This window comes from Brenneria salicis ATCC 15712 = DSM 30166 (genome assembly GCF_003315515.1).
Taxonomy (GTDB): domain Bacteria; phylum Pseudomonadota; class Gammaproteobacteria; order Enterobacterales; family Enterobacteriaceae; genus Brenneria; species Brenneria salicis.
In genome coordinates this window covers 1-57,671 of the sequence record NZ_QNRY01000020.1, presented here as the reverse complement: position 1 = coordinate 57,671, position 57,671 = coordinate 1, and the positions used below count along the sequence as shown (strand labels likewise).

Genomic DNA, 57,671 nt, shown 5'->3' with positions numbered 1-57,671 from the left:
CATGGGATTCAGGCTACGCCGTTTTTTGGACAAAATGACGGCACGTTGATGACGGAAGAGACAGTAAAACAGTATCCCATTCTGACATTGGCCTGCGGGCCGACTAATTCGATCCGCGGCGCTTACCACTTGTCCGGGCTGGATAATGCGCTGGTCATTGATGTCGGTGGTACGACAACGGATATCGGCGTTCTGGTAAATGGTTTTCCGCGTGAGTCGGCGATGGCGGTTGAAGTCGGAGATGTGCGGACTAATTTCCGTATGCCGGATATTGTCTCGATCGGTATTGGCGGCGGCACCTGTGTGCGGCATAACCAGGATGGGGATATACGTCTTGGTCCAGACAGTATTGGTTATCGTTTGCTGGAAGAAAGCATTAGTTTCGGCGGCCAGACGTTGACGCTGAGCGATGTGATTCTGCAATTGGATGCCAGTCGGTGGTCAACCGAACTGACCGAACCGCTTCCTGAATTTGATAAGCAACTATGCCGGAAAGCGTATGAAAAAATGATTGCCGAGGTTGAGAACGCTGTCGATCGCATGAAGTCATCGGGTGCGCCGGTGCCTGCGGTATTGGTGGGCGGGGGGAGCATTCTGCTGCCTGATACGTTATGCGGCATCAGCCAGATTATCCGGCCACGGTATTTTGATGCGGCCAATGCGATCGGTGTGGCGCTGGGGCTGGTCGGTACGCAGATTGATAAAGTGGTTCGCATGCCTGACAGTGATCGAGATAGAATCAGACATACATTGCATCAGCAAACCATCGCGTTGGCGGAGCAGAGTGGGGCGATGCCAGGTAGCGTGGAGATCATTGATTATCAGGAGATTCCGCTGGCTTATCTGCCGGGAAACGCGGTGCAGGTGAAAATAAAAGCGGCGGGTCGTTTGGCATAACGTATGGTCCATCATCCCTGACAAGGCTGATGGACCATATAATTGCTGACGAGTGTTTTAGATACTAATGGTTTTGAGACATCAATGTTTTCTTGAAAAACCAATGTTTTTTAAAACACCAAGGTGTAACGGCAGCCATGGCTGGCATCAATACATGACTTTATGCCCGTAGCTTTCCAGAATAGCCTTGACGCGATCCATGGTGTCAGCCTTGGGCGGTTGGACGCCGTCCAGCTTGTACTCTTCGCCCATGGCGATCCATTTATGTTTGCCGAGTTCGTGATAGGGCAGCAATTCAATTTTTTCGATATTGGACATATCTTTGGTGAACTCACCCAGCAGGTGTGCCGATTTATCGTCATCAGACCACCCCGGAACCACGACATAACGGATCCAGGTGCGTTGATTACGTTTTGCCAGATAGCGGGCGAAATCCAGCGTGCGATGGTTTGACACGCCAACCAGATTTTGGTGGATATCGTCGTTCATCTGTTTCAAATCAAGCATGACAAGGTCGCTAACGTCCAGCAACTCATCAATGACCGGTTCATAACGACGCACAAAACCATTGGTATCCAGACAGGTATTAATGCCTTCTTCCCGACAGGCGCGAAACCAGTCACGCACGAATTCCGCCTGAAGAATCGCTTCTCCGCCTGAAGCCGTCACTCCGCCGCCAGAGGCATTCATAAAATGGCGATAGGTCACAACCTCTTTCATTAATTCTTCGACAGTAATTTCTTTGCCGCCGTGTGTATCCCAGGTATCCCGATTGTGGCAGTACAAGCAGCGCATCAGACAACCTTGAAAAAAAACGATGAAGCGGATGCCGGGACCATCTACCGTTCCGCATGATTCAAAGGAATGGATGCGACCGATTGTTGACATTGCGAGGTTTTCTCCAAGTTTGACCGATCAATAGCGGTCTTTATAAGCTCAGTCATCAGAAGCCCGTCTGACATTCTGTCAGTCAATACATGACGGCGGCATGGCCGTTGATTAGATGCTGAGTCGAATCTATTTTGCCAGCCATCCACCGATGCTGCGATAGGGCGTCGTATAGCGGGCTGGCAAAACTAGTTTACTATGTGAGAAAAAGGCCCCACAGTCGTGGAGCCTTTATTTTACGCCCTTTCAGACAGTCAGGGAAATTACAGTGACTGAGTGAAAGTACGAGTGATTACGTCTTGCTGTTGCTCTTTGGTCAAAGAGTTGAAACGCACAGCATAACCGGATACGCGGATGGTCAACTGCGGATATTTTTCCGGGTTTTCCATGGCATCAAGCAGCATTTCACGGTTCATCACGTTAACGTTCAGATGCTGACCGCCTTCAATGCTGGCTTCGTGGTGGAAATAACCATCCATCAGGCCGGCGAGATTGGCTTTACGAACGTCATCATCATTACCCAAGGCATTCGGCACGATAGAGAAGGTATAGGAAATACCATCTTTCGCGTAGGCGAACGGCAGCTTGGCAACCGAGGTCAGAGAGGCAACCGCGCCTTTCTGATCACGTCCATGCATCGGGTTGGCGCCCGGTCCGAATGGCGCGCCGGAACGACGTCCATCAGGCGTGTTACCAGTTTTCTTGCCATATACCACGTTTGAGGTGATGGTTAGCACAGACTGAGTTGGCGTTGCGCCACGATAGGTTGTCAATTTTTGAATTTTCTTCATGAAACGCTCAACCAGATCGCAAGCCAGATCATCGACGCGGGCGTCGTTATTGCCGAACTGCGGGTATTCGCCTTCAATGTCAAAGTCAATCGCCAGACCGTCTTCGTCGCGGATAGGTTTAACTTTGGCATACTTGATGGCCGACAGGGAGTCAGCAGCGACAGACAGACCAGCGATACCGCATGCCATGGTACGGAATACGTCCCGATCATGCAGCGCCATCAGTGATGCTTCGTAGCTGTACTTGTCATGCATGTAGTGAATGATGTTCAACGCGGTGACATACTGCTTAGCCAACCAATCCATGAAGTGATCCATACGCTCCATCACTTCATCGAAATCCAGCACTTCGCTTTTAATCGGTTCGGATTTCGGGCCAACCTGCATTTTCATTTTTTCGTCCATGCCGCCGTTGATGGCATACAGCATGGTTTTAGCCAGGTTTGCACGGGCGCCGAAGAACTGCATTTGCTTACCCACCACCATCGGGCTTACGCAACAGGCAATGGCGTAGTCATCGTTGTTGAAGTCAGGGCGCATCAAATCATCATTCTCGTATTGCAGAGAAGAGGTATCGATGGAGACTTTGGCCGCGTATTTTTTAAAGTTCAGCGGCAGTTTTTCAGACCACAGGATGGTCATGTTCGGTTCAGGAGACGGCCCCATGGTGTACAGGGTGTTCAGGAAACGGAAGCTGCTTTTGGTAACTAGTGTACGGCCATCAACACCCATACCAGCCAGAGATTCGGTTGCCCAGATCGGATCGCCGGAGAACAACTCATCATACTCAGGGGTACGCAAGAAACGCACCATACGCAGTTTCATGACCAGATGATCAATTAGTTCCTGAGCTTCTTCCTCAGTGATTTTGCCCGCTTGCAGATCGCGTTCTAAATAGATATCCAGGAAAGTGGATACACGACCAAAAGACATTGCCGCGCCGTTCTGCGATTTCACCGCGGCCAGGTAGCCGAAGTAGGTCCACTGTACGGCTTCTTGCGCCGTTTTCGCCGGGCCGGAAATGTCACAACCATATTTAGCGGCCATTTCTTTGATTTGAGACAGCGCATGATGCTGATCGGCGATTTCTTCACGCAGACGGATAGTTGCTTCCAGATCTTCGCCGTTTTCCAGTTTGGATTGCAGAGAAGTGAACTGGGCAAACTTGTCTTTCATCAGGTAGTCGATACCGTACAGCGCTACGCGACGATAGTCGCCGATGATGCGGCCACGACCATAAGCATCGGGCAGACCCGTCAGAACGCCTGATTTACGGCAGCGCAGGATATCGGGCGTGTAAACGTCAAATACGCCCTGGTTATGTGTTTTACGGTATTCGGTGAAGATTTTTTCCAGTTGAGGATCCAGTTCACGGCCATAAACCTTGCAGGAACCTTCAACCATTTTGATGCCGCCGAATGGGATCAGCGCACGTTTCAGCGGGGCTTCGGTTTGCAGACCAACGATTTTTTCCAGGTCCTGGTTGATATAGCCGGCATCATGAGAAACGATGGTAGCGGCGATATTGGTATCAAAATCAACAGGCGCGAGGGTGCGGTTTTCCTGTTTGATACCTTCCATAACGCTATCCCACATCACTGTGGTTGCTTTGGTTGCGCCAGCCAGGAAAGACTCGTCACCTTCATACGGCGTATAATTTTTCTGGATAAAGTCACGAACGTTTACGCTGTCCTGCCATTCGCCTTTATTAAATCCTTCCCACGCATTGGCCAGTTTTTCATTTAGATCGGTCATTTTACACCTACCTTTGATATGGATTTCTTAGAACCCGGTGTTGCGGTCGATAGCACCTTAGTGCTTATCTCCCCCGCGCAAATAAATTACCCAGTATGTTAAACCTACCAGCAAACCACCACCAATGATGTTCCCAATCGTTACGGGAATTAGATTGTCGATAATGAAGTTGCCGACGGTTAAATGTTCAAACTGAGACGGCACCATGCCGATGCCCTGCCAGAATTCCGGCGCCGCGAAATTCTTGATCACGATCCCCATCGGGATCATGAACATATTCGCGATGCTGTGCTCAAAACCGCTGGCGACAAACATTGCGACCGGTAAAATCATCGCAAACATTTTGTCAGTGAGAGTACGACCAGAATAGCTCATCCATACAGCCAGACAGACCATCAGATTTGCCAAAATGCCGAGGGAAAGCGCTTCGACAAACGTGTGCTCAAGTTTGTGTTCAGATGTTTGCAGAACATTGAGTCCCCAGGCGCCGTTAGCGACCATATGCTCGCCTGAGAACCAGATAAGGGCGACAAAAAACAATGCGCCAATCAGATTGCCGATATAGACATTGACCCAGTTAAATGCTAGTTGCTTCCAGGTGATTCGTCCACTCGCCTTGGCGATCACGATTAGTACGGTGGAAGTGAATAAGTCCGCGCCGCAAACCACAACCAGCATTAACCCCAGAGAGAAGCAAACCCCACCGATCAATTTGGCAATGCCGAAAGGTATCGTTGAAGTACCCGTAGTCGATGTTATATAAAAGACAAAGGCAATCGAAATAAACACGCCAGCAGTAATTGCCAAATAAAAAGTGGTCCACGGGTGTTTTGTTGCTTTATAGACACCGGCATCTTCGGCGACTTTCGCCATTGCAGCCGGCAGTAATAGCGTAAAGGGGTTGTCAGCTTTCACACTAACTCTCTCTTAAAAATTATCAGCATCGAAATAATAACAAAGCAGTATACGGCAAAATTTGATGTGGATCATATTGAGCGAAACTAGCTGCGGTTCCGGTACGTCATAAATGCTGTTTTATCTGCTTAATTTGTTGATTTACAAAATAAAAAAATATTTTAATCTTTACGTAAAGATTTTAAAGCTCGAAGGTCACTACCTGATTTGACGTTAATAAAAATAATGTTTTGTGTAATTTTAATTCCGTGCTCGCAATGTAATTTAATTAATTATCTACCATTTAATAACATTTTTTATTATGCAATTGGCGGATAAATGCTTATCACTAATCAGATATCCCTTAATAAATAAGGGGTATTGAGTTATTTTGATGGTGAACATGTGCGCGGCATGCTGTTTTCACATGCCGCATCGTTAATATCCGCCCGCAAGACGGATGCTATTTACCTTGCCAGTACTGACGTTTTGCGCGCTGTAGCTTTTCGTAAACCGCCAGCAGCGACTGGTGGGCTGGCAACGTGGTGAAATTATCATCCACCGCGAAAAGGCCGTAAAAGCATTGTTCGCCATTGATGGCAGCGCTGGCGGCATCGACGGTTTCGCGTCCATACATTTTGACAAAAGCGTCCTCGTATTCGGATGGTTCGCGCTCCGGCTCCATCGCCAACAGCAACAGTGTTTGCAAACAACGATAATAATTCCTGCGTTGCGGCGTAAAGACGGAATCGTTGAAGTCCTGCGTCCATTCGGTCCAGATCAATGCCTGTTCCAGATCGCCGCCAGCCAGCGCCAGCATCGCTTTTAACTCGCCGACTCGAAGCGTGAACCAGCCGTTATCCTTGCCGGTGGCGATACCCAATAATTCGCGCACGCGAGTGAAATCATCCAGGCTTTCGTCATCCAGTTGTTGGATCAACGCCAGATAGGTTTCTTTTTCCCATTGGCTGTCTGGCAGCGCAAGCAGCGTTTCGCGCAGATGCGCGCCCATGTTGTTGTTTGCCAACACCAGGTCTTCCGCGGGATAAATGTCCGACACGCCTGGAACCAGGATACGACAAGCGTAAACGGACAGATGCTCATAGTCAGCGATGTAAACTTCTTTATCTTCCTGTTGGAAAATCGCCATCAGGGTAGCGAATTCTTCTTTCGTGGTGCCGCTGAAACGCCAGTCGACGAAGGGATAATCGGCCTGTTTTTTGAACATATCCCAAGAGATCAGACCGCTTGAGTCAATAAAATGGGTTTCCAGATTCGCGTGTTCCGCCACTTCTTCATCATCAAAGGTCGGCGGCGTGAAAACATCCAGATCTTTCAGTCCGCGCCCTTGTAACAGTTCGGTCACGGTGCGTTCAAGCGCCACGCCAAAATCAGGATGCGCGCCGAACGAAGCGAAACAGGTACCGTTTGCCGGGTTAAATAATACCACGCAAATTACCGGATATTTTCCACCCAGCGACGCGTCGTAGGCAAAAATCGGAAAACCCTCTTTTTCCAGCGTGGCAATGGCTTCGACGACGCCCGGATAACGGTTCAATATCGCTTGCGGAATTGCCGGCAGGCTGATGGATTCGGCAATGATACGGTTTTTGATACTGCGCTCGAAAACTTCTGATAACCCCTGAACTCGGGCTTCACTGGCGGTATTGCCCGCCGACATGCCATTGGAAACATAGAGATTGCCGATGATGTTCATCGGAATATATACGGTTTGCTGATCAGACTGGCGCGTGAACGGCAGGGCACAGATACCTCGCGCCTCATTACCGGATTGCAGGTCGATCAGGTCGCTGGCGCCAAGCGTTTGTTCTGGATCGTAGAACTCGCGCAAGCGCGCATCAAGAATACCTTCCGGCAGCGAATTATCCGCTGGAATGGCGAACCATTTTTCATTCGGATAATGAACGAATTCACTATTCGCAATGGTTTTGCCAAGATAGAAATCAGCAAAAAAATAGTTAGTCGACAGACGTTCGAAATATTCACCCAACGCCGAGGCCAGCGCAGCTTTCTTGCTGGCACCTTTACCATTGGTGAAACACAGCGGACATTCACGATCGCGAATATGCACGGACCAGACATTCGGCACCGGATTCAGCCAGGAGGCTTCTTCGATGTTGAACCCCAGGTCTTGGAGTTGTTGTTGAAAACGGGCGATGGAATCTTCCAGGGCGGCGTCTTTGCCTGGGATAAATGTTTGGCTCATGGTTTTCACTTAGTGAAGTAATAACAGGAGGGGCATAATACGGGCTTTTTAACCCGGACTCTATTTATTCTCTACACGTTGATAACAGCGTGCGTTTGATGGATCGATGATGCTTTGTTTACCTGCGAGTTTTAATGCACGGAGAGTAATAAGCATTGCAGCCAGGAGTGACGAATGATAAAACCGATGCAGGGTATGACAAGGCGTTAAACCGCGTTGAATTTATAACCAACGTGTTTAGGACGCGGGTGATAATACAGTCGCAATTTTTCAGATGTGGTGAGGGGAAATGACTCAGATTTTTAATTTTAGCGCCGGTCCAGCTATGCTGCCGGTGGAAGTATTACGTCGCGCTGAACAGGAATTATGTAACTGGCATGGTCTGGGTACATCGGTAATGGAAATCAGCCACCGTAGCAAAGAGTTTATGCAGGTTGCGGCTGAGTCCGAACAAGATCTGCGAGATTTGCTGAAAATCCCCTCCAACTACAAAGTGCTGTTTTGTCATGGCGGCGCCAGAGCGCAGTTCGCCGCCGTACCGCTTAACCTGCTGGGAGACAAGACGCAGGCCGATTACATCGACTGCGGCTACTGGGCGCACAGTGCGGTTAGCGAAGCGGAAAAATACTGTACTCCCAACGTCATTGATGTGAAAACACGTGTCGATGGCCTGCGTGCCGTGAAGCCAATGCGTGAATGGCAGATATCAGATGAAGCCGCGTTCGTACATTATTGCCCGAATGAAACCATTGATGGCGTAGCGATTGAAGAAGAACCGGATTTCGGCGACAAAATTGTCGTGGCGGACTTCTCATCCAGCATTTTGTCACGTCCCATTGATGTCAGTCGTTATGGCGTCATCTATGCCGGCGCGCAAAAAAACATCGGTCCGGCGGGACTGACGCTGGTCATTGTTCGAGATGATTTGCTGGGCAACGCGCGTCCTGAATTGCCTTCCATCCTGAATTATCAGATTCTGGCTGATAATGGCTCCATGTTTAACACGCCGCCGACATTCGCCTGGTATCTCTCCGGTATGGTCTTCAAATGGCTGAAGGAGCAGGGGGGACTGGTTGAAATGGAAAAACGCAACCGCGATAAAGCCAATCTGCTTTATGGCGTGATTGATGACAGCGATTTCTACCGCAATGATGTCGCAAGCGCCAACCGCTCCCGGATGAACGTCCCGTTCCTGCTGGCCGATGCCGCGCTGGATAACGTGTTTCTTGAAGAAGCGCATGCCGCGGGCCTGCACGCGCTGAAGGGACACCGTGTCGTTGGCGGTATGCGGGCGTCCATTTATAACGCAATGCCAATTGATGGCGTCAAGGCGCTGACCGATTTCATGGCTGACTTTGCGCGTCGTCACGGCTAATGGCCTGATGATGTTTTTATAGATAGATTAAAAACCCCGGGCAAACCGGGGCTTTGTGTTCACGATTGGAGAATATGTTGCGCATGCAGGAATCCCTGACTCTACAGCCCATCATACTGGTTAACGGCACGCTTAATTTGCCTGGTTCAAAAAGCGTATCGAATCGCGCACTTTTACTGGCCGCCTTATCTAAAGGGTCAACCCGATTAACCAATCTGCTGGATAGCGACGATGTGCGCCATATGCTGAATGCATTGCAAGCATTGGGGGTGGATTATCAACTTTCCGCCGATCGTACTGAGTGCGAGATTACGGGGCAGGGCGGCGCGTTTAAAACCGCCCGCCCGATCGAACTGTTTCTGGGAAACGCCGGCACCGCTATGCGTCCGTTGGCGGCGGCATTGTGCCTGAGCGACGGCGACATCGTGCTCACCGGAGAGCCACGGATGAAAGAACGTCCGATTGGGCATCTGGTTGATGCGTTACGTCTGGGCGGCGCAAAAATCGATTATCTGGAGCAGGAAAACTATCCGCCCCTGCGTCTGCGCGGTGGTTTCCAGGGCGGCGAAATCAGCGTTGACGGCAGTGTTTCCAGCCAGTTTCTCACCGCGCTGCTGATGACCGCGCCGCTGGCGGCGCAAGACACGCAGATCACGATCCAGGGCGAACTGGTTTCCCGACCGTATATTGATATCACATTGCACATGATGAAAACGTTCGGCGTGGATGTGCGTAATGAGAGCTACCAGCGATTCTTTGTCGCCGGTCGTCAGCAATATCGTGCGCCGGGAGAATATCTGGTGGAAGGCGATGCCTCCTCCGCGTCTTACTTCCTGGCCGCCGCCGCGATAAAAGGCGGAACGGTGCGTGTCACCGGCGTGGGCCGCGACAGCGTGCAAGGGGATATTCGCTTTGCCGATGTGCTGGAAAAAATGGGCGCGCATATCCGTTGGGGCGACGACTATATCGAATGTCAGCGTGGTGAACTTCATGCCATTGATATGGATATGAACCATATTCCGGATGCCGCCATGACTATCGCGACAACCGCGTTGTTTGCTCAGGGCGGCGCCACCACGCTGCGCAATATTTACAACTGGCGGGTAAAAGAGACGGATCGCCTGACGGCCATGGCGACTGAATTGCGCAAACTTGGCGCCGAGGTGGAAGAGGGTGATGATTATATCCGCATTACTCCACCCGCCGTGCTGAAGCGTGTGGAAATCGGGACGCATAACGATCATCGGATGGCAATGTGCTTTTCACTGGTTGCGTTGTCCGATACGCCAGTCACCATTCTGGACCCGAAATGCACCGCCAAGACATTCCCGGACTACTTCGAACAACTGGCTCGTTTGAGCCAACCGGCGTAACGCTTTCCTTGTGTTGCCGGATTTCCCCCCTGCGCCTGATCGGTACTGATTAGGCGTGGTCTTATTTTTCCCCGTCAATGTAACCTTTCTCGCTATTGATGCGTATAATGAAGCACCGTAATGCCTTAAACGGCATCAACGGGATTTCCCAGTGTAAAGGAGAGAATAATGGCGGTGACTGCACCGGTGATTACGGTTGACGGACCGAGTGGCGCAGGCAAAGGTACGTTGTGCAAAGCGCTGGCAGAAGCTTTACAGTGGAATTTGCTGGATTCGGGCGCAATTTACCGCGTACTGGCTTCGGCGGCGTTACACCATCACGTAGATATTCAGTCGGAAGAGGCGCTGGTGCCGTTGGCATCTCACCTGGATGTGCGTTTTATGGCGGAAAACGGGCAGTTGAAAGTGATTTTGGAAGGTGAGGATGTCAGCAATGAAATCCGCACTGAAACCGTCGGCAATACGGCTTCTCAAGCCGCGGCGCTCCCCCGGGTTCGAGAAGCATTGTTGCGGCGGCAGCGGGCTTTTCGTGAAGCGCCGGGGCTGATTGCGGATGGCCGTGATATGGGAACCGTGGTGTTCCCGGACGCGCCGGTGAAGATTTTCCTGGATGCCAGCGCGCAGGAGCGTGCGCAACGTCGCATGCTACAGTTGCAGGAGAAGGGCTTTAGTGTTAACTTTGAGCGTCTTTTATCCGAGATAAGGGAACGGGATGATCGTGACCGTAATCGGGCCGTCGCGCCTTTAGTGCCAGCCGCTAATGCATTAGTGCTGGATTCGACGGAAATGACGATCGATGAAGTGATTGCGCGTGCGCTGGCTTATGCCCGCGAAATTTTAGCGTAGCGATCGCAACCACCCGAATTTTTACCTCGCTGTAAGGATGCACAGCGGGGCATGTTAAACAACCCCATCGAGCAGGATGCCAGATGGACGTTAAATTGAAGACTCCTAAGATTATCAACATGACTGAATCTTTTGCTCAACTCTTTGAAGAATCCCTGAAAGAAATCGAAACCCGGCCTGGTTCCATCGTTCGCGGTGTTGTGGTTGCTATTGATAAAGATGTCGTACTGGTTGACGCCGGTCTGAAATCTGAATCCGCCATTCCGGTGGAGCAATTTAAAAACGCGCAGGGCGAACTGGAAATTCAGGTTGGCGATGAAGTAGACGTCGCGCTGGACGCTGTTGAAGACGGCTTTGGTGAAACGCTGCTGTCTCGTGAGAAAGCTAAACGTCATGAAGCATGGCTGATGCTGGAAAAAGCTTACGAAGAAGCAGCGACGGTTACCGGTGTGATCAACGGTAAAGTCAAAGGCGGTTTCACGGTTGAGCTCAACGGTATTCGTGCATTCCTGCCAGGCTCTCTGGTAGACGTTCGTCCGGTTCGTGACACGCTGCATCTGGAAGGCAAAGAGCTTGAGTTCAAAGTGATCAAGCTGGATCAGAAACGCAACAACGTTGTGGTTTCCCGCCGTGCGGTTATTGAATCTGAAAACAGCGCTGAACGCGATCAACTGCTGGAAAACCTGCAAGAAGGCATGGAAGTTAAAGGTATCGTCAAGAACCTCACTGACTACGGTGCATTCGTTGATCTGGGTGGCGTTGACGGCTTGCTGCATATCACTGATATGGCATGGAAACGTGTTAAACATCCGAGCGAAATCGTCAATGTGGGCGATGAAATCACGGTTAAAGTGCTGAAATTCGACCGCGAGCGTACTCGTGTGTCCCTGGGCCTGAAACAACTGGGCGAAGATCCATGGGTCGCTATCGCTAAGCGTTACCCGGAAAGCACGCGTCTGACTGGCCGCGTGACCAACCTGACTGATTACGGCTGCTTCGTTGAAATCGAAGAAGGCGTTGAAGGTCTGGTGCACGTATCCGAAATGGATTGGACCAACAAAAACATTCATCCGTCCAAAGTGGTTAATGTCGGCGATGTAGTGGAAGTTATGGTTCTGGATATTGACGAAGAGCGTCGTCGTATCTCCCTGGGTCTGAAACAATGCAAAGCCAACCCGTGGCAGCAATTCGCTGAAACCCACAACAAAGGCGACCGCGTTGAAGGCAAGATCAAGTCCATTACTGATTTCGGCATCTTCATCGGTCTGGATGGCGGCATCGACGGTCTGGTTCACCTGTCCGACATCTCCTGGAACGTGGCTGGCGAAGAAGCCGTTCGCGAATACAAGAAAGGCGATGAAATCGCCGCTGTCGTGTTGCAGGTTGATGCAGAACGCGAACGTATTTCCCTGGGCGTGAAACAACTGGCTGAAGACCCGTTCAATAACTACCTGTCTGTCAACAAGAAAGGCGCTATTGTTACTGGTAAAGTTACTGCAGTTGACGCCAAAGGTGCTACAGTTGAATTAGCGGACGGCGTTGAAGGCTATCTGCGTGCTTCTGAAGCTTCACGTGACCGCGTTGAAGACGCAACGCTGGTGCTGAACGTTGGCGATAGCGTTGAAGCGAAATACACCGGTGTGGATCGTAAGAACCGTGTTGTCAGCCTGTCTGTTCGTGCTAAAGACGAAGCCGACGAGAAAGATGCCATTGAGACGGTGAACAATACCAAGCAAGAAGAAGGCAATTTCTCTAACGCGATGGCAGAAGCGTTCAAAGCAGCAAAAGGCGAGTAATAACGGTGGAATGAGCAACATTGGTTGCTCATTCTTGGAACGGTAGTAAGTTATCATGGTTATTTATAACCATGTACTTGGAGGAACTATGACCAAGTCTGAACTTATTGAAAGACTTGCTGGACAGCAATCTCATATCCCAGCCAAAGTGGTTGAGGATGCAGTGAAAGAGATGCTCGAACAGATGGCCACTACATTGGCTGAAGGTGATCGGATTGAGATCCGTGGGTTCGGCAGTTTTTCACTTCACTACCGTGCTCCGCGTGTTGGTCGTAATCCCAAAACGGGTGAAAAAGTTGAGTTGGAAGGTAAATACGTCCCTCACTTCAAGCCTGGCAAGGAACTGCGCGACCGCGCTAATATATACGGTTAATACCGCATGCTGTATTACGCAAAAAGGCACCTTCGGGGGTGCCTTTGTTGTTTTTGTGCGGCAGGATTACTTGTTGTTATGGCGTGCTTTCAGACAATTGATGATGGTTGCCAGATCCAGGTTCTGATCCTGCAACAACACCAACAGATGGTACATCAGATCGGCGGCTTCATTGGTTAACTCGTCGCGATCATGCACGGCTGCGGCCAGCGCGGTTTCAAGACCTTCCTCGCCCACTTTCTGCGCAATGCGTTTAGTGCCGCTGGCATATAAACGGGCGGTGTAAGAACTGGTTGGGTCCGCATGCTTACGCTCGGCAAGTAACTGCTCTAACTGATAGAGGAATGTCCAGTCGCTGGCGGCAGGTGAAAAACAGCTGCTGCTGCCCAGATGACAGGTCGGCCCGATAGGATTCGCCAGAATCAGCAAGGTATCGTTATCGCAATCGGGCGTGATAGAAACCACGTTCAGAAAATTGCCGGAAGATTCGCCTTTGGTCCATAGCCGTTGTTTGGTGCGTGAAAAGAATGTCACTTTGCCGCTTTCTTCAGTCGCTTTCAGCGCGTCCTGATTCATGTAGCCCAGCATCAAGACTTCACCGGAAACCGCATGCTGTACGACGACAGGCAACATGCCATCCGTTTTTCGCCAATCGAGTTGGCTTCTTTCTTTCTCAGTTAACTTAGGTTCTGCACTTAACACACCCGTATCTCCACGCCTTGTTGCTTAAGAAATTGTTTCAGTTCAGCAATATTAATGATCTGCTTGTGAAACACGGAGGCGGCCAGCACGCCGTCAACGTGCGCGGTCTGGAACGCGTCCAGAAAATGTTCCATCGTACCCGCGCCGCCGGAAGCGATGAGCGGAACGTGACAAATATCGCGGACTAAATTCAGTTGGCACAAATCGTAGCCATTGCGCACGCCATCCTGATTCATCATATTCAGGACAATCTCGCCCGCGCCGCGTTTTTGTACTTCTTCAACCCAGTCCAGCGTTTCCCAGGTCGTGACTTTGGTGCGTGTTTCGTCGCCGGTGTATTGATTGACGTGATAACGGCCCGTTGCGGTGTCATGCCAGGTATCAATCCCGACCACGATACATTGTACGCCGTAACGATCGGCCAATCGGGTAATTAACTCAGGATCGGCCAGTGCGGGCGAATTGATGGAGATTTTATCTGCGCCGAAAGAGAGAATTTGTCCCGCTTCTTCAACGCTTTTAATGCCGCCTGCGACACAGAAAGGAATATCGATCACTTCCGCCACGCGGGAAACCCAGCTTTTATCGACCACACGACCATCAGAGGAGGCGGTGATATCGTAAAACACCAGTTCATCCGCGCCTTCCTGAGCATAACGCTGCGCCAGTGGCACGATATCGCCGATGATTTCATGGTTGCGAAATTGTACGCCTTTGACAACCTGTCCGTCACGCACGTCCAGACAAGGAATTATTCGTTTTGCCAGCATGAAATAGCCTCCGCTACGTTAAATTTACCTTCCAACAGCGCCCGCCCGATAATCACCCCTTGTACGCCGCTATCGCGCAGATTAGCGATATCCGTCAGGTTGCCGATGCCGCCGGAAGCCTGGAAAGCCACTTGCGGGAAGCGCTGGCTGATTTCACGATAGAGATCAACATTCGAACCGCTCAGGGTGCCGTCGCGGGAAATATCGGTACACAGCACATGCTTCAATCCGAAAGGCAGATACTGTTCAACGATTTGCTCAAGCGTCGTATTTGAATTTTCCTGCCATCCGCTGATTGCCACCTGTTTAACGCCGTTGGCATCAATACGCACATCTAAGGCGAGAACCAATGCTTCAGCGCCATAGCGAGTGAACCACTGCTGTACGCGAGCCGGTTCTTTAACGGCGGTGGAGCCAATCACCACCCGGCTGGCGCCGGCTTCCAGCAGTGCTTCAACGTCTTGTTCAGTGCGAATACCGCCGCCGACTTGTACCGGGACACTGACGCCCGACAACAGTTTTTTAAGCAGCGGGGTCTGGCGCGCGGCGGGATCTTTGGCGCCGGTTAAATCGACCAGATGTAAAACCTGCGCCCCTTGCTGCTGATAATCCTGCAAGCGCGGCAACGGATCGCTGCCATACTGACGCTGCTGACCATAATCGCCTTGATGTAAACGGACAACCTGTCCGTCAATCAGATCCAATGCGGGAATAATCATGACGATCTACATCTCCAGAAAGTTTTTCAGCAACTGCGCGCCAGCGGCGCCGGAACGCTCAGGGTGGAACTGGACGCCAAAGAAATTATCCTTTTCCACCGCGGCGGTGAATGCTTCGCCGTAGTTGGTCTGCGCGATGGTATTGGCGCACACCGGCATAGCGTAGCCGTGCACGAAATAGAAATAGGCATCGTCATCAATATCGCGGAATAAGCGGTGGCCCGCCTGCGGCGTTACCTGATTCCAGCCCGTATGGGGCAGCGGCAGTCCACGGTCAAGCATGCGCTTTACCGGCGCGTCAACAATGCCCAGCGTCTCAATCCCGCCGCTTTCGTCGCTGGACGAACCGAGCAATTGCATTCCGAGACAAATGCCGAGCACCGGTTGAGTACAGGCTTTGATAAGATCGATCAGATTGCGTTCCCGCAACTGATCCATCGCCGCCTGCGCAGTGCCGACGCCAGGGAGAAACAGTTTATCGGCCTGTAGCACGATCTCGGCTTCGAGGCTGACTACCGGATCGTAACCAAGCCGTTGTACGGCATAGGTTACAGAAGAGAGGTTGGCGCAACCGGTATCCAGAATGACGACCTTCATTACAGCACCCCTTTAGAACTCGGCAACATATCGCCTTCAACCCGAATGGCCTGACGCAACGCACGGCCAAACACTTTGAACAGACTTTCCACCCGGTGGTGGTCGTTACGGCCTTTGGTTTTCAAGTGCAGGGTACAGGCCATAGCGTAAGACAGTGAGCGGAAGAAGTGTTCCACCATTTCCGTGCTCAAATCACCCACGCGCTGGTAGCTGAACTCGGCTTTATATTCCAGATGCGGACGCCCGGAGATATCCAGCGCACAGCGGGCCAGGCATTCATCCATCGGCAGCACGAAACCAAAACGGCCAATCCCGCGTTTGTCGCCCAGCGCCTTGTTCAGCGCTTCACCCAGCGCCAAGCCGGTATCTTCCACCGTGTGGTGATCGTCAATATACAGATCGCCTTTGACTTCGATTTGCATACGGAAACCGCCGTGGGTGGCGATTTGATCCAACATGTGATCGAAGAAGCCGACGCCGGTATTGATTTTGCTGTTGCCTTCCTGATCCAGCCAGACATTAACGTCAATAGCCGTTTCACGCGTCACGCGATTGACATGCGCGTGACGATTACGTTTGGTCAGTTGGCGGGCGATTTCCGCCCAGTTAAGCGTTTCACGTTGATAACGTAATCCGGTGATGCTCATGTTTTGCGCCAGTTGCAGATCGGTTTCGCGATCCCCGATGACATAGCTGTTCGCCCGATCCAGTACGCCATCTTGCAGATAGGCCGTCACCAACGCGGTTTTGGGTTTACGGCAGGCGCAATTGTCCGCCGGCAGGTGAGGGCAAATCAGGATCTCGCCAAAGCGAATCCCTTGAGACGTCAGGATCTGCATCATGAGATTGTGCGGCGGATCGAATGTTTCCTGCGGGAAACTGGCGGTGCCCAGCCCGTCCTGATTGGTGATCATCACCAGCTTATAGCCTGCTTTCTGCAACGCCAGCAGCGATGGAATGACATCCGGTTCCAACGCCAGTTTATCCAGTCGGTCAACCTGAAAATCCTCAGGCGGTTCAGCGATCAAGGTTCCATCACGGTCGATAAAGAGGTATTTCTGGCCCACATTGGCTCCTTAAGATTATACGTTGATGCCCGGTAATGATTGTAACGCGCTGATCACACGCTCACATTCATAACGGTTGCCGATAGTGATACGCAAGCAACCGGCAAGTCCGGGTTGCTTATTTTGATCCCGCAGGATAATGCCTTGATCCCAAAGCGTTTTGAAAACAAAGGACGAGGCGGTAAAACGAACCAGCAGATAATTGCTTTCGCTGGGATAGACATTTTCCACACACGCAATGTCTGTCAGCGCCTGGCTAAGCCATACCCGGTTCTCCGTGATTTCCGCCACCCGCGCCTTCATTTTGGCGATCCCCTCCTGGCTTAATGCTTGTGCGGCGATATCGGCGACCGGCGTGGAGAGCGGGTAAGGGGCGATAACCTTCAGCAGTAACTGGATGACCTCGGCGTTAGCCAGCGTAAAACCGCAGCGCAGGCCCGCGAGAGAAAAGGCCTTCGATAAGGTTCGCAAAATAACCAGATGCGGATAGTCCTCCAGCCAGCCAGCGGTGGTGGCCTGCGGACTGAACTCAATGTAAGCCTCATCGATAACCACCAGCGCCTTGCCTTGCGCCAGCGAGAGAAGCTGACGCAGGTCTTCCTGCGGAACCAGATTGCCGGTCGGGTTGTTCGGGCTGCACACATAGATGACTTTTACGCCGTCCAGTTGTGCGGCAATGGCGTCCAGATCCAACTGCCAGTCAGGCTTGCTGTCGACGTTACGGCGCTCAACGCCAAAGGTTTCCGCACTGACGGCGTACATGCCATAAGTCGGGGGGCAGAACATAATGGCGTCTTTGCCGGGTTCGCAGAACGCGCGGATCAACAGTTCGATCCCTTCATCGGCGCCGCGGCTGACCAAAACCTGCTCTGATTGTACGCCTGCATAATCCGCATAACGCTTTATCACGCTCGCGGGCTGACATTCAGGGTAGCGGTTCAGCGTCTGTAAGGTCAGTTGAAATTCCGGGGCCTGCGGGTACTCGTTGGCATTCAGCCAGACATCGCCATTACCGCCCAGACGACGTGCCGATTGATAAGGCGTCAGGGCGCGGACATTGGCCCGGGCCAGTTCTTCAATGCTCATGCTTGCTCCTTCAGGGCGGCGACACGCAGAGTAACGGCGTTTTTGTGGGCGGTAAGTTGTTCAGCTTGCGCCAGTGTTTCAATGGTCGGCGCCAGTTGCAGCAGGCCCTGCGGCGTAAGTTGTTGCACAGTCATGCGCTTCTGGAAATCCGCCAGTCCCAGGCTGGAATAGGTCGAGGTGTAACCGTAGGTAGGCAATACATGGTTGGTGCCTGAGGCATAGTCGCCCGCGGATTCCGGCGACCAGTCGCCAAGAAACACCGAACCGGCGCTGGTAATGCGCTCAACCAGCGATTCCGCATCACGCGTCTGGATGATCAGGTGTTCCGGGCCATATTGGTTGCTGATCTCAATACATTGCGCCAGATCACGAGTCACAATCACCCGGCTGCCGGTCAACGCCTGACGAGCGATGTCGGCGCGGGAAAGAGAGGTAAGCTGTTGTTCCACCGCATCGGTCACGGCTTTGGCCATGGCCGCATCCGGTGTCAGCAAAATAACCTGTGAGTCCGGGCCATGTTCCGCCTGAGAGAGCAAATCCGACGCCACAAACGCCGGCGTCGCGCCGCTATCGGCGATCACCAGTACTTCAGACGGGCCAGCCGGCATATCAATCGCCGCGCCATCGAGTTGTTGGCTTACCTGACGTTTGGCCTCCGTGACATACGCGTTCCCCGGACCAAATATTTTGTCCACTTTAGGTACGCTTTCGGTGCCGAAAGCCATGGCTGCGATCGCTTGCGCGCCGCCAAGCTGGAACACTTCCTGAATTCCACATAATTGCGCGGCATATAGGATCTCATCGGCGATCGGCGGCGGCGAACACAGAACGACGCGTCGGCAACCGGCGATACGTGCCGGTGTCCCCAGCATGAGTACCGTTGACGGCAGAGGGGCGGAGCCCCCCGGAATATATAAACCCACGGTCGCTATCGGACGAGTCAGTTGCTGGCAACGCACGCCGGGCTGCGTTTCAATATCGACAACCGACAGTTTCTGCGCATTATGAAAGGTTTCGATATTGCGCACGGCCACCGACATCGCCTGTTTCACCTCTTCGTTCAGGCGTGCTGCCGCGGCGTCGATTTCCGCCGCGGTGACGCGAATAGCGTCAATCTGAACCTTATCGAATTGCGCGCTATAGTCGCGTAGTGCGCGGTCGCCCTGGCTTTTCACCCTGGCGAGTATGTCGTTAACGGTAGCGGTGATGCGGTCTGAAGCGGAGATAGCCGGACGCGTCAGTAGCTGACGTTGCTCTTCAATCGAGCAGCGCTGCCAGTCAATGATCGTATTGAAGTTGCCGGTGGTGCTGACATTGGTCGTGTTGTTAGGCATCGACATCACTCCATCATTTTTTCAATTGGCAATACCAGAATGGAACTGGCGCCTAGCGATTTGAGTTTTTCCATGGTTTCCCAGAACAGGGTTTCGCTGCTGACCATATGCATGGCGACGCGGCTTTGATCGCCAGCCAGCGGCAGCAGGGTTGGGCGTTCAGCGCCCGGCAATAATGCAATAACTTCTTCCAGACGCTCGCTGGGCGCGTGCAACATAATATATTTTGATTCACGCGCCTGAATAACGCCCTGCATCCGCGTCAGCAATTTATCAATCAACTCCTGTTTATCGGCGGGCATTTCGCCATCACGCTGGATCAGGCAGGCTTTGGAACGATAGATAACCTCGACTTCACGTAGGCCATTGGCTTCCAGTGTGGCGCCAGTGGAAACCAGATCGCAGATGGCATCTGCTAATCCGGCGCGTGGGGCCACTTCAACCGAACCATTCAACAGGCAGGATTTGAAATTGACGGATTGACGATCGAGATATTGTTTGAGCAGGTGAGGGTAGGACGTGGCGATGCGTTTGTTTTGCAGACATTGCGTTCCGGTGTACTCTTCATCCAGCGCCATCGCCAGAGACAAACGGCAACCGCCGAAATCCAGACGACGCAGGGTAAAGTAGCGCGGATCTTCGCCCTGAGCACGGCGGTTGAGCAGTTCCTCTTCCAGAACGTTTTCGCCGATAATCCCCAAATCGACCACACCATCCATAACCAGACCGGGGATATCATCATCGCGGACGCGCAGAATATCAATCGGCATATTTTCAGCAAAAGCGATAAGACGTTGTTGATGTAAATTGATTTTAATACCACAACGAGCCAACAGTTCGCGTGAATCATCACTCAAACGACCTGACTTTTGCATTGCTATCCGTAAACGTGTTTTATCCAGCATGGAAACCTCATTAACCTGTCAAATTAAGTACTATTTTCAAATACATGGGCCAACAATAAAAAAACCCTCGGAAGTGATCTTCCGAGGGCTCTCTTTTCGTTCTGCGCCACTGGAAGATCTTAATGTCTTCCAGCACCAACCGCCTGAAAGACTAGTCAGGATGATGGTGATGATGGTGGTTAAACAGAACGCGTGTCATAAAATGTCTCTTGGTTATACTGAAGTAATACTACCTGCCGAATAACCTAAACCATGTACCGGCCTGCACGCAACTGTTTTTTAATCATTGCGGGTTTTTATTGAATGCGCGATGAAGCGTGGGATTATGGTTGTTAGTGCGCAGGATGGCGAGATGAAGGTCGAGGTGGAGCGGACAATGAAAAAAGTGGCGATTATCGGATTGGGGTGGTTGGGAATGCCGCTGGCGTTGGCGCTCAATGGACAGGGCTATCAGGTTGTCGGTAGTAAAACGACGATTGATGGCGTGGAGGCGGCCCGGATGAGCGGTATCGAATGTTATCTGCTCAAACTTACCCCCGAACTGCAATGCAATACCGATGAGCTCAACGCCCTATTGCAGGTGGACGTGCTCATTATCACGCTACCCGTCAGCCGCACGGCACAAAGCGGAGAAGGTTATGCGCAGGCTGTGCAGCAACTGGTCAATACCGCGCGCGTTTTTCATGTACCGCGTATTATTTTCACCAGTTCAACGTCCGTTTATGGCGGTAGCGTGGGAATGGTAAAAGAAAATTCGCCGTTAAACCCGATCACCCGCGCGGGGAAAGTGCTGGTATCGCTTGAGCAATGGTTGCAGCATCTGCCGGATACCGCCGTTGATATTCTGCGTTTGGCGGGATTGGTTGGCGGTGAGCGTCATCCGGGGCGTTTTCTGGCAGGGAAAACGGCATTACGCGATGGCGCTCATGGTGTGAATCTGGTGCATCAGGAAGATGTGATGTCGGCAATTCAACTGCTGCTGAAACGGCCACACGGCGGACACCTCTATAACCTCTGTGCGCCGGAACATCCCGCCAGACAGGATTATTATCCCGATCAGGCGCGCAAACTTAATCTGGCGCCGCCGCAGTTTGTAACGGAAAGCGACGATACGCCGGGACGTTTGGTGGACGGACAGCGCATTTGTCGTGAACTTGGGTTTGAATATCAATATCCCGATCCGATGACGATGCCGCTGAATTAGTCAGGCAGTGCCGGATATTCGAGCGTTTAAATGCTTTTCTGCTTAATTCTTCTAAAGTTGCAAGGGAGATGTGTCGATAGCGTTTAAACCGGTTTGTATCATATGTTTCATTAAATATGCGGCAATAAAACCATTGATGGTGGGGATGAGAACGGTGGATGAAAACCTAAAAGAGCAGTTTGTTAAACGCAATAAACTGGCTATCTGTGCAACGCTGCGTGAGTTGAAGAAGAATGACACGACCGTAATGGTTCATCATGAACATGGTCAATTCATCAGTAAAATTCTTGATGTCATGGCCGATAGTGATATTTTCGTTTTTGACCTGGGCGGGGTAGAGCATGAGAACAGTCGGGCGTTGTATGCCGGTTTATTGTCGTTTGTCGCCGAACCCGCCGGCGCCAAGGTCGAGTTTCAGACGGAAATTGGCCGCACTATCGATTTTCAGGGATTACCGGCATTTACGGCATCCATTCCTGAGCAACTTTATCTGATCCAACGCAGAACCTATTTTCGCATCAACACACCATTGTGGCCGCCGTTGATGTGTCGCGGGGAATTGCCGGATGAAACTAATTTTCAATTCACGATCAAAGATTTGTCTTTAGGGGGGCTGAGTTTATATACCGATCGGGATACATCGATGTTGTTGAATCCGGGCGATATTATCGAGCAGGTTGAAATGGATCTCGACGAATATGGCTTTTTCTGTGTTGATTTACAGTTTATCAGCCAGTCGGCGGTGAAGGTTGTCGATAATAAAGGCGAAATCAAACTGACCCAGCGTCTGAGCTTTAAATTTCCTGCCTTATCCGCCGCACAAGAGCGTGATTTGCAACAGGTCATTTTTGAGCTCGAAAGATTGCAGAATGAGAAAAAAAGAAAGTTTCAGGAAATGTGATTTTTTAGCCGCAACCTTTACGGCATAGACTTTCAACAGCGAAATAATTAAGCGGAGCATCATTCTCCGCTTTTTTTATGGCGGCGAGTCAACTGGTCAGTGTCTGCGCATAGGTAAAGAGGGCCTTGATCAGGGCTGTTTTGGGTTTATCACCTTCATAACGTTGATAAAGCGCCTCTAGTTGCACAATGTATTCCTGTAAGCGTTCAGCGGTAAATACAGATTTCCGATGCTGTAACCAGCGCTGTTGTTCACCATCATCCAGTGTTTGGGGAAAATTGCGCGCCCGATAGCGGAACAATAGTGGTTCCAGACGATCATCGACAAATTTGAGATCTAACGCCGGGAGATTTTGCGGCGCCGTTTCCAGAATAATTTTCATGGACATACGATCCGCATCGCCGAAAAACCCATCGTACAACCTGAGGTCAACGTCACTAAGCGCAGGGAACGGTGAGGATTGAGTAAACAGTTCGACGGCTTTTTCTCTGACCTGCGAGTTCTGGCGCAGCAACGCCAGGTTATCCAGACTGCGCTGGCGATCAATCCCCAGCCGCGCCGCATCTTCTGGACGCAAGGCGCTGGCGGGTGCCAGAACCGGGCATTTATTGATATGAACCAGTTTGAGCGGCGCCTGGCTTTGGTCTGGAGTTAACTGATCGCGAGGCGTATACAATCGTTCGCGCAATGCATCGGCATCCAGGGTTAGCAGCGGCGTCATATCGCCAGCCAGATCGCACACAATCACCGCGTTGCGGTTGTCCGGGTGCCAGGCGAGCGGCGCGACCCAACTGGTGTTGCCTCGTGCCGCGCCGAACATACCGGAAACATGCACCAGCGGCTTCATTTGCGGCACATCGATAAGCTGGCTGACTTTATTCTTATTGCGTAACTGGAATAGATAATCAAACAGTTTGGGTTGCGCTTGTTTCAACAATTTCGCCATGGCGATAGTAGCGTAGACATCGGACATCGCATCATGGGCATGTTCGTGCGCGACGCCATTGGTGGTGGTCAGATGCTCCAGTTTGAAGCTGGGCAACCCTGCGTCATTTTCAGGCCAGACAATGCCCTCTGGACGCAGCGCATAGCAGGCGCGCAACGCATCCAGTAAATCCCAGCGGGAATTGCCGTTTTGCCAACTGTAGGCATAGGGATCATAGAAGTTGCGGTAAAAAATATTGCGGCTGACTTCATCATCAAACCGGATATTGTTGTATCCCATGATACAGGTGCCAGGTACGCTGAAAGCATCGTGAATATGGCGTGCAAACTCGGCTTCATTGATGCCTTTGGAGATGGCCAACTGGGGGGTTATCCCGGTGATCATCACCGCTTCGGGGTCAGGCAGATAGTCATCGGTCGGTTTGCAATAAATAACCAGGGGTTCATCGATGATATTGAAATCCATATCAGTACGGATACCGGCAAACTGTGCGGGACGATCGCGCGCGGGATGTTTACCGAACGTCTCATAGTCGTGAATGAAAAATGTGGGTTGCGTTTTATCGGCCATATTTGCGTTTGATTAAATGATCGCTCTCAGGCGGAAACGGATAACAGGCACTAAGAATAACACTGAATAACGCGCGCAAGCGCACTTTCCTGATGTCGCTCACTTTTGCTCATCCCTTAATTGCTAGTCATCCATACTCGCATTCGGTTACACTTTTTCCTCTTAATGCGAATGATAATGAAATTCTTTATTGCTTGAGGCCGTCTCAGGCAAAACGCAGCGACAGCAGATGAGTGAGCGGGTGAACGTAGCGATTGCGATGAAAACAACACTATTAGCGTCCATATTGGCGCTGACTGGGTGCGATCAAACTTCCGCCCCCGGTGAAGCAACGCAAACGATCAGCATTGAGCACGCTCAGGGGATGACGCAGGTGCCGCAACAGCCTGAGAAAGTTATTGTTTTCGATCCGGCTGTTCTGGATACATTGGATGCGCTGAATGTGAATGTTGCTGGCGTACCGAAGAACGGTACGCGTTTACCCCCGTTTCTTGCCAAATATAGTGGTAATGAGTACTTCGACGCCGGTACGTTATTCGAACCGAATTACGAGGCAATCAGCAGCGCCAAGCCTGATCTGATTATCGCTGGCGGACGTACCCGCGATGCTTACGATAAATTGAGCGCTATTGCGCCGACCATTTCCATGGATGTTGATGAAAGTCAGTTTATGACCAGCTTTTCCCAGCGTATCGAACAATTGGGAACCATTTTTGGCAAAGAAGATGAAGCCAAAAAACAACTGGCGGACTTCAAGCAGAATATCGCCCAGACCCGTGAAAAAGCCGCTAACGCAGGCAGTGCGCTGGTGCTGATGGTGACAGGCGGAAAAATGTCCGCCTATGGCCCGAAATCCCGTTTCGGCTTTGTTTTCGATGAGTTGGGATTTAAACCCGCAACCGAGTTTCCTGAGGCCGGACGTCACGGCAATGTGGTGACGTCGGAGTTCCTGCTGAGCGTCAATCCTGAGTGGTTATTCGTACTGGATCGCGACAGCGCGATTGGTCGTACCGGCAGCGAGTCGGCATTACAGGTACTGGATAATCCGCTGATCTATAAAACGGCCGCCTGGCGGAACAACCGTGTTATCTACCTTGATTCCTCTTCGCTTTATATTGCCGGCGGTTTGCAAAGTTATCAGGCGCTGGTACGTGATGTGAACGACGCATTGGATAAAAAATAACCGTAGGTTGCGGCAGGATAATGAAACCTCTCTACTTTTCGCTTGGCATCTGTTTGCTGGTCGCTATGATCGTCATCAGCCTGTTCATCGGCGCGGGGCGTGTGAACCTCCTGGCGCTCTGGTCCGATCCGGCAATGCGCGATATTTTCTTTATCAGCCGTGTGCCGCGTACTCTGGCCTTGCTTCTGGCCGGTAGCGCCATGAGCGTGGCCGGTCTGATTATGCAGTTACTGACCCAGAACCGTTTTGTTGAGCCCTCTCTGGCGGGCACAACGCAGTCCGCCGGTCTGGGATTGCTGGTTGTCATGCTGCTGGCGCCGGGTGCGTCTATTTTGCTTAAAATGACCGTCGCCAGTTTGTTTGCCCTGGGCGGCACCTTGCTGTTCATGATGTTGCTGCGACGGGTGGTGTGCTTAAATCGGCACTGGTTGTGCCGTTGGTGGGCATTATGCTGGGGGCGGTGATTAACGCGATCACGACCTTCGGCGCCATGCATTTTGATCTGTTGCAGGCATTGGGCAGTTGGGAGGCCGGGGATTTCTCCGGTGTACTGCAAGGACGTTATGAATTGCTCTGGTTGGTCGGACTGCTGACGCTGCTCGCCTGCTGGGTTGCCGATCGTTTTACCGTGGCGGGCATGGGACGCGAATTTTCTGTTAACGTCGGGCTCAACTACCGGCAGGTGATGGTGATGGGGTTATCCATTATCGCGGTTATCAGTGGCGTGGTGGTGGTAGTGGTCGGCAATCTGCCTTTCCTCGGCCTTATCGTGCCTAATCTAATCAGCATGTCGCTCGGCGATAACGTGCGTAAAACCATTCCCTGGGTGTGTCTGCTGGGCGGTGGTTTGGTGTTGTTCTGCGACATCATCAGCCGGGTAATTCGCTATCCATTTGAAATTCCTGTGAGCGTGATCCTTGGCATTATCGGCGCCACTGTTTTCCTTCTTTTATTGTTAAGCCAAAAACGCCATGTCGGTTAATGAACGTAACACCTCGATGCCGGCTGTAGTCGGCGCAGGGCGAGCCGGTCAGCCTCCCCGCCAGCGGCTGATATGGCTGGCGGGAATATCACTGGTGTTGATCGTGATATTTATGACCATCAACCTCGGCAGCAACCTGCGATACATTATGGTGCATCGCGGGTTGATATTATCCACCATGTTGCTGGTCGCCTTTGCCGCCAGTGCCTCGACAGTATTGTTTCAAACCGTCACCAACAACCGCGTATTGACTCCCTCGATCATGGGATTTGAGATGTTGTTTATCCTCATTCAAATGGTGTTGGTTTTTATATTCGGCAGCGGCGGCATACCTGGGCTGGGGATCGCGGGCAAGTTTGTTTTCGAAACTGTGTTGTTGGTTCTGTTTGCCGCGATCCTGTATCGCTGGTTATTTACCGGCAGCCGTGACAATCTTCATCTGGTGCTGTTGGTTGGGATCATCTGCGGCACGTTGTTCCGCAGTATGTCGAATCTGATGCAACGCTTACTGACTCCCAGCGAGTTCGCCGTTGTGCAAGGCCGGATGTTCGCCACCTTTACCCGTGCGGCGCCTGAATTGATTGCGCTGTCCGCGATTATCACCGTGCTGGTCGCTCTGGTTATTTGGCGTATGCGTTTTCGTTTTGATGTCTTGGCCCTGGGGCGTAATACGGCCATCAATCTGGGGATGGACTATAAACGCAGCGTAACGATCATCCTGCTGCTGGTGTCCGTCCTGGTGGCGATATCAACCGCGCTGGTAGGGCCGCTCACCTTCCTCGGTTTTATGGTCGCAAATCTGGCGTATCTGGTGCTGGGTTCCGGCCAGCATCGCCTTTTGCTGACGGGGGCTTTTCTGTTGGCGGTGATCGCGCTGGTGGGGGGACAACTGGTTCTGGAACATCTGCTCAATATGGCGGGCGCGTTGTCCGTCGTCATTGAGTTTATCGGGGGATCTTTGTTTATCTTATTGTTACTTAAAAAGGTTTCCGTGTGATTGAAATCGACAATGTCACCAAAACTTACAACAAGGCGGCGATATTGAAAAACGTCACCGCGACCATCCCGCGAGGTGGCGTCACGTCGATTATTGGCCCGAATGGTGCCGGGAAATCGACGTTGTTATCTATCGTCAGCCGTCTGTTAGACGCCGATCAGGGGCGAGTCAGCGTCAACGGCATGGATGTGTCGACCACGCCGAGCGATAAACTGGCGGCCTGTCTGTCCGTGTTGCGACAGGAAAACCAGTTCGCCAGTCGGTTAACGGTTGAGGAACTGGTCGGGTTTGGGCGCTATCCTTATACCAAAGGGCGTCTGAATACGGATGACCATAAACGCATCGCCGCGGCATTAGCGTTTCTTAACCTGTCCGAATTGAAAGATCGTTTTTTGGATGAACTTTCCGGCGGCCAGCGTCAGCGCGCTTATGTAGCAATGGTGTTGTGTCAGGATACCGAATATGTCCTGTTGGACGAACCGCTGAACAATCTGGATATGAAGCATGCGGTGGCAATGATGAAACAAATTCGTCGCGCCGCGGATGAACTGAGTAAAACCGTCGTTCTGGTTATTCACGACATCAATTTCGCTTCCGCTTACTCTGATTACATCATCGCCATGCGACAAGGACAGATTATCTACAGCGGCAAACCGGAAGAGATTATGATGTCCGAGATCCTGGCGGATATTTTTGATACTGAAGTGGTGATTGAGCAGGTTCATAATCAGCGCATTGCTGTGTATTATCAGTAATTAATCGGTTGCGGAACAAACTGCCGGTCATCGACGGCAATCCACCTGTAACTTGAAAGATTATGGGGTTAACCTGTATGGTGGACGCATAAAGAATCTATGTATGACTTAAGTAAGGGTAAAGAAATGGATAAGGATACTAAGCCGTGTTTCCAGGATGTTCTGGAATTTGTGCGTATGTTCCGTCGCAAAAATAAACTGCAACGTGAAATTGCTGATAACGAAAAGAAAATCCGTGACAACCAGAAGCGCGTTTTACTGCTAGATAACCTGAGTGAGTATCTGAAACCGGGTATGACCATTAAGGACGTACAAAACATTATCGCCAATATGCGTGGTGATTATGAAGATCGTGTTGATGATTACATCATCAAAAATGCGGATTTGTCGAAAGAACGGCGTGAATTGTCCCGGAAACTGAAAGCCATGGGCGAAGTAAAATAATCCTTCCTCTTTGTTCTGTCTGCCGACAGGACTGCATTAGCTAAAGGGATCGCGTAAGCGGTCCCTTTTTGCTGGTATCACAAAATCCACCATTGTCATCCCTCCTGATCGCCGTGTAAAAACGCACCGCGTTTTGCACGCTGTTTGCAACTGACTGTAACGACCAACAATGGCTGCGTAATGGATTCCAATAATCCCCTGATGAGCTAGGCGCTGAGTGAAGGTTGTAACACACTGTTTTTGCGGCGCCAGATTTTTGAAATTGGATGCTTTGAAATCAGAAGCTTTGAAATTGAATGTCCTGAAATCAAAAGCTTTGAAAAATATCTGCATCGCAGAACCGTCGGAACCCAAACCGGGATGTGGGGGGTAAATGAAGCGCGTATCGGTGAGTATCCTGAGTATGGCCGCTATTCTCGGCGTTTTACCGTTGCTGATCCTGCCGGCATTACCGGCAAGCGAGCTATTATGGGCGGGGTTAAGCCTGTCTTGCATCGTCTGGTTAAACAACAAGTCGTGCTGGTTCGCCGTCATTGCCGTTGCGCTTTTCAGTTTCTGTTGGGCTGGCTTAACGGCCCAGACGTTGCTAAAGCAAGTGGATCAACTGGCGCAAGGAACCGTTGATGCCGTGGTCGCCATTAGCAGCGTCAGTTTTGCCGGGTTTGATGAAAATCAGGTGCTTGTCAGGTTGGAGAAGGTGAATCAACGCTGGGTGTTTCCTCCGCTTTATGCACAGATCACGCTGGCGAACGTTATGCGTAACTGGTGCGGCGGTCAACGGTGGGCGGTCACTGCGCAGTTGCGTCCTGTTCATAGCCGACTGAATGAAGGCGGATTCGATCGCCAACGCTGGGAGATAGCGAAACGCCAGCCGTTGGCGGGGAAAATTCTCTCAGCGCGGATCATGGAGGCCGAATGCGACATGCGCCAGCGTGTGATCTTGCAGGCGGAGCGGCAAACGGCGACGTTGCCGTGGCGTGCTATTTTGCTGGCGTTGGCCTTCGGTGAAATGAAAACCGTCGATCCCAAAATCAAGGCCCGGTTACAGCAAACCGGAACCATGCATCTGATGTCGATTTCCGGCCTGCATATTGCGTTGGCCGCCGGATTCGGCTGGCTGTTGGCGCGGGCGATACAATTTGGTTTGCCTGTCCATTGGATCGGTTATCGGTTGCCATTGCTGACCAGCGTGTTGATTGCCTGGGGCTATGTCTGGTTGGCGGGCGGCAATCCGCCTGCGGTCAGGGCGGCATTGGCGCTTTCCGTCTGGCTGGCGTTGAAAATCAGCGGAGTGCTCTGTTCGCCGTGGCAAGTCTGGTTATGGTGTGTGGCAATGATTTTGCTATGCGATCCAATCAGCGTGTTGTCCGATAGTTTCTGGCTCTCCTGTCTGGCTGTGGCCGCGCTTATTTTCTGGTTCCAATGGGCGCCGCTGCCTGTGCGCTGTCAGACTCGAGCGCGCTGGTTCTGGTTACGCTGGATACATCTGCAAACCGGTATTACCCTGTTGCTGATGCCGTTGCAGCTGGCGCTGTTTCACGGATTCAGCCTGATGTCTCTGCCCGCCAATCTATGGGCGGTGCCGGTGGTTTCATTTATTACCACGCCGCTTGTTTTACTGGCCCTACCGCTGATGTCGCTCCCTGCCTTGAGTGACTGGTTGTGGCGGCTGGGAGACTGGTCATTGAACGCGGTGTTCGTACCGCTTTCTTATTTGCAGAGCGGCTGGGTATATCTTGATGGCTCCTTGCTGATTGGCAGCCTGACGGGTTGGATGATGGTGGCTGTCTGGCGTTTTGCATGGTGGAAAAGCTATCCCGGCACGTTGGGTGCGTTGATCGTGCTGCTTATGGTGTCCCGCATGAAAAATGATTCAGCCAACTGGCGCGTCGATATGTTGGATGTGGGGCATGGGCTGGCAATTGTCATCGAGCGTAATGGAAAAGCGGTGCTGTACGATACCGGAAGCCGGTGGCCAGGGGGCGATATGGCAACGAGAGAAATATTGCCTTATTTGCGCTGGCGTGGACTGAGTCTGGAAAAAATCATTCTGAGTCATGGCCATATGGATCACGCTGGGGGACTGGAGAAAGTGCGTCAGGCCTATCCCTCCGCCACGGTTTACCGTTCCTATAATCAGCCGGGGCGTTCGTCCTGTTCGCAAGGGGACGTATGGAACTGGCAGGGATTAACCTTCACCGTGTTATGGCCGACAACGCGTGTGGCCGGAGCAGAGAATAATGATTCATGCGTGATACGCATTGATGATGGCAAATATCGGGTTTTGCTGACCGGCGATATTGAGTCTGAAGCGGAAAAGCAATTGATTAAATGGCAAAGAGGCGCGTTAGCGGCGGATTTGTTACAAATTCCTCATCATGGCAGCAAGACCTCTTCCTCGCCGCCCTTTATCCGGGCGGTTAATGCACGATACGTCGCGGCTTCCGCTGCACGCTACAACCCGTGGCGACTGCCGTCGATAAAAATTGTCGAGCGCTATCGGCAACAGGGTTATGAATGGCTGGATACCGCCACATCGGGACAACTTAGTGCGCGTTTTTACAACGATTCATGGCGGATATTGCGCTTCAGGCAACAAATATCGCCCCGTTGGTATCATCAGTGGTTTGGCGTAAAGCGTTATAATGAGTAAAATAGGCGGCTATTTCTTTCTGGCTCAGGTTTATTGCATGCTGAATGATAAAGATCTCTCCACCTGGCAGACATTCCGTCGCCTATGGCCGATGATCTCTCCTTTTAAAGCGGGACTAATTGTGGCCGCGATCGCGCTGATTATTAATGCGGCTGGCGATACGTTGATGCTGTCTCTGCTCAAGCCCTTGCTGGATGAAGGCTTTGGTAAAGCCGATCGAACAATACTGGTCTGGATGCCGTTGGCGGTAATTGGCCTGATGTTGATGCGCGGCGTTTCCGGTTTTGTGTCCAGTTACTGCGTGGCCTGGGTTTCCGGCCAGGTGGTGATGAACATGCGTCGCCGCTTGTTTTCTCACATGATGGGCATGCCCGTCTCTTTTTTCGACCAACAATCAACGGGAACGCTTTTATCCCGTATCACCTATGATTCGGAACAGGTGGCGGCGTCCTCTTCCAATGCGCTGATTACCGTCGTCAGGGAGGGGGCTTCGATCCTTGGCCTGTTCATTCTGATGTTTTATTACAGTTGGCAGCTTTCCATCATTCTGATTGTCATTGCGCCTATTGTGTCGATTGCCATTCGTGTCGTCTCCAAACGCTTTCGTAATATCAGTAAAAGCATGCAGGACACCATGGGAAATGTGACCATCAGCGCCGAGCAGATGTTGAAAGGTCATAAAGAAGTGCTGATTTTTGGCGGTCAGGCCGTGGAAGGCAAACGGTTTGATAAGGTCAGCAACCGTATGCGGCAACAGGGCATGAAGCTGGTTTCGGCTTCCTCGATCTCTGACCCGATTATTCAATTGATCGCGTCGTTGGCGCTGGCCTTCGTGCTGTATGCCGCCAGTTTCCCCAGCGTTATGGAAACGCTGACGGCAGGAACGATCACCGTCGTGTTCTCTTCCATGATTGCGCTGATGCGCCCATTGAAGTCATTGACCAATGTCAATGCGCAGTTTCAGCGCGGAATGGCCGCATGCCAGACATTGTTTGCCATTCTGGATATGGAGCAGGAAAAAGATAACGGCAAACTGGAGATTGACCGGGCGAAAGGCGATCTCGAATTCCGCCATGTCAGTTTTTCCTATCCGGGAAGAGAGAACCTGGCGCTGGATAATATCAGCCTGCATATTCCACCGGGAAAAACGGTGGCGCTGGTTGGGCGCTCCGGCTCCGGTAAATCGACGATTGCTAATCTGATCACGCGTTTTTATGACATCCAGTCAGGCGAAATTCTGCTGGACGGCCACGATCTGCGTGAATATACATTGCCTTCGCTGCGTAATCAGGTGGCATTGGTTTCCCAGAATGTGCATCTGTTTAATGACACCATCGCCAATAATATTGCCTATGCCTGTAATGATCGCTACAGCCGTGAGGAAATCGAACGCGCGGCGACCATGGCGCATGCGATGGACTTCATCGGCAAGATGGAGCATGGGCTCGATACCATGATTGGCGAGAACGGCGTGCTGCTTTCCGGGGGGCAGCGCCAGCGTATCGCGATTGCGCGTGCGCTGCTGCGGGATTGTCCGATTCTGGTGCTGGATGAAGCGACATCAGCATTGGATACGGAATCTGAGCGGGCTATTCAGGCGGCGCTGGACGAGTTGCAAAGAGATCGTACCGCGCTGGTTATCGCGCACCGTCTTTCCACCATTGAAAATGCTGACGAAATTCTGGTTGTTGAAGATGGACGTATTATTGAACGCGGCGAGCATGCCGCGTTACTGGCCAATAATGGCGCTTATGCTCAGCTACATAAAATGCAGTTTGGCGTATGATTGAACGTATCTGGTCGGGCCGCTCGCCGATTTATTGGCTATTACTTCCTCTCTCACTGTTATACGGGGGCGTGACATTCCTTATCCGCCAAAGCTATCGCTGGGGCTGGCGTAAAAGCTGGCATGCGCCGCTACCGGTGGTGGTGGTGGGCAATCTGACTGCCGGCGGCAGCGGGAAAACCCCGGTGGTGATCTGGTTGGTCGAGCAGCTACAGAAAAAAGGCTATCGGGTTGGTGTGGTATCCCGCGGTTATGGCGGCAAAGCGGATCATTATCCCTTGTTGATTGATGAGGGTGTGACGACCTCGCAAGCCGGTGATGAACCGGTACTAATTTATCAACGTACCGGGGCGCCGGTTGCCGTGGCGCCGGAACGTCGTCTGGCGGTACAAACGTTATTGGCGCATTATTCTCTGGATGTGGTCATCACTGACGACGGGCTACAGCATTATGCGTTGGAACGTGATATCGAGTTAGTGGTGGTGGACGGTATTCGACGTTTCGGCAATGGCTGGTGGCTACCCGCAGGCCCCATGCGGGAGCGGGAAAGTCGCTTGAGGTCGGTGGATGCGATTATTGTGAACGGCGGCATGCCTCGTGAAGGGGAAATCGGCATGACGTTGACTGTCGGTATGGCGACCAATCTGCTGTCCGGTGAAAAATGCGATGTCGCACAGTTGCAAAATGTCGTGGCGATGGCGGGCATTGGACATCCCCCGCGTTTTTTCGCCACACTGCGTCAGTCCGGCGTCAATATTGCGCGTGAAATCGCCTTTGCCGATCATCAAAATTATCAGCCGGAGCAGCTTCAGGCGTTGACCGCTGATGACCGACAGCCGTTGTTAATGACGGAGAAAGATGCCGTCAAGTGCAGGACATTCGCCCGCGCCAATTGGTGGTATCTCCCGATTGACGCCACGTTGTCGGAACCGCAAGCGACGCAATTGCTCCGCTTGCTGGGAACGGTATTGAATAAGAGTTCCCCGCTTCTGCGGTGATAAACGATCACCACCACCACCTCGACCGCAGTAATTGTATTGCCGGGTAAATGCGCCGGCGGTCTGGTTATAACCCTGTTAGCTTCTATGATGGAGGAAGCATGGATCACCGTTTACTTGAGATTGTTGCCTGTCCGGTTTGTAACGGACGTTTGTACTTCAATAAAGAGAAGCTGGAACTGATATGCAAGGTTGATGGTCTGGCTTATCCGGTTCGTGATGACATCCCCGTTTTGCTGGAGAGTGAAGCGCGTGCTCTGGGTGCCGATGAGATAACACAATGAGTTTCACCGTCATAATTCCAGCGCGCTTTGCATCAAGCCGCTTGCCCGGTAAACCGCTGGCGGATATTAATGGCAAACCGATGGTGCTCCATGTGATGGCGAGAGCACTGGAGTCGGGGGCGCGGCGGGTGATTGTCGCCACCGATCATCCTGATGTTCAGGCTGCGGTTCAGCAGGCGGGCGGAGAGGTCTGTTTGACTCGCCCGGAGCATAACTCCGGCACAGAGCGTCTGGCGGAGGTCATTGAGCGCTATGACTTTGCAGATGACGAAATTATCGTGAACGTGCAGGGCGATGAACCGTTGATCCCGCCAGTCATAATTCGTCAGGTTGCGGAAAATCTGGCTTCTTGCCGTGCGGGTATGGCGACGCTGGCGGTGCCGGTAGAAACCAGTGAGGTAGCGTTTAATCCTAATGCGGTAAAAGTGGTTACGGATGCCGAAGGATATGCGTTGTATTTCTCACGCGCGACCATACCCTGGGAGCGTGAGCGGTTTGCTCAATCCAGAGAGAGCATCGGCGATCATTTCTTACGGCATATTGGTATCTACGCGTATCGCGCGGGGTTCGTCCGGCGCTATGTCAGTTGGCCGCCCAGCCAGCTTGAGCAAATTGAACTTTTGGAGCAACTGCGTGTGCTATGGTACGGCGAAAAAATTCATGTCGCGGTGGCAAAAGCGATCCCCAGTGTCGGGGTGGATACGCCAGAAGATTTAGCGCGTGTACGGCAGTTGATGGCGAATCATTATAAAGGCGCTGCGCCGGATCTGGGCGCATTCGAACGCAAATAAGCTGTTTGCGCACGCTTTCTGCGGGTAATGTCTGATGTCGGACGACATTGCCCGGCTTCTATTTACGCACGGAAAAGTGTTTTCCATAAGCGTTGCCCGTCTGACGTGAGTATTACTGATCTGGTTTTATTTGATCTGCATTGGGGAAATTGTCATCCGCTGACCGCATCATGACAACCGGGTCGCTTCTGCTCAGTCGAGGTTTTGCCGTTTATGGAACAGTTGAAATCGGAATTAAGCACGGTATTAGGGGAAAGCCTGAGCCGTCTTGAACGGATTAGCGAGCAACCCTATGCGGATTTATATGCTTTGTACGATAAAGAAGGTCATGCTATTCCTTTACTCGCTAAAAGCTATATATGTCAAGGGGTTGCTCAGCAGGAAGCGTATAAGTTGTCCATGCTGGCGCGTGAAGGCGATGTTCGCCTGCCGACGGTCTACGGTCTGGTCATTACCCAGCAAGCGCCTTATAAAGAACTGCTGCTGATCGAGCGCCTGCGTGGGGTATCGGTTGAAGCGCCGACCCGCACCACACAGCGCTGGACGCTGCTAATGGACCAAATCGTGGATGATGTGCTGGCCTGGCATCGTATTGATAGTCATAGCTGTGTCGGCTCTGTTGATAGCACACAGGAAAATGATTGGTTTAGCTGGTATCAGCAGCGTCTGGAAGTGTTGTGGTCCACATTGCTCAATATTACCGCACCGCAGTTAACGCAAGCTGATCGCAGCCTGTTATATCGTACCCGTCAGGAATTACCCGCATTATTTGATGATTTTCATGACAATTGTGTGTTGGTGCACGGCAATCTCTCGTTGCGGAGTATGTTGAAGGACGCTCGCACTGATCAATTACTGGCGATGATTAATCCGGGAATGATGCTTTGGGCGCCCAGAGAGTATGAGCTCTTCCGGCTTTGTGGGTCAGGGATGCCGCAACAGTTGTTATATCACTACCTGAAGAAAGCGCCGGTGGCGGAATCCTTTGTGTACCGGCGCTGGTTGTATGTCATCTGGGAAGCCGTTTCCCGCTACATCCACACCGGACAACTGGATCGGCAACTTTTTGATATCGCGTCACGTGAGCTTGCGCCCTGGCTTGAGTAGCTATTGCGCCAGTGGTGCTGGCGTTTCTTTCAGGCGTTGCCAGAGTCGCCCCAGGGTTTCATACCAGGCCCGTTCGCTATGAGACAGGTAATAGGCTGATGGGAGGATTTTTTCCCACGGGTTAAGGGCGGTAGTGATGGCTAACTGGTTAGCTGGCGCAGGCAGGGGATTAAGTCCCGCGGCCTGGAAAAAGCGCATGGCGCGCGGTAAATGATTCGCCGAAGTGACCAGCCAGCGGTTGCGAACCGACGATTTTCGCGGTGCCGGCCGCTTCTTCTTCCGTATCCCTTGCGGTATCCACCAGCAAAATATCCTGTGGCGGCACGCCCAGACTTTCGGCAACCAGCGCTGCGGTTTTGGCGCTGCTGACCGGATTCCCGCGCGCCGCCGCACCGGTGAAAATTATTTTTGCCCCCGGATTGGCATGATAGAGACGGATTCCTTCGGTGACGCGCGGCAGGCTGTTGCCGATGAGGTTGGAACTGGGCGCCCAGTCAGGGTTATAGGTATAGCCGCCGCCCAGCACCACGATATAATCGGCCTGAGGTCGATCGGCTTGCCAGGTGGGATAGTGAGTTTCCAGCGGCAGCAGCAGGCGATCGGCAATCGGCTGGATGCTGATCAACATCAGGGTAAGCCAGCTTGCCAGAATCAGCGTTTTGCCGGTGCGCTGGCGATGGGTGAACCACAGCAGAAGTAAGCCGATGCCCATCACCAACAACAGCAATGGAAGGGGCTGCAACAGGCCGCCGACAAATTTTTTTAGCGTGAACAGCATATAATTGCATTCCTTTTGAGTGAAAAAACCGCAACCGGGCAGATATTATGCGGTAAGACGATTTATTCTAAGTCAGCCTGTGCGAAAATGGCAGGTCAAGGCATCCGCGCTGCTGTATTGCCGGGCGCTTTTTATTTGCCCTGAATACTATATGCGGAACCATTGAGCCATGCAGGATCGCAATTTTAACGACATCGCAGAAAAATTTGCCCAGAACATTTATGGCACAACCAAAGGTACACTGCGACAAGCGGTTTTATGGCAGGATTTGGCTGGTCTGCTCGCCCGGTTTCCGGCACGACCATTGAATATTCTGGATGCGGGCGGCGGCGAAGGGCATATGGCCTGCCGTCTGGCAGCTTTAGGACATCAGGTCTTGTTGTGCGATTTATCAGATGAGATGATTCAGCGTGCTAAACAGGCGGCGACCACGCAAAACGTGATCAGCAATATGCGTTTTGTACAAAGTGCCGCGCAGGATATCGCGCAATATATGGAAAGACCCGCCGATCTGATATTGTTTCATGCGGTGCTGGAATGGGTGGCGCAGCCGAGGCAGGCGCTGGAAAAATTGAATGAGTGTCTGTCTCCGGGTGGCGCGTTATCCCTGATGTTTTATAACCAGCACGGTTTGCTGATGCGCAACATGGTGTTGGGTAATTTTGCCTATGTGCAGGCCGGAATGCCCAAGCGTAAGCGACGGTCATTATCACCGGATCATCCGCTGGAGCCTCAGCAGGTTTACGGGTGGCTTGAAGAGATGGGGCTGTCCATCAGCGGTAAAACCGGCGTCCGGGTATTTCACGATTATTTGCAGAATAAACAGCAACAACGTGATAATTTTGCTGAGATTCTTGAGCTTGAACAGCGTTATTGCCGGCAGGAACCCTTCGTCAGTTTGGGTCGTTATATCCATGTCATGGCGCATAAACCCCATTTGAAGGATGCATTATGAGTGATTTTTCCCAGACTGTACCCGAACTGGTCGCCTGGGCACGAAAAAATGATTTTTCCCTTTCCCTTCCCACTGAGCGGCTGGCCTTTTTACTGGCGATAGCCACGCTCAATGGCGAGCGTATGGATGGTGAAATGAGCGAAGGCGAACTGGTTGATGCGTTTCGCCATGTCAGTCAGGGATTTGAACAAACGGACGAAACCATTACGGTTCGCGCCAATAACGCCATCAATGATTTGGTTCGCCAGCGATTGCTCAACCGCTTTACCAGCGAACAGGCGGAAGGCCATGCCATCTATCGGCTGACGCCGTTGGGCATCGGCATCACTGACTACTATATTCGGCAGCGTGAGTTTTCCGCGCTGCGCCTTTCCATGCAGCTTTCGATTGTGGCCCAGGAGCTCAGCCGGGCGGCGGATGCGGCGCAAGAGGGCGGCGATGAGTTTCATTGGCACCGCAATGTGTTCGCGCCGTTGAAATACTCGGCCGCGGAAATTTTTGACAGTATCGATTTATCTCAGCGCGTAATGGATGAGCAACAACAGGGCGTAAAAGAGGATATTGCCGCGCTGTTGAATCAGGACTGGCGAGCGGCGATCAGCAGTTGCGAACAGTTGCTGACGGAAACCTCAAGCACACTGCGTGAATTACAGGATACGCTGGAGGCCGCGGGCGACAAGCTTCAGGCCAGCCTGCTGAGTATTCAGGACGCGATCCTCAATAATCCTCACAATCTGGAGTTTGTCGATAAGCTGGTCTTTGATCTGCAAGGCAAACTTGATCGCATTGTCAGTTGGGGCCAGCAAACCATCGATTTATGGATTGGCTACGACCGGCATGTGCATAAATTTATCCGTACCGCCATTGATATGGATAAAAACCGGGTATTCGCCCAACGCCTGCGTCAGTCGGTGCAAAGCTATTTCGACCATCCCTGGGCGCTCACCTTTGCCAATGCCGAACGCCTGCTGGATATGCGCGATGAAGAGTTGACGTTGCGCAGCGACGAGGTGACAGGGGAATTGCCGCCCGATCTGGAATATGAAGAATTCAGTGAAATACGCGAGCAGTTGATTGCGTTGGTCGAACAGTCGTTACAGAAATATAAAGAGCAGCAAATACCGCTTAATTTAAGCGATGTGATGCGCGATTATCTTGCGCAGTATCCTCGTTCCCGGCACTTTGATGTTGCCCGAATCGTGGTCGACCAGGCGGTGCGTCTGGGCGTGGCCGAAGATGATTTCACCGGATTGCCTGCATTGTGGCAGGTAATCAATGATTACGGAGCCAAGGTACAGGCCCATGTCATCGACAAATATTGAACATATCATGCCAGCCAGACTGGTCACGGCGCTGTCGAATATGCTGTTTCCCGCGCTGGACAGTCAACTGCGCTCAGGTCGTCATATCGGCATTGAAGAGTTGGAAAACCATGCGTTCCTGATGGATTTTCAGGAAGAACTGGAAACGTTTTACAGCCGCTATAACGTCGAACTAATCCGTGCGCCGGAAGGTTTCTTCTATCTGCGCCCGCGCTCCACCACATTAATTCCGCGTTCGGTGCTGTCCGAATTGGATATGATGGTGGGGAAACTTCTGTGCTATCTCTACCTCAGCCCGGAGCGTCTGGCGCACGAGGGGATTTTCAGCCAGCAGGAAATGTACGAAGAGTTGCTCGGCCTGGCGGATGAAAACAAATTACTCAAGTTGGTTAACCAGCGTTCAACAGGTTCCGATCTGGATCGCCAGAAATTACAGGAAAAAGTGAGAACCTCGCTGAATCGCTTGCGACGGCTGGGGATGATCTACTTTATGGGCAACGACGGCAGCAAGTTTCGTATCACCGAGTCGGTGTTCCGCTTCGGCGCCGATGTGCGTAGCGGCGATGATGCGCGCGAGGCGCAATTACGGATGATCCGTGATGGTGAAGCGATGCCGGTCGACGGCAACCTGTCACTGAAAGATGAAAGCGACGAGAACGATCGCACAGACGATACCCCGCCTGAGCGTATTGAGGATGAACAGGAATGATTGAACGCGGTAAATTTCGCTCACTGACGCTGGTCAACTGGAATGGTTTTTTCGCCCGCACGTTTGATCTGGATGAACTGGTCACCACGTTGTCGGGCGGTAATGGGGCCGGGAAATCCACAACCATGGCGGCGTTTATTACGGCCTTGATCCCCGATCTGACTTTGCTGCACTTCAGAAACACCACGGAAGCGGGCGCCACCAGTGGTTCCCGTGATAAAGGGTTGCACGGCAAATTGCGCGCCGGCGTGTGTTATTCCACGCTGGATGTGGTCAATTCCCGTCATCAGCGCGTGCTGGTGGGGGTTCGTTTGCAGCAGGTCGCCGGACGCGATCGCAAAGTCGATATCAAACCGTTTACCATTCAGGGGCTACCCACCTCAATGCAGCCGACGCAATTGCTGACCCAGACGGTAGGTGATCGTCAGGCGCGGGTTCTTTCACTGGCGGAACTGAAAGAACGCGTCGAAGAGATGGAAGGCGTGCAGTTCAAGCAGTTCAATTCCATCACTGACTATCACTCCCTGATGTTTGATCTGGGGGTGGTGCCGCGTCGTCTGCGTTCCGCCTCCGACCGCAGCAAGTTCTATCGTTTGATTGAAGCCTCATTGTACGGCGGTATTTCCAGCGCCATTACCCGCTCATTGCGTGATTATCTGCTGCCGGAAAACAGCGGGGTGCGCAAGGCGTTTCAGGATATGGAAGCAGCGTTGCGGGAAAACCGCATGACGCTGGAAGCGATTCGCGTTACCCAATCCGATCGTGATCTGTTCAAGCATTTGATTTCCGAAGCGACCTCCTATGTGGCCGCCGACTATATGCGCCATACCAACGAACGCCGAATTCATCTGGATAGCGCGTTGGAACTGCGGCGCGACCTGTTCGGCAGCCGTAAACAGCTTGCCGCCGAGCAATATCGCCATGTGGAAATGGCGCGTGAACTGGAAGAACAGAGCGAGGCGGAAAATGATCTGGAAACGGATTATCAGGGGGCCAGCGATCACCTGAATCTGGTGCAGACCGCGCTGCGTCAACAGGAAAAAATCGAGCGGTATAACGCGGATCTGGAAGATCTTAGCTACCGTCTCGAAGAGCAAAATGAGATTGTTGAAGAAGCGCGCGAACAGCAGGCTGAAAACGAAGCGCGCGCCGATGCCGCCGAGCAGGAAGTGGATGAACTGAAAAGCCAGTTGGCGGACTATCATCAGGCGCTGGACGTACAGCAGACGCGCGCGATTCAGTACCAGCAGGCGCAACAAGCGCTGGAGCGCGCCCGCACCTTGTGTCAATTGCCGGATCTGACCGCGGATAACGCGGATGAATGGCTGGACAGTTATCAGGCGAAAGAGCAGGAAGCCACGGAAATGTTGTTGATGCTTGAGCAAAAGCTGAGCGTGGCCGATGCCGCGCATAGCCAGTTTGAGCAGGCCTATGATCTGGTTTCCCGCATTGCCGGTGCGGTCAGCCGCCGCGAAGCCTGGCAGGTGGCGCGCGATTTGTTGCGCGAGAGTTCTTCCCAGCGCTATCAGGCCGAGCAGGTGCAACCGTTGCGGATGCGCTTATCGGAACTGGAGCAGCGTCTGCGTGAGCAGCAGGATGCCGAGCGCCTGTTGCAGGAGTTCAACAAGCGCTACGGGCAGGATTGCCAGCCGGAAGAACTGGATTCTCTGCAACAGGAACTGGATGCGCAGATTGAATCGTTGTCAACGCTGGTGGCTGAGGCCGGCGAGCGCCGTATGGCGTTGCGTCAGGAACTGGAACAGATCCAGCAACGTATTCAGCAGTTGACCGCCCGCGCCCCGGTGTGGCTGGCCGCGCAGGAAACGTTGACCCAACTGAGCGAGCAAAGCGGCGAAACATTCGCGGACGGTCGTCAGGTGACGTCGTTCATGCAGCAATTGCTGGAGCGCGAGCGCGAAACCACGGTGGAGCGCGATGAGATCGCAACGCGCAAGCGCCAGATTGAAGCCCAGATCGAACGGCTGAGTCAGCCTGGCGGTTCGGAAGATCCGCGCCTGAATGCGTTGGCGGAGCGCTTTGGCGGCGTGTTGCTGTCAGAGATCTACGACGACGTTACGCTGGATGATGCGCCTTATTTTTCGGCGCTTTACGGCCCTTCGCGGCATGGGATTGTGGTCGCGGATCTATCGCTGGTGCGGGAACAATTGGCGGGGCTGGATGATTGCCCGGAAGATTTATATCTGATCGAGGGTGATCCGCAGTCGTTCGACGACAGCGTGTTTGCGGTGGAGGAACTGGAACGCGCGGTGGTGGTGAAAGTCGCGGAGCGTCAGTGGCGCTATTCCCGTTTCCCGGCGGTGCCTCTGTTTGGGCGGGCGGCGCGTGAAATGCGGCTGGAAAGCCTACGTGATGAGCGCGAAGCGCTGGCGGAACAGTATGCGACTCTCTCTTTTGACGTGCAAAAGACGCAACGTTTACATCAATCGTTCAGCCGTTTTATCGGTACGCATCTGGCCGTTGTCTTTGACGACGACCCTGAAGCGGATATTCGCGATTTAACTTCCCGCCGTGGTGAGCTAGAGCGCGCTATCGCCAACTTTGATGGCGAAAACCAGCAGCAGCGTCAGCAGTACGAACAAGCGAAAGAGCTCAGCGCCATGCTGAATAAGCTGATCCCGCGCCTCAGCCTGCTGGCCGATGACAGCCTGCACGATCGGGTTGAAGAAATTCGTGCGGAGTTGGCGGAAACGGAAGCGTCGGCGCGTTTTATTCAGCAACATGGCGCGACGTTGGCAAAACTGGAACCGATGGTTTCGGTGTTGCAAAACGATCCGCAGCAGCATGAACAGCTAAAAGAAGACTATGCGCAGGCGCAGAATGCGCAGCGCCACGCCAAACAACAGGCATTTTCCCTGACGGAGGTGGTACAGCGTCGGGCGCATTTCAGCTACACCGACGCTGTCGGGATGCTGAGCGAAAACAGCGACCTGAACGACAAACTGCGTCAGCGTCTGGAACAGGTGGAAGCCGAACGGACGAAAGCTCGTGAGCAACTCCGCCAGCATCAGTCGCTGTTGACGCAATACAGTCAGTTGCAGGCTTCACTGAAAAGCGCCTATGACGCCAAGCGCGACATGCTGAAAGAACTGACCCAGGAGCTTGAGGATATTGGCGTCCGCGCCGATCCGGATGCCGAATCGAGGGCTCGTCAGCGCCGGGACGAACTGCATGCCGCGTTGAGCGCCAATCGCTCGTGCCGTAATCAGTTGGAAAAACAACTCACGTTCTGCGAAGCGGAAATGGAAAGTCTGCACAAGAAACTGCGTAAGCTGGAACGCGATTATCATCAGATGCGCGAGCAGGTGGTTAGCGCAAAAGCGGGTTGGTGTGCGGTGATGCGTCTGGTAAAAGATAATGGCGTCGAGCGTCGCTTGCATCGCCGTGAATTAGCCTACATGGATGGCGAAGAACTGCGTTCGATGTCGGATAAGGCGTTGGGCGCCTTGCGTCTGGCGGTGGCGGATAACGAGCATCTGCGTGATGTTCTGCGTCTTTCGGAAGATCCCAAGCGTCCTGAGCGTAAAATTCAGTTTTATATTGCGGTATACCAGCACCTGCGCGAACGTATCCGGCAGGATATCATCCGCACCGATGATCCGGTCGAAGCCATTGAACAGATGGAGATCGAGCTTAATCGTCTGACCGAAGAACTGACGGCGCGTGAACAAATGCTGGCAATCAGTTCACGCAGCGTGGCGAACATTATCCGCAAGACCATCCAGCGCGAACAGAACCGTATTCGGATGTTGAATCAGGGGCTGCAATCAGTGGCGTTTGGTCAGGTAAAAAGTGTGCGTCTGAACGTAAATGTACGTGAAACACATACCACGCTGTTGAATGTGCTGGCGGAACAACAAGAGATCCATCAGGATCTGTTCAACAGTAACCGGCTGACCTTCTCTGAAGCGTTGGCAAAACTGTATCAACGGTTGAACCCGGAAATCGACATGGGCCAACGCACGCCGCAAACCATTGGCGAGGAACTGCTGGATTACCGTAACTATCTGGAAATGGAAGTTGAGGTTAACCGTGGCGCCGATGGCTGGTTGCGTGCTGAAAGCGGGGCGTTGTCAACCGGGGAAGCGATCGGGACGGGGATGTCGATTCTAGTCATGGTGGTTCAGAGTTGGGAAGAAGAGTCCAAGCGATTACGCGGCAAAGATATTTCGCCATGTCGTTTACTGTTTCTGGATGAAGCGGCGCGCCTGGATGCTAAATCGATCGCGACCTTGTTCGAACTCTGTGATCGTCTGGAAATGCAGTTGATCATCGCCGCGCCGGAAAATATCAGCCCGGAAAAAGGCACCACCTATAAGCTGGTGCGTAAGGTGCATCAAAATCATGAGCACGTGCATGTGGTAGGCTTACGTGGTTTTGCAAGTGACGCGCCGGAAATTGCGGAACGGGCTTCTTAGCATCTTTTTGCCGCAATTAAATCACAAAGCCGCTTTTTTAAGCGGCTTTACTTTTGGCGGGCGATTGAGATTGGCGTATCGATAATAAATAACTCGCCAGTCCAGTAAGATAATCGTGTGATGAGAGAAGCAAAATTACTTTTCTCTTTATATACTGATGAACAGACGGATGAGTTATTCCAGTCTGAAGGGGAATATTCGGCGTATTGAATATCACCGCATAAAATCATAATTTTTTCTTTGCAATAATTGAATTCGGTTATTTTATTTCCACTATCAAAACCGTTTGTCGTGGAAGGAATGGGTGTTAATGCGTACAGGGGAAAAATGGATGTTGTTATATAAGCGAAAAATGCAGAGGCTACTGTGGAGCGCTGGTTGTATCTGGGTATGTGGCCTGTTTCCTTCTTTTTCGGTGCTGGCAGCATTACCCCAGACGACTGTTTCACAAGGCAGCGGGACGGTTTCGACGGAACCGGACTTAACAGAACAAAGCAGGGCGTCGTTATTGGCGGCATTGCCCAAATCGGTGACGCCTAAATATCTCTCCGAATTATCATCATTATATGCGCTTCACGCTATGCAACCCATGTGGGCCGATAGCCGCGCCGTGCAGCAATTTCAACAACAACTGGCTGAGTTGGCGATCGCCGGGATTCAGCCTCAGTTTACCACCTGGGTCACCTGGCTGACCGATCCGCAAATCACCGGTTTTGCTCGCGACATTGTCTTATCCGATGCCATGCTGGGGTATTTGCAGTTTGTTTCCGAGGTTGAGCGCAATGGCAATAACTGGTTGTACAGCAGTGTGCCTTATCGTCTGCAATCCCCGTCGGCCAGCGTTGTCGATCAATGGCAACAGTCAGTAAGATCGGGGAGCAGCGCGGCATATATTGCTTCGCTGGCGCCTCAGCATTCGCAATATGCAAAGATGCATGATGCGTTGAAAAACATGCTGATGGATAATCTCCCCTGGCCGAAATTAAACTCCACTGAAACCCTGCGTCCTGAACAACAAAGTCAGGAATTAGCGGTATTACGCGAAATATTACAGCGCACCGGCATGCTGACGGCGACACAAAATATTATGCTGTTTGGTGAGCCGTCCCCAGCTTCAGAGCAGGGAGCGGTAATGGCTGACAGCACCGCTATAAACGCTGAGAACCTTTATACCGGCGAATTAGTTGAGGCGGTCAAACGTTTTCAGCAATGGCAAGGGCTGGCGGCTGATGGCGCGATAGGTAAACGAACTCGCGACTGGCTGAATGTCTCACCACAGATGCGGGCAACATTGCTGGCGTTAAATATACAGCGGCTGCGTTTACTGCCGGACAATGTCAGCACCGGCATCATGGTCAATATCCCCAATTATTCGCTGATTTACTATCAGGATGGCGCTGAGCGACTGTCGTCGCGGGTGATTGTGGGGCAACCTAAACGTAAAACGCCTCTGATGCGTAGCTCGCTCTATAATGTGGTGGTCAACCCGCCTTGGAATGTTCCCACCTCGCTGACACGTCAGGATATTATTCCCAAGGCGATTCAGGACCCTGGTTACTTACAGCGTCATGGTTACACGGTGCTGTCCGGCTGGAGTCAGGATTCGGAAGAGATTGATCCGTCAATGATTGAATGGCCGCTGGTTTCGCCAGAGCGTTTCCCTTACCGTCTGCGTCAGGCGCCGGGCGCCAATAACTCGTTGGGTCGCTATAAGTTCAATATGCCGAATTCAGAAGCCATTTATCTGCACGATACACCGAATCATAATCTGTTTCAGCGTGATATCCGGGCGCTGAGTTCAGGTTGTGTGCGTGTTAACAAGGCATCTGAACTGGCAGGCATGCTATTGCAGGATGCCGGCTGGAATAACGCACGTATCTCTTCAACGCTGGATCAAGGCAATACCACCTATGTGCCGATGAAGCACCGTATCCCGGTTAGCTTGTACTATTTAACCGCATGGGTGGCGGAGGATGGCAAACCTCAGTTCAGAACAGATATTTACAATTATGATGCTACGGCGCGTTCGGGTACGCACATCTTGCCAAAAGCGGGATTATTACTGCTGTAAATATTTAAAATAGCGTGACTTAGCGTCGTGGACATCAATTTTACTCAACGGGGATCATTGCGATCCCCTTCAAACCGGTGGATAAAGCGGGTTGACTCACTTTTCATAGCCAGTTAAGGTTCAAAATTGTGTGTTTTGTGTACCCCATCAATACCGTTTATTATCCAGGATAACTCGTTCTATGGAACATATTGACAATCATCGGCGCAAGTGGCTTACGCTGGGTGGCGTGGCGTTAGGGATGACATTGCTTCCCGGTCAGGCGTTCGCCACATTATCGACACCGCGCCCACGTATTTTATTGCTGAATAACCTTAATACCGGCGAACACCTCAAAGCCGAGTTTTTCGATGGCAGAAGCTATATTAAAGAAGAACTGTCCCGTTTGAATCACTTCTTCCGTGATTATCGGGCAAATAAAGTTAAAGCGATTGATCCACTTCTTTTTGATCAGCTATATCGTTTACAAGTAATGCTGGAAACACGTAAACCGGTGCAGTTGATTTCCGGCTATCGAGCCATTTATACCAATAATGAGCTACGGGCGCACCGCAAAGGCGTCGCCAAACAAAGCTATCACACGAAAGGACAAGCTATGGACTTTCACATCGAAGGTGTACAGCTTGCCAATCTGCGTAAAGCGGCATTAAAAATGCGGGCCGGCGGGGTGGGTTACTATCCCCGCAGCAATTTTGTTCATATTGATACCGGCCCGGTGCGCACCTGGTAGTATTTCTGGTTATGGTGGGATGTCACAACATTATCTACCCTGACAGCCGCCGTTGCGTTTGACGTAACGGCGGCTGTCAGGTTGTTTTAAACTGGAGCGGTATGAAATATCAAATAGTCCCTGTTACGGCGTTTAGTCAAAACTGTACGTTGCTGTGGTGTGAAACGACGAACGAAGCCGCCATTGTCGATCCCGGCGGTGAGGCGGATAAAATTAAACGGGCGGTCGCCAACGCGGGTATCACCGTAAAGCAAATCTTGCTGACCCACGGACATTTAGACCACGTGGGTGCGGCGGCTGAACTTGCAGAACATTATCAGGCGCCGATTGTTGGCCCTCACATCGCAGATACCTTCTGGCTGGAAGGGCTGCCGACGCAGAGTCGTATGTTTGGGTTGGATGAATGCGAACCGTTAACGCCTTCGCGTTGGTTACAAGAAGGGGATGAGGTCAACGTAGGTAACGTCGTGCTGGCGGTATTTCACTGTCCCGGTCATACGCCAGGTCATATTGTTTTTTTTGATCAGGTTTCACGGCTGGCTCAGGTTGGCGACGTGATTTTCAATGGCGGCGTAGGGCGTACCGATTTCCCACAGGGTGACCATCAGGCGCTGATTACTTCGATCAAGAATACCTTGTTTCCCTTAGGTGATGATGTCAGGTTCATTCCCGGCCACGGTCCGATCTCGACGTTGGGTCAGGAGCGTAAAACCAATCCATTCGTGCGTGATGAACCGGCGATTTGGTAGTTTATAGAGCATAAAGACGTAAAAAAGCCGACTTGTTTGTCGGCTTTTTCGTTAATGATGGCGGGTTTTGGTTACAGCACCGCGACGATGGCCTCACACAGCGGCGCCATGTTTTCAGGTGTCATGCCGGCCACATTGATGCGGCCTGAGTTAACGGCATAGACGCCAAATTCATCACGCAGACGCAGTACCTGTTCTTTATTCAATCCACTGAATGAGAACATGCCATTTTGGTTAATGATGAAAGAGAAATCCTGTTTGGCGCCTTTTTCCTGAAGCGTGTTCACAAACAACTGACGCATACGTTGAATACGTTCGCGCATGGTGGTCAGTTCCTGTTCCCAAATGGCGCGCAGCGCATCGTTGCCCAGAATGGTGGCGACCACCGTGGCGCCGTGTGACGGCGGGTTGGAGTAGTTGGCGCGAATCGCGGCTTTCACCTGGCTGGAGACTTTATCGGCGGTTTCTGCATCGGCGGCAACCACAGTACAGGCGCCTACGCGCTCGTTATACAGCCCGAAATTCTTGGAATACGAGCTACAAACAATCAATTCATGGTGTTTGGCGGCAAAGATACGCAAACCTTCCGCATCTTCCTCCAGACCACGGGCAAAACCCTGATAGGCGAAATCGAACAGCGGCAACCAACCTTTCTGTACGGAAAGTTCTGCCAGCGTGTTCCATTGTTCAGCCGTTGGATCGATCCCTGTCGGGTTATGGCAGCAACCGTGAAAAAGCACCACATCGCCAGCTTGCGCGGCATTAAGGCTGCTCAGCAGGCCATCAAAGTCCAGCGAGTGGTTGGCTGCATCGTAGTAATTATATTCGCAGATTTCCAGCCCAACCGCGGAGAACACGTTTTTATGATTTGGCCAGGTTGGGTTGCTGATCCAGATGCGTTTTGCAGATGTTTGGTTAGCGATGAAATCGGCCGCGACACGCAGCGCGCCAGTACCGCCTGGCGTTTGCGCTGTCCGCGCGCGTTTATCGGCAATAATGCTGTTTTGTTTCCCAAACAGCAGTTCCTGAGTGCAACGGCCAAAGGCGGGAAGGCCGTCGATACCCAAATAATTTTTTGTCGTCTCGTTTTCCAACAGAAACTGCTCGGCTTTTTTAACGCTGGTCAATACTGGTGTTTTACCCGTTTCATCTTTGTAAACACCAATCCCCAGGTTGATTTTATTCGAACGATCATCAGCGCGGAAAAGGTCAGTCAGTCCAAGAATAGGATCGGCGGGTGCGGCGGAGATATTTTCAAACATTGGTTGGGTATTCCATGACAGAGTGTAAGAAAGTAATCTCAGATTACCGCCAGTATCAGGCTTTGCCAACCGCCGGGCTAAAAAAGAAAGGGAAATAATCAGGGAAATGCAATAGACAAAATAAAAGACTGATTAACAGAAAATAGCGGGGCTTTAAAAGCAAAAAGTAAAAACAAAAAGACAGAGCCGAAGCTCTGCCTTTTCCGCACGATAAACGGTTAAACCGTTACGTGAGGCATGTCAACTTAGAACTGATAAATAACACCGATATTAATAACATCGTCGTCGCTTATACCGTAAGCGTTATCACTGTCGATAAGATTGATATCATATTCAGCATAAGTAGAGATATTCTTGTTAAATGCATAAGTTGCACCAACGCTGGCATATTTAACTGCATAGTCATTGCGACCAGAGTTCGTAGCTGTAGGGCTGTCAACTTTGTCTTTTCTGGAAACGTAAGCCAAAGTCGGTGTCAGACCGAAATCGAAGTTATATTGTGCAACAGCTTCAAATACTTTACTTTTGTCAGCGATACCATTGCCGCCATTGATCCGATAGAAGTTAGTACCTTCACCGTAAGTTGCAGCCAAATAGATGTTGTTAGCATCATATTTTACACCTGCAGCCCATACATCAGCTTTTTTACCACCAATAGCACCTACAGTCGCACCTTGTTGCACAGAAGTACGAACATAGGAACCGTAGGAAGCAACAACACCTATACCAATATCAGATTCGTAAGACAGAGAGCTTGCCCATGCATCACCGTGGATGCGATCAATGCGGGTAGAAGAGTCTTCGTCTTTAGCAATATATTGCAAACCAAAATCTAAACCGTCAACTAAGCCGAAAAAGTCGGAGTTGCGGAAAGTAGCAGCGTTACCTATACGACCAGTCAATGTGTCAGTTACGGCGCTATCGCCACCATTTTCTGGTAAAACGTCGGTGATAGCCAGAGAGTCATAGGCAACGCTGTAGTTACGACCGTAATCAAAGGAGCCGTAATCACCAAATTTAAAACCAGCGAAAGCGTAACGAGTTTTATCGTCACGGGTAACGGAATTATCTTCTGCTGTATTACCGTCAAACTGATATTCAAAACGACCATAACCAGTCAGTTGATCGGTAATCTGAGTTTCACCTTTGAAGCCCAAACGTGCATAGGTGTTATCTGAATTGTCACCATCGCCATCAACGAATGTATAACCAGCATGTACACGACCATACACATCCAGCTTGTTGCCGTCCTTATTATAAACTTCTGCTGCATTCGCTGCACCAGCGGCTAACAGAGCCGGAACTACCACTGCAAGAATATTGCGCTTCATCATTATTACCCTCATTGGTGTTGTTTAGAACCTGCCACTGCCATCAATAATCCCTAACGGAACTATCCTCAACATTTAGTGTCTTCCTGTGTCAGAACGCAGTTTTCCATTCACCCGTCTGTTAATCTACCCCGAAAATGATACTAACTTCGTAATCCAGTAACCAATGGAAAATATGTATTACAAAATGTAAATAAAAAGGAACTTTGTGATCCATAACTAAAATTAAAAAAAAAGAGTCGGGCCCCGACTCTTCTTTCCTACATATTTGTTTTACTTATATTAAATTTTTATTTAGAAACTGGCGTTTCTCGGCGTGCGCGGGAATGGGATGACATCGCGTACATTTTGTACCCCGGTAACGTAAGCGATCAGACGTTCAAAACCCAATCCAAACCCGGAATGAGGAATAGTGCCGTAACGTCGCAGATCACGATACCACCAGTAGTCTTCTTTATTCAGCCCCATTTCTTGCAGACGGATATCCAACTGTTCCAGCCGCTCTTCACGTTGAGAGCCGCCGATAATTTCACCGATGCCCGGCGCCAGCACATCCATTGCGGCAACGGTTTTCCCGTCGCTGTTCATCCGCATATAGAAGGCTTTGATGTCTTTCGGGTAGTTTTTTACCACCACTGGGGCTTTGAAATGTTTCTCCGCCAGATAACGCTCGTGTTCGGAAGAGAGGTCAACACCCCAGTAAACCGGGTTTTCAAACGACTGGCCGCAGTTCAGCAAGATGTCTACCGCGTCGGTATAGTCCACCTGAGCAAAGTCAGAGGTGATAAAGCTTTCCAGACGGCTGATCGCCTCTTTATCCACCCGCTCAGCGAAGAACGCCATATCATCCGCACGTTCATCAAGAACGGCCTTAAAGACATATTTAAGCAGGCTTTCCGCCAGACCAGCGATATCGTCCAGCGACGCAAAAGCGACTTCCGGTTCGATCATCCAGAACTCGGCCAGATGACGGCTGGTGTTGGAGTTTTCCGCCCGGAACGTTGGGCCAAAGGTATACACTTTGGAGAGCGCGCAAGCGTATGCTTCGCCGTTCAACTGACCGGATACGGTAAGAAACGCTTCTTTGCCGAAAAAGTCTTCGCTGAAATCGATTCTGCCTTGCTCGGTGCGCGGCAGGTTTTCCAGATCAAGGGTGGACACGCGGAACATTTCTCCTGCGCCTTCCGTATCAGAGGCGGTGATCAGCGGCGTTGAAACCCAGAAATAGCCATTTTCATGGAAAAAACGGTGGATGGCCTGAGCCAGCGTATGACGAACACGGGCGACTGCGCCGATCAGATTGGTGCGCGGACGCAAGTGCGCCACTTCGCGCAGATATTCAATGCTATGGCGTTTGGCCGCCATCGGGTAGGTATCGGGATCATCGATCCAGCCAACCACCTTGACGGCGCTCGCCTGCAGCTCAAAGCTTTGGCCTTCGCCGGGGGAGGCCACCACTTTTCCTGTTACTTCCACGGAACAACCGGTGGTCAGGCGCAGAACGTCATTATGGTAATTGGAGAGATTATTATTAACGACAGCCTGTAATGGATTAAAGCAGGAGCCGTCATAAACGGCAACAAAGGAGATACCGGCCTTAGAATCTCTCCGGGTACGTACCCAGCCGCGCACGGTGACTTCACTGTCAACGGCGACACGGCCTTGCAGTACGTCGACTACAGGCACTACGCTCATAAAATGCTCTCTTCAATTAAATATTATTTAAAAACAGTGGATGACCCTGAAAAGGGTAATTCGCTATGTTACTTGCCGTCGGGCAGGACACAAGCAGAAATCACCGGAATGCAATAAGTTTTATGCATTCCGGTTGATCTGGGCTAAAAGTTAGACGGGGTCGCAAGAGATCAACTGGCTTTTCTGATGCGTGGCAGGTCGAATGCTTTGCGCAATTCGCACACAAAAGCCTGATCCTGACAAATCGTTTTGCCGGGGCTATCGGAAAGTTTGGCCACCGGCTTACCGTTGCACTCCACCAGTTTAATCACGATATTCAACGGCGTAACCCCCGGAATATCGCACGTCAAGCGTGTGCCGATACCAAATACCAGATTGATGCGCGGCCAGAAATGACGATATAGCTTGAGCGCTTTATCGAGATTGAGATTATCGGAAAACACCAACGTTTTGCTCATCGGATCGATATCTAAACGCTGGTAATGGCCAATCGCTTTTTCTCCCCAATCCATCGGATCGCCGGAGTCATGCCGCAGCCCTTGATAGGATTCGGCAAAGTGGAGGTCGAAATCGCGCAGGAAGGCATCCATGGTGATGCAGTCGGTCAGCGCAATGCCCAATTGATTGGGATATTCGTCGAGCCACATCTGCAAGGCGACGCGCTGGCTGTTAGCGAGCACCGGGCTGATTTGCTGATGCGCCTGAAACCATTCATGGGCCTGCGTACCGACGGGCGCCAGCGCTAAACGTCGCGCCAAATCATAGTTGCTGGTGCCGATTAAATACGGAAACTCGGCCTGTAGCTGACTAACGATCGCCTGTTGCACATCGCGTGAAAAACGACGGCGCGTACCAAAATCCATCAGTTTGAACTGGCTGAGGTCGGCATCAGCGCTGATTCGGCGAAAATGAGCCAGCGTCTTATCAAGCTGCGCAACGGCCTGTTCAGGTCCGAATTGCGGAGTACGACTCCGGTGAATAACTTCACTGATCACCGCCAGCAACGGAACTTCCCACAGGATAACTTCGCGCCAGGGTCCGGCGATGCGAATATCCAGTTTGCCGCGGTTATTCCTGATGCTGACCTGCTGAGGATTGAAACGAAACATTCTCAACCAGTTCAGATAATCCTGCCTGAAGAAAGGCAGAGAAGAAAGGTAGGTGAACTCTTCGTCGTTCAGCGACAAACAGCGCATCAGCGCAACCTGCTCGGCTATCTCTTCAGCATAGATCCCCAACAGTTCATCACCGCGACAGCGGAATTCAGCCGCAACGTCGACATGATAATAATGGTGATACACCGCTTGCTGCATATGCAGCTTGTAAGCATCGGTATCCAGTAATGACGTTAGGATCGCAGAAGTGTGTAAAGTCATAATGCGTTACAGCATCCTCGTTAGACGCATATCCATTTTCAGGACAATTGTTTTTAGGACAATCGGCAAGGTTCGAGCAGTATACCTTGATTCTTATTTTTTTACCTTATCACAACATTGTGTTGGGCCAGCGGCGCGGTTTCGACCTGCTCTGACGAGGATTATCATCATATTATCTTGGTAACATCAGCGTAACAGGAATAGACTCTGTAGCTAAAGCGATTTGTTTCTAAAACGATTTGTTTCTAAAACCATGAGGAGATGGAAACGTTCTATGAATCAACAGCTGCAAGTTAAATATCGGCACGACTACCAGGCGCCGGATTATACCATTACGGATATCACTCTGGATTTTGATCTGCATGCGGAGAAAACCCGCGTAAAAGCCGTCAGTCAGGTGGTATTGCAAGGCGAAGCGGGCGCGCCGCTCAAGCTGGACGGCGAAGGCCTGACGCTGGTGAGCCTGAATGTTGATGGCGTGGCATGGCAGCACTATGAACAACGGGATGATGGACTGATACTGACACAGTTGCCCGCCAGATTTACGCTCGGTATTGAAACTGATATCAACCCGACGGCCAACAGCGCGCTGGAAGGGTTATATCAGTCAGGCGACGCGTTGTGCACCCAGTGTGAAGCGGAGGGTTTCCGGCACATCACCTATTATCTCGATCGGCCCGATGTGTTAGCCAAATTCACCACGCGGATCACCGCCGATAAAGCCCGTTATCCGTATTTGCTGTCCAATGGCAACCGCATTGCCCAGGGAGAACTGGAGGGCGGTCGTCATTGGATTGAATGGCAGGACCCGTTCCCTAAACCCTGTTACCTGTTTGCGCTGGTCGCCGGTGATTTTGATGTGTTGCAGGATCGCTTCACCACCCGCTCCGGGCGCGAGGTGGCGTTGGAGCTTTATGTGGATCGCGGCAATCTCGATCGCGCTGACTGGGCGATGACCTCGCTGAAGAACGCCATGAAATGGGATGAAACCCGCTTTGGCCTCGAATATGATCTGGATATCTATATGATCGTGGCCGTGGATTTCTTCAATATGGGCGCAATGGAAAACAAGGGGTTGAACGTGTTCAACTCCAGATATGTGCTGGCGAAAGCGCAAACCGCCACAGATAAAGATTATTTGAATATTGAAGCGGTGATCGGTCATGAGTATTTCCATAACTGGACCGGCAACCGCGTCACCTGCCGTGACTGGTTCCAGCTTAGTCTGAAAGAGGGGCTGACGGTGTTCCGCGATCAGGAGTTCAGTTCTGATTTGGGTTCACGCCCGGTTAACCGCATCAATAATGTTCGCGTCATGCGCGGCGCGCAGTTTGCCGAGGATGCCGGCCCGATCTCGCATCCGATTCGTCCCGATCAGGTGATAGAAATGAACAACTTCTATACCCTGACGGTGTATGAGAAGGGCGCGGAAGTGATCCGTATGATGCATACCTTGTTAGGCGAAGAAAAATTCCAGGCCGGGATGCGTCTCTACTTCGAGCGTCATGATGGCAGCGCCGCCACCTGCGATGATTTTGTTCAGGCGATGGAAGATGCGTCAGGCGTGGATCTGTCACAGTTCCGCCGCTGGTACAGCCAGTCAGGTACGCCGGTGCTGACCATTCGTGATGATTACGATCCGCAAACACAGCAATATTTGTTGAGCGTCAGCCAGATGACGCCGGTAGGCGCGGATAAACAGAGCAAGTTGCCGCTGCATATCCCGCTGGATATTGAACTGTACGATCCGCAAGGGCAGGTTCTTACGCTACAGAAAGCAGGGCAAAAGCTATCGTCGGTATTAAATGTGACGGAATCCGAGCAGACTTTTATTTTCGATCAGGTTCCTTGCCAGCCGGTGCCTTCTTTATTACGCGAGTTTACCGCGCCGGTAAAACTGAATTACGCCTGGAGCGATGCGCAACTGACTTTCCTGATGCGTCACGCCAGCAACGCATTTTCCCGTTGGGACGCGGCACAAAGTCTGCTGGCCAATTACATCCGGCTGAATGTTTCCCGCTATCAGCAACAGCAGGCGCTTTCCTTACCGATGCATGTGGTGGATGCGTTTCGCGCCGTGTTGTTGGATGAGAAACTGGATCCGATGCTGGCCTCACAGATCCTGACATTGCCCAGTGAAAATGAGATCGCCGAACTGTTTGAGATGATCGATCCCGTGGCGATAGCCGCCGTGCGCGATGGTATGGTGCGGGCGATGGCAAAAGAGATGGCAGATGAATGGCTGGCGGTTTATCACGTCAACCGGATGTCTGAATATCGGATTGAACATGCGGATATGGGTAAACGCGCATTGCGTAATGTGTGCCTGCATTATCTGGCATTTGGCGACGCGGTTCAGGCCGATAAACGGGTAACGGCGCAGTTTGCCCAGGCAGACAACATGACCGATTCGTTGGCGGCATTATCCGCGGCGGTGAGCGCTCAATTGCCTTGTCGCGAGGAACTGATGTCGCGGTTTGATGAGCGCTGGCATCAGGATGGTCTGGTGATGGACAAATGGTTCACGTTGCAGGCCACCAGCCCGGCGGCGGATGTATTGAGCCGGGTGCGGGCGTTGCTGCAACACCGCTCGTTCAGCCTGAATAATCCTAACCGTCTGCGTTCGCTGGTGGGATCGTTTACCGCCGCCAATCCTGCGGCTTTCCACGCGGAGGATGGCAGTGGTTACCGTTTCCTGACCGAGATCCTGACCGATATGAACACGCGCAACCCGCAGGTTGCGGCGCGATTGATAGAGCCGTTGATCCGCCTGAAACGCTATGATGCCAAACGGCAGGCGTTGATGCGCGAGTCGCTGGAACAGCTTAAAAGGCTGGAAAACCTGTCAGGCGATCTGTTCGAGAAGATCAGTAAAGCGCTGCAAGACTAAAGCCAACCCTTATCGGTTCTCTTTTTCTTTTATGTAATCAGGTGCCTGCCAACGCAGGCATTTATTTCGATCATCTATTTCGATCCTCGCGCCCGGACAAACGTTTTACTTTACGCCGCGATAGAATTACCATCACGCCCGAACCGTATTCCGACTTTGTTTATTTGCGATTGGGATCCCAGGAGACGATATGTTCTATCCCGTTATCAGGAAAGCGTTATTTCAGCTTGATCCAGAGCGAGCGCATGATCTAACCTTCCAGCAATTACGCCGTATCACCCATACGCCCTTTGAATTTCTCGTCCGTCAGTCTGTTCCCACCAAACCGGTCACTTGCATGGGGCTGTCATTTAAAAACCCGCTGGGTCTGGCCGCCGGTCTTGATAAAGACGGGGAATGTATTGATGCGTTGGGCGCGATGGGATTCGGATTTATTGAGGTGGGAACCGTGACGCCTCGTCCGCAAGCCGGTAATGATAAACCGAGGTTGTTCCGAATTGTTGAAGCGGAAGGGTTAATTAACCGAATGGGTTTCAATAATAAAGGCGTCGATTATCTGGTTGAGAATGTCAAGAAGACCGGTTTCGGCGGTGTAATAGGGATCAATATCGGTAAAAATAAAGATACGCCGGTTGAGAAGGGCAAAGAAGATTATTTGATCTGCATGGATAAAATTTATCCTTATGCAGGTTATATCGCGATCAATATTTCCTCACCCAATACCCCAGGATTGCGTAGCTTGCAATATGGCGAGGCGCTGGACGATCTTTTGCAATCAATAAAAAATAAGCAATCCGAATTACATACTAAGTATCAGAAATATGTTCCAGTAGCGGTAAAGATCGCGCCGGATCTTTCTGAAGAAGAATTGATCCAGGTTGCCGATAGTCTGGTGCGGCATAACATTGATGGCGTTATTGCCACCAATACCACCCTCGATAGAAAATTGATTCAGGCATTAAATCATTGTGGGCAAACCGGCGGATTAAGCGGTCGCCCTTTACAGTTGCACAGCACGGAAATTATCCGTCGATTATCACAGGAATTATCTGGCCGCTTACCCATTATTGGCGTCGGTGGTATTGATTCCCTGATGGCGGCCCGCGAGAAATTGGATGCTGGCGCGACGTTGATTCAGATCTATTCCGGCTTTATTTTCCGTGGACCGGGTCTGATAAAAGATATCGTTACACATATTTAAACTTTTCCTGCCTTTGATTTATCTCCGGGGGTTTATTTATTCCCCCGGCTAAATAACTGCGCCTAATAGTAGATCACTGAAGGGAACTCAATCCGGTTTGAGCGATCTGATCAATCGCCAAATCAAAACAAATCACCAACCGGACTGAGTTATGCCGATCATAGCATTCA

General features: G+C 51.7%; 45 protein-coding genes, 2 pseudogenes and 1 other annotated feature (1 of these 48 running past the window's edge). Of the genes and pseudogenes, 28 read left to right on the top strand and 19 right to left on the bottom strand.

Going from position 1 to position 57,671, the window contains the following annotated elements:
• Window positions 1-897: the 3' portion of a hydantoinase/oxoprolinase family protein gene (locus tag DES54_RS10250; RefSeq protein WP_113867057.1), read on the top strand. It extends 672 nt beyond the left edge of the window; 897 of the gene's 1,569 nt are visible here — the last part of the coding sequence; its start codon lies off the left edge, out of view; the stop codon is at window positions 895-897.
• A gap of 147 nt (window positions 898-1,044) precedes the next feature.
• On the opposite strand, the gene pflA is transcribed toward DES54_RS10250, so the two are convergent.
• The 4 genes from pflA to ycaO form a co-directional block, all read right to left on the bottom strand.
• Window positions 1,045-1,785, bottom strand: a complete 741-nt coding sequence (gene pflA, locus DES54_RS10245) for a pyruvate formate lyase 1-activating protein (RefSeq protein ID WP_113867055.1) — start codon at window positions 1,783-1,785, stop codon at window positions 1,045-1,047.
• Window positions 1,786-2,048: 263 nt separating this feature from the next.
• Window positions 2,049-4,331 carry a formate C-acetyltransferase gene (gene pflB / locus DES54_RS10240; protein ID WP_113867053.1) on the bottom strand — a complete coding sequence of 761 codons (2,283 nt, stop codon included), beginning with the start codon at window positions 4,329-4,331 and terminating at the stop codon, window positions 2,049-2,051.
• A 57-nt stretch (window positions 4,332-4,388) separates the two neighbouring features.
• Window positions 4,389-5,246 carry a formate transporter FocA gene (gene focA / locus DES54_RS10235; RefSeq protein WP_113867051.1) on the bottom strand — a complete coding sequence of 286 codons (858 nt, stop codon included), beginning with the start codon at window positions 5,244-5,246 and terminating at the stop codon, window positions 4,389-4,391.
• A gap of 442 nt (window positions 5,247-5,688) precedes the next feature.
• Window positions 5,689-7,452 carry a 30S ribosomal protein S12 methylthiotransferase accessory factor YcaO gene (gene ycaO / locus DES54_RS10230; protein WP_113867049.1) on the bottom strand — a complete coding sequence of 588 codons (1,764 nt, stop codon included), beginning with the start codon at window positions 7,450-7,452 and terminating at the stop codon, window positions 5,689-5,691.
• Between the two features lie 289 nt (window positions 7,453-7,741).
• On the opposite strand from ycaO, the gene serC reads away from it, so the two are divergent.
• The 5 genes from serC (at window position 7,742) to ihfB (ending at window position 13,215) form a co-directional block, all read left to right on the top strand.
• The gene (gene serC / locus DES54_RS10225) at window positions 7,742-8,827 is read left to right on the top strand and encodes a 3-phosphoserine/phosphohydroxythreonine transaminase (RefSeq protein ID WP_113867047.1); all 1,086 of its coding nucleotides are present in this window, start codon (window positions 7,742-7,744) and stop codon (window positions 8,825-8,827) included.
• 83 nt (window positions 8,828-8,910) lie between these two features.
• Complete coding sequence (gene aroA, locus DES54_RS10220; RefSeq protein WP_113867075.1) at window positions 8,911-10,200, top strand: 3-phosphoshikimate 1-carboxyvinyltransferase; 1,290 nt, start codon at window positions 8,911-8,913, stop codon at window positions 10,198-10,200.
• A 168-nt stretch (window positions 10,201-10,368) separates the two neighbouring features.
• Window positions 10,369-11,046 carry a (d)CMP kinase gene (cmk, locus tag DES54_RS10215; protein ID WP_113867045.1) on the top strand — a complete coding sequence of 226 codons (678 nt, stop codon included), beginning with the start codon at window positions 10,369-10,371 and terminating at the stop codon, window positions 11,044-11,046.
• Between the two features lie 119 nt (window positions 11,047-11,165).
• Window positions 11,166-12,842, top strand: coding sequence for a 30S ribosomal protein S1 (gene rpsA, locus DES54_RS10210; protein WP_113867073.1), 1,677 nt, complete (start codon window positions 11,166-11,168; stop codon window positions 12,840-12,842).
• A 55-nt stretch (window positions 12,843-12,897) separates the two neighbouring features.
• The gene (gene ihfB / locus DES54_RS10205) at window positions 12,898-13,215 is read left to right on the top strand and encodes an integration host factor subunit beta (RefSeq protein ID WP_264090976.1); all 318 of its coding nucleotides are present in this window, start codon (window positions 12,898-12,900) and stop codon (window positions 13,213-13,215) included.
• Window positions 13,216-13,281: 66 nt separating this feature from the next.
• On the opposite strand, the gene hisIE is transcribed toward ihfB, so the two are convergent.
• The 9 genes from hisIE to hisL all read right to left on the bottom strand — a co-directional run bounded on the left by hisIE (window position 13,282) and on the right by hisL (window position 20,594).
• On the bottom strand, window positions 13,282-13,917 hold the full coding sequence (hisIE, locus tag DES54_RS10200; RefSeq protein ID WP_113867043.1) for a bifunctional phosphoribosyl-AMP cyclohydrolase/phosphoribosyl-ATP diphosphatase HisIE: 636 nt from the start codon (window positions 13,915-13,917) through the stop codon (window positions 13,282-13,284).
• Entirely contained in the window at window positions 13,911-14,687 is a 777-nt protein-coding gene (gene hisF, locus DES54_RS10195) for an imidazole glycerol phosphate synthase subunit HisF (RefSeq protein ID WP_113867041.1), read from the bottom strand. The genes hisIE and hisF overlap by 7 nt, the downstream gene beginning before the upstream one ends.
• A complete protein-coding gene (hisA, locus tag DES54_RS10190) occupies window positions 14,669-15,406 on the bottom strand; it encodes a 1-(5-phosphoribosyl)-5-[(5-phosphoribosylamino)methylideneamino]imidazole-4-carboxamide isomerase (RefSeq protein ID WP_113867039.1) in 738 nt (245 codons plus the stop codon). The genes hisF and hisA overlap by 19 nt, the downstream gene beginning before the upstream one ends.
• 6 nt (window positions 15,407-15,412) lie before the next feature.
• The gene (gene hisH, locus DES54_RS10185; RefSeq protein ID WP_113867037.1) at window positions 15,413-16,003 is read right to left on the bottom strand and encodes an imidazole glycerol phosphate synthase subunit HisH; all 591 of its coding nucleotides are present in this window, start codon (window positions 16,001-16,003) and stop codon (window positions 15,413-15,415) included.
• On the bottom strand, window positions 16,003-17,070 hold the full coding sequence (hisB, locus tag DES54_RS10180) for a bifunctional histidinol-phosphatase/imidazoleglycerol-phosphate dehydratase HisB (protein WP_113867035.1): 1,068 nt from the start codon (window positions 17,068-17,070) through the stop codon (window positions 16,003-16,005). Before hisB ends, hisH begins: the two co-directional genes overlap by 1 nt.
• Before the next feature lie 15 nt (window positions 17,071-17,085).
• Window positions 17,086-18,156 carry a histidinol-phosphate transaminase gene (gene hisC / locus DES54_RS10175; RefSeq protein WP_113867033.1) on the bottom strand — a complete coding sequence of 357 codons (1,071 nt, stop codon included), beginning with the start codon at window positions 18,154-18,156 and terminating at the stop codon, window positions 17,086-17,088.
• The gene (gene hisD / locus DES54_RS10170; RefSeq protein WP_427846322.1) at window positions 18,153-19,490 is read right to left on the bottom strand and encodes a histidinol dehydrogenase; all 1,338 of its coding nucleotides are present in this window, start codon (window positions 19,488-19,490) and stop codon (window positions 18,153-18,155) included. The genes hisC and hisD overlap by 4 nt, the downstream gene beginning before the upstream one ends.
• A gap of 5 nt (window positions 19,491-19,495) precedes the next feature.
• The gene (gene hisG, locus DES54_RS10165; protein ID WP_113867029.1) at window positions 19,496-20,395 is read right to left on the bottom strand and encodes an ATP phosphoribosyltransferase; all 900 of its coding nucleotides are present in this window, start codon (window positions 20,393-20,395) and stop codon (window positions 19,496-19,498) included.
• Between the two features lie 55 nt (window positions 20,396-20,450).
• Window positions 20,451-20,571: a sequence feature (His leader region), on the bottom strand.
• The gene (gene hisL, locus DES54_RS10160; protein ID WP_106389040.1) at window positions 20,547-20,594 is read right to left on the bottom strand and encodes a his operon leader peptide; all 48 of its coding nucleotides are present in this window, start codon (window positions 20,592-20,594) and stop codon (window positions 20,547-20,549) included. Its footprint overlaps the feature before it by 25 nt.
• Window positions 20,595-20,771: 177 nt before the next feature.
• On the opposite strand from hisL, the gene DES54_RS10155 reads away from it, so the two are divergent.
• Both DES54_RS10155 and DES54_RS10150 read left to right on the top strand, forming a co-directional pair.
• The gene (locus DES54_RS10155) at window positions 20,772-21,599 is read left to right on the top strand and encodes an SDR family oxidoreductase (protein WP_113867071.1); all 828 of its coding nucleotides are present in this window, start codon (window positions 20,772-20,774) and stop codon (window positions 21,597-21,599) included.
• 145 nt (window positions 21,600-21,744) lie between these two features.
• Window positions 21,745-22,500 (top strand): flagellar brake protein, encoded by a 756-nt coding sequence (locus DES54_RS10150; protein ID WP_113867027.1) that lies wholly within the window; start codon window positions 21,745-21,747, stop codon window positions 22,498-22,500.
• A gap of 88 nt (window positions 22,501-22,588) precedes the next feature.
• Here DES54_RS10150 and sbcB read toward each other — a convergent pair whose 3' ends face one another.
• Window positions 22,589-24,016 carry an exodeoxyribonuclease I gene (gene sbcB / locus DES54_RS10145; protein ID WP_113867025.1) on the bottom strand — a complete coding sequence of 476 codons (1,428 nt, stop codon included), beginning with the start codon at window positions 24,014-24,016 and terminating at the stop codon, window positions 22,589-22,591.
• A 241-nt stretch (window positions 24,017-24,257) separates the two neighbouring features.
• Here sbcB and DES54_RS10140 point away from each other — a divergent pair, with 241 nt between their 5' ends.
• The 11 genes and pseudogenes from DES54_RS10140 to DES54_RS10090 all read left to right on the top strand — a co-directional run bounded on the left by DES54_RS10140 (window position 24,258) and on the right by DES54_RS10090 (window position 35,996).
• Complete coding sequence (locus tag DES54_RS10140; protein WP_427846349.1) at window positions 24,258-25,199, top strand: siderophore ABC transporter substrate-binding protein; 942 nt, start codon at window positions 24,258-24,260, stop codon at window positions 25,197-25,199.
• 20 nt (window positions 25,200-25,219) lie between these two features.
• Window positions 25,220-26,181 (top strand): annotated as a pseudogene (locus tag DES54_RS10135) (ABC transporter permease).
• Complete coding sequence (locus DES54_RS10130; RefSeq protein ID WP_113867023.1) at window positions 26,171-27,178, top strand: iron chelate uptake ABC transporter family permease subunit; 1,008 nt, start codon at window positions 26,171-26,173, stop codon at window positions 27,176-27,178. Before DES54_RS10135 ends, DES54_RS10130 begins: the two are co-directional and overlap by 11 nt.
• Window positions 27,175-27,933, top strand: coding sequence for an iron ABC transporter ATP-binding protein (locus DES54_RS10125; RefSeq protein ID WP_113867021.1), 759 nt, complete (start codon window positions 27,175-27,177; stop codon window positions 27,931-27,933). Before DES54_RS10130 ends, DES54_RS10125 begins: the two co-directional genes overlap by 4 nt.
• Window positions 27,934-28,059: 126 nt before the next feature.
• A complete protein-coding gene (gene tmaR, locus DES54_RS10120) occupies window positions 28,060-28,377 on the top strand; it encodes a PTS system regulator TmaR (protein WP_113867019.1) in 318 nt (105 codons plus the stop codon).
• 373 nt (window positions 28,378-28,750) lie between these two features.
• On the top strand, window positions 28,751-31,030 hold the full coding sequence (locus DES54_RS10115) for a ComEC family protein (RefSeq protein WP_113867017.1): 2,280 nt from the start codon (window positions 28,751-28,753) through the stop codon (window positions 31,028-31,030).
• 37 nt (window positions 31,031-31,067) lie between these two features.
• The gene (gene msbA, locus DES54_RS10110) at window positions 31,068-32,816 is read left to right on the top strand and encodes a lipid A ABC transporter ATP-binding protein/permease MsbA (RefSeq protein ID WP_113867067.1); all 1,749 of its coding nucleotides are present in this window, start codon (window positions 31,068-31,070) and stop codon (window positions 32,814-32,816) included.
• Window positions 32,813-33,814, top strand: coding sequence for a tetraacyldisaccharide 4'-kinase (gene lpxK, locus DES54_RS10105; protein WP_113867015.1), 1,002 nt, complete (start codon window positions 32,813-32,815; stop codon window positions 33,812-33,814). The genes msbA and lpxK overlap by 4 nt, the downstream gene beginning before the upstream one ends.
• Before the next feature lie 101 nt (window positions 33,815-33,915).
• Window positions 33,916-34,098 carry a Trm112 family protein gene (locus DES54_RS10100; RefSeq protein ID WP_113867013.1) on the top strand — a complete coding sequence of 61 codons (183 nt, stop codon included), beginning with the start codon at window positions 33,916-33,918 and terminating at the stop codon, window positions 34,096-34,098.
• The gene (kdsB, locus tag DES54_RS10095) at window positions 34,095-34,889 is read left to right on the top strand and encodes a 3-deoxy-manno-octulosonate cytidylyltransferase (RefSeq protein WP_113867011.1); all 795 of its coding nucleotides are present in this window, start codon (window positions 34,095-34,097) and stop codon (window positions 34,887-34,889) included. The genes DES54_RS10100 and kdsB overlap by 4 nt, the downstream gene beginning before the upstream one ends.
• A 213-nt stretch (window positions 34,890-35,102) precedes the next feature.
• Window positions 35,103-35,996: a YcbJ family phosphotransferase gene (locus DES54_RS10090; RefSeq protein ID WP_113867009.1), complete on the top strand. Its 894-nt coding sequence runs from the start codon at window positions 35,103-35,105 to the stop codon at window positions 35,994-35,996.
• On the opposite strand, the pseudogene elyC reads toward DES54_RS10090, so the two are convergent.
• Window positions 35,921-36,774 (bottom strand): annotated as a pseudogene (elyC, locus tag DES54_RS10085) (envelope biogenesis factor ElyC). The gene DES54_RS10090 and the pseudogene elyC overlap by 76 nt on opposite strands.
• Window positions 36,775-36,943: 169 nt before the next feature.
• On the opposite strand from elyC, the gene cmoM reads away from it, so the two are divergent.
• From cmoM to DES54_RS10050, 7 genes are all read left to right on the top strand, one after another.
• Complete coding sequence (gene cmoM, locus DES54_RS10080; RefSeq protein WP_113867007.1) at window positions 36,944-37,729, top strand: tRNA uridine 5-oxyacetic acid(34) methyltransferase CmoM; 786 nt, start codon at window positions 36,944-36,946, stop codon at window positions 37,727-37,729.
• Complete coding sequence (gene mukF, locus DES54_RS10075; protein WP_113867005.1) at window positions 37,726-39,051, top strand: chromosome partition protein MukF; 1,326 nt, start codon at window positions 37,726-37,728, stop codon at window positions 39,049-39,051. The genes cmoM and mukF overlap by 4 nt, the downstream gene beginning before the upstream one ends.
• The gene (mukE, locus tag DES54_RS10070) at window positions 39,032-39,760 is read left to right on the top strand and encodes a chromosome partition protein MukE (RefSeq protein WP_113867003.1); all 729 of its coding nucleotides are present in this window, start codon (window positions 39,032-39,034) and stop codon (window positions 39,758-39,760) included. Before mukF ends, mukE begins: the two co-directional genes overlap by 20 nt.
• The gene (gene mukB / locus DES54_RS10065; protein ID WP_113867001.1) at window positions 39,757-44,196 is read left to right on the top strand and encodes a chromosome partition protein MukB; all 4,440 of its coding nucleotides are present in this window, start codon (window positions 39,757-39,759) and stop codon (window positions 44,194-44,196) included. Before mukE ends, mukB begins: the two co-directional genes overlap by 4 nt.
• 331 nt (window positions 44,197-44,527) lie before the next feature.
• Complete coding sequence (gene ldtD / locus DES54_RS10060) at window positions 44,528-46,267, top strand: L,D-transpeptidase (RefSeq protein WP_113867065.1); 1,740 nt, start codon at window positions 44,528-44,530, stop codon at window positions 46,265-46,267.
• Between the two features lie 181 nt (window positions 46,268-46,448).
• Window positions 46,449-46,997, top strand: a complete 549-nt coding sequence (gene mepK, locus DES54_RS10055) for a peptidoglycan L,D-endopeptidase MepK (protein WP_113867000.1) — start codon at window positions 46,449-46,451, stop codon at window positions 46,995-46,997.
• Window positions 46,998-47,098: 101 nt separating this feature from the next.
• A complete protein-coding gene (locus DES54_RS10050) occupies window positions 47,099-47,746 on the top strand; it encodes an MBL fold metallo-hydrolase (protein ID WP_113866998.1) in 648 nt (215 codons plus the stop codon).
• A gap of 71 nt (window positions 47,747-47,817) precedes the next feature.
• Here the strand turns inward: DES54_RS10050 and DES54_RS10045 are convergent, their stop codons facing one another.
• The 4 genes from DES54_RS10045 to pncB form a co-directional block, all read right to left on the bottom strand.
• Window positions 47,818-49,008 (bottom strand): amino acid aminotransferase, encoded by a 1,191-nt coding sequence (locus DES54_RS10045; protein ID WP_113866996.1) that lies wholly within the window; start codon window positions 49,006-49,008, stop codon window positions 47,818-47,820.
• Between the two features lie 245 nt (window positions 49,009-49,253).
• On the bottom strand, window positions 49,254-50,342 hold the full coding sequence (locus DES54_RS10040; RefSeq protein WP_276309746.1) for a porin: 1,089 nt from the start codon (window positions 50,340-50,342) through the stop codon (window positions 49,254-49,256).
• A gap of 291 nt (window positions 50,343-50,633) precedes the next feature.
• Window positions 50,634-52,034, bottom strand: coding sequence for an asparagine--tRNA ligase (asnS, locus tag DES54_RS10035; RefSeq protein WP_113866994.1), 1,401 nt, complete (start codon window positions 52,032-52,034; stop codon window positions 50,634-50,636).
• Between the two features lie 170 nt (window positions 52,035-52,204).
• On the bottom strand, window positions 52,205-53,410 hold the full coding sequence (gene pncB, locus DES54_RS10030) for a nicotinate phosphoribosyltransferase (protein ID WP_113866992.1): 1,206 nt from the start codon (window positions 53,408-53,410) through the stop codon (window positions 52,205-52,207).
• 274 nt (window positions 53,411-53,684) lie between these two features.
• Here pncB and pepN point away from each other — a divergent pair, with 274 nt between their 5' ends.
• Both pepN and pyrD read left to right on the top strand, forming a co-directional pair.
• Window positions 53,685-56,300, top strand: a complete 2,616-nt coding sequence (gene pepN, locus DES54_RS10025) for an aminopeptidase N (protein ID WP_113866990.1) — start codon at window positions 53,685-53,687, stop codon at window positions 56,298-56,300.
• A gap of 190 nt (window positions 56,301-56,490) precedes the next feature.
• Window positions 56,491-57,501 carry a quinone-dependent dihydroorotate dehydrogenase gene (gene pyrD / locus DES54_RS10020; protein WP_113866988.1) on the top strand — a complete coding sequence of 337 codons (1,011 nt, stop codon included), beginning with the start codon at window positions 56,491-56,493 and terminating at the stop codon, window positions 57,499-57,501.
• The last annotated feature ends 170 nt before the right edge of the window (window positions 57,502-57,671 follow it).

Excerpts from the sequence above, each read along its gene's own strand:
- pflA (WP_113867055.1), bottom strand. The coding sequence starts at position 1,785 with ATGTCAACAATCGGTCGCATCCATTCCTTTGAATCATGCGGAACGGTA.
- pflB (WP_113867053.1), bottom strand. The coding sequence starts at position 4,331 with ATGACCGATCTAAATGAAAAACTGGCCAATGCGTGGGAAGGATTTAAT.
- ycaO (WP_113867049.1), bottom strand. The coding sequence starts at position 7,452 with ATGAGCCAAACATTTATCCCAGGCAAAGACGCCGCCCTGGAAGATTCC.
- serC (WP_113867047.1), top strand. The coding sequence starts at position 7,742 with ATGACTCAGATTTTTAATTTTAGCGCCGGTCCAGCTATGCTGCCGGTG.
- aroA (WP_113867075.1), top strand. The coding sequence starts at position 8,911 with ATGCAGGAATCCCTGACTCTACAGCCCATCATACTGGTTAACGGCACG.
- cmk (WP_113867045.1), top strand. The coding sequence starts at position 10,369 with ATGGCGGTGACTGCACCGGTGATTACGGTTGACGGACCGAGTGGCGCA.
- rpsA (WP_113867073.1), top strand. The coding sequence starts at position 11,166 with ATGACTGAATCTTTTGCTCAACTCTTTGAAGAATCCCTGAAAGAAATC.
- ihfB (WP_264090976.1), top strand. The coding sequence starts at position 12,898 with ATGGTTATTTATAACCATGTACTTGGAGGAACTATGACCAAGTCTGAA.
- hisF (WP_113867041.1), bottom strand. The coding sequence starts at position 14,687 with ATGCTGGCAAAACGAATAATTCCTTGTCTGGACGTGCGTGACGGACAG.
- hisA (WP_113867039.1), bottom strand. The coding sequence starts at position 15,406 with ATGATTATTCCCGCATTGGATCTGATTGACGGACAGGTTGTCCGTTTA.
- hisH (WP_113867037.1), bottom strand. The coding sequence starts at position 16,003 with ATGAAGGTCGTCATTCTGGATACCGGTTGCGCCAACCTCTCTTCTGTA.
- hisC (WP_113867033.1), bottom strand. The coding sequence starts at position 18,156 with ATGAGCATTGAAGAACTGGCCCGGGCCAATGTCCGCGCCCTGACGCCT.
- hisD (WP_427846322.1), bottom strand. The coding sequence starts at position 19,490 with ATGCCTAACAACACGACCAATGTCAGCACCACCGGCAACTTCAATACG.
- hisG (WP_113867029.1), bottom strand. The coding sequence starts at position 20,395 with ATGCTGGATAAAACACGTTTACGGATAGCAATGCAAAAGTCAGGTCGT.
- DES54_RS10155 (WP_113867071.1), top strand. The coding sequence starts at position 20,772 with ATGAAAAAAGTGGCGATTATCGGATTGGGGTGGTTGGGAATGCCGCTG.
- DES54_RS10150 (WP_113867027.1), top strand. The coding sequence starts at position 21,745 with ATGAGAACGGTGGATGAAAACCTAAAAGAGCAGTTTGTTAAACGCAAT.
- sbcB (WP_113867025.1), bottom strand. The coding sequence starts at position 24,016 with ATGGCCGATAAAACGCAACCCACATTTTTCATTCACGACTATGAGACG.
- DES54_RS10130 (WP_113867023.1), top strand. The coding sequence starts at position 26,171 with ATGTCGGTTAATGAACGTAACACCTCGATGCCGGCTGTAGTCGGCGCA.
- tmaR (WP_113867019.1), top strand. The coding sequence starts at position 28,060 with ATGGATAAGGATACTAAGCCGTGTTTCCAGGATGTTCTGGAATTTGTG.
- DES54_RS10115 (WP_113867017.1), top strand. The coding sequence starts at position 28,751 with ATGAAGCGCGTATCGGTGAGTATCCTGAGTATGGCCGCTATTCTCGGC.
- msbA (WP_113867067.1), top strand. The coding sequence starts at position 31,068 with ATGCTGAATGATAAAGATCTCTCCACCTGGCAGACATTCCGTCGCCTA.
- lpxK (WP_113867015.1), top strand. The coding sequence starts at position 32,813 with ATGATTGAACGTATCTGGTCGGGCCGCTCGCCGATTTATTGGCTATTA.
- DES54_RS10100 (WP_113867013.1), top strand. The coding sequence starts at position 33,916 with ATGGATCACCGTTTACTTGAGATTGTTGCCTGTCCGGTTTGTAACGGA.
- kdsB (WP_113867011.1), top strand. The coding sequence starts at position 34,095 with ATGAGTTTCACCGTCATAATTCCAGCGCGCTTTGCATCAAGCCGCTTG.
- DES54_RS10090 (WP_113867009.1), top strand. The coding sequence starts at position 35,103 with ATGGAACAGTTGAAATCGGAATTAAGCACGGTATTAGGGGAAAGCCTG.
- cmoM (WP_113867007.1), top strand. The coding sequence starts at position 36,944 with ATGCAGGATCGCAATTTTAACGACATCGCAGAAAAATTTGCCCAGAAC.
- mukF (WP_113867005.1), top strand. The coding sequence starts at position 37,726 with ATGAGTGATTTTTCCCAGACTGTACCCGAACTGGTCGCCTGGGCACGA.
- mukE (WP_113867003.1), top strand. The coding sequence starts at position 39,032 with ATGTCATCGACAAATATTGAACATATCATGCCAGCCAGACTGGTCACG.
- mukB (WP_113867001.1), top strand. The coding sequence starts at position 39,757 with ATGATTGAACGCGGTAAATTTCGCTCACTGACGCTGGTCAACTGGAAT.
- ldtD (WP_113867065.1), top strand. The coding sequence starts at position 44,528 with ATGTTGTTATATAAGCGAAAAATGCAGAGGCTACTGTGGAGCGCTGGT.
- mepK (WP_113867000.1), top strand. The coding sequence starts at position 46,449 with ATGGAACATATTGACAATCATCGGCGCAAGTGGCTTACGCTGGGTGGC.
- DES54_RS10050 (WP_113866998.1), top strand. The coding sequence starts at position 47,099 with ATGAAATATCAAATAGTCCCTGTTACGGCGTTTAGTCAAAACTGTACG.
- DES54_RS10045 (WP_113866996.1), bottom strand. The coding sequence starts at position 49,008 with ATGTTTGAAAATATCTCCGCCGCACCCGCCGATCCTATTCTTGGACTG.
- DES54_RS10040 (WP_276309746.1), bottom strand. The coding sequence starts at position 50,342 with ATGATGAAGCGCAATATTCTTGCAGTGGTAGTTCCGGCTCTGTTAGCC.
- asnS (WP_113866994.1), bottom strand. The coding sequence starts at position 52,034 with ATGAGCGTAGTGCCTGTAGTCGACGTACTGCAAGGCCGTGTCGCCGTT.
- pncB (WP_113866992.1), bottom strand. The coding sequence starts at position 53,410 with ATGACTTTACACACTTCTGCGATCCTAACGTCATTACTGGATACCGAT.
- pepN (WP_113866990.1), top strand. The coding sequence starts at position 53,685 with ATGAATCAACAGCTGCAAGTTAAATATCGGCACGACTACCAGGCGCCG.
- pyrD (WP_113866988.1), top strand. The coding sequence starts at position 56,491 with ATGTTCTATCCCGTTATCAGGAAAGCGTTATTTCAGCTTGATCCAGAG.